Origin of the sequence: Xanthomonas sp. NCPPB 2866, from assembly GCF_041475745.2 — a bacterium.
Lineage (GTDB): Bacteria > Pseudomonadota > Gammaproteobacteria > Xanthomonadales > Xanthomonadaceae > Xanthomonas > Xanthomonas arboricola.
In genome coordinates, this window is the sequence record NZ_CM192975.1 from 3,490,212 (window position 1) to 3,547,882 (window position 57,671).

At 67.4% G+C, this 57,671-nt stretch carries 43 protein-coding genes, 1 tRNA gene and 1 pseudogene (1 of these 45 only partly in view); 24 read left to right on the forward strand and 21 right to left on the reverse strand.

Features of this window, described 5'->3' with window-relative positions; translation table 11 throughout:
- Window positions 1-326: the 3' end of a hypothetical protein gene (locus ACCQ04_RS14935; RefSeq protein WP_372358553.1), read on the forward strand. 1,327 nt of this gene lie to the left of the window's left edge; only the last 326 of its 1,653 coding nucleotides appear in the window; its start codon lies off the left edge, out of view; the stop codon is at window positions 324-326.
- 45 nt (window positions 327-371) lie between these two features.
- On the opposite strand, the gene ACCQ04_RS14940 is transcribed toward ACCQ04_RS14935, so the two are convergent.
- The 8 genes from ACCQ04_RS14940 to pilG form a co-directional block, all read right to left on the reverse strand.
- Entirely contained in the window at window positions 372-944 is a 573-nt protein-coding gene (locus ACCQ04_RS14940) for a GNAT family N-acetyltransferase (protein ID WP_226427295.1), read from the reverse strand.
- Window positions 945-1,179: 235 nt separating this feature from the next.
- On the reverse strand, window positions 1,180-1,656 hold the full coding sequence (locus ACCQ04_RS14945) for a chemotaxis protein CheW (RefSeq protein WP_024940325.1): 477 nt from the start codon (window positions 1,654-1,656) through the stop codon (window positions 1,180-1,182).
- 35 nt (window positions 1,657-1,691) lie between these two features.
- On the reverse strand, window positions 1,692-2,873 hold the full coding sequence (locus tag ACCQ04_RS14950; protein WP_054591004.1) for a chemotaxis protein CheB: 1,182 nt from the start codon (window positions 2,871-2,873) through the stop codon (window positions 1,692-1,694).
- A 7-nt stretch (window positions 2,874-2,880) separates the two neighbouring features.
- Window positions 2,881-10,197, reverse strand: coding sequence for an Hpt domain-containing protein (locus tag ACCQ04_RS14955; RefSeq protein WP_226427296.1), 7,317 nt, complete (start codon window positions 10,195-10,197; stop codon window positions 2,881-2,883).
- Window positions 10,198-10,310: 113 nt separating this feature from the next.
- The gene (locus ACCQ04_RS14960; protein ID WP_016904289.1) at window positions 10,311-12,347 is read right to left on the reverse strand and encodes a methyl-accepting chemotaxis protein; all 2,037 of its coding nucleotides are present in this window, start codon (window positions 12,345-12,347) and stop codon (window positions 10,311-10,313) included.
- Window positions 12,348-12,386: 39 nt separating this feature from the next.
- On the reverse strand, window positions 12,387-12,917 hold the full coding sequence (locus ACCQ04_RS14965; RefSeq protein ID WP_003482487.1) for a chemotaxis protein CheW: 531 nt from the start codon (window positions 12,915-12,917) through the stop codon (window positions 12,387-12,389).
- Window positions 12,917-13,279 (reverse strand): response regulator, encoded by a 363-nt coding sequence (locus ACCQ04_RS14970; RefSeq protein WP_024940328.1) that lies wholly within the window; start codon window positions 13,277-13,279, stop codon window positions 12,917-12,919. Before ACCQ04_RS14970 ends, ACCQ04_RS14965 begins: the two co-directional genes overlap by 1 nt.
- 17 nt (window positions 13,280-13,296) lie before the next feature.
- The gene (pilG, locus tag ACCQ04_RS14975; protein ID WP_024711139.1) at window positions 13,297-13,698 is read right to left on the reverse strand and encodes a twitching motility response regulator PilG; all 402 of its coding nucleotides are present in this window, start codon (window positions 13,696-13,698) and stop codon (window positions 13,297-13,299) included.
- 238 nt (window positions 13,699-13,936) lie between these two features.
- On the opposite strand from pilG, the gene gshB reads away from it, so the two are divergent.
- Together gshB and ACCQ04_RS14985 are read left to right on the forward strand one after the other, a co-directional pair.
- On the forward strand, window positions 13,937-14,887 hold the full coding sequence (gshB, locus tag ACCQ04_RS14980; protein WP_024940329.1) for a glutathione synthase: 951 nt from the start codon (window positions 13,937-13,939) through the stop codon (window positions 14,885-14,887).
- Window positions 14,884-15,759 (forward strand): energy transducer TonB family protein, encoded by an 876-nt coding sequence (locus ACCQ04_RS14985; RefSeq protein WP_226427297.1) that lies wholly within the window; start codon window positions 14,884-14,886, stop codon window positions 15,757-15,759. The genes gshB and ACCQ04_RS14985 overlap by 4 nt, the downstream gene beginning before the upstream one ends.
- 85 nt (window positions 15,760-15,844) lie before the next feature.
- Here the strand turns inward: ACCQ04_RS14985 and ACCQ04_RS14990 are convergent, their stop codons facing one another.
- The 5 genes from ACCQ04_RS14990 to mrcB all read right to left on the reverse strand — a co-directional run bounded on the left by ACCQ04_RS14990 (window position 15,845) and on the right by mrcB (window position 22,750).
- Entirely contained in the window at window positions 15,845-16,759 is a 915-nt protein-coding gene (locus ACCQ04_RS14990) for an ADP-ribosylglycohydrolase family protein (protein ID WP_226427298.1), read from the reverse strand.
- Window positions 16,756-17,475, reverse strand: a complete 720-nt coding sequence (tsaB, locus tag ACCQ04_RS14995; protein ID WP_226427299.1) for a tRNA (adenosine(37)-N6)-threonylcarbamoyltransferase complex dimerization subunit type 1 TsaB — start codon at window positions 17,473-17,475, stop codon at window positions 16,756-16,758. The genes ACCQ04_RS14990 and tsaB overlap by 4 nt, the downstream gene beginning before the upstream one ends.
- Window positions 17,476-17,504: 29 nt before the next feature.
- On the reverse strand, window positions 17,505-19,511 hold the full coding sequence (gene yoaA / locus ACCQ04_RS15000; RefSeq protein WP_226427300.1) for a DNA repair helicase YoaA: 2,007 nt from the start codon (window positions 19,509-19,511) through the stop codon (window positions 17,505-17,507).
- A gap of 256 nt (window positions 19,512-19,767) precedes the next feature.
- Complete coding sequence (locus tag ACCQ04_RS15005) at window positions 19,768-20,292, reverse strand: tetratricopeptide repeat protein (RefSeq protein ID WP_024940334.1); 525 nt, start codon at window positions 20,290-20,292, stop codon at window positions 19,768-19,770.
- A 13-nt stretch (window positions 20,293-20,305) separates the two neighbouring features.
- Window positions 20,306-22,750 (reverse strand): penicillin-binding protein 1B, encoded by a 2,445-nt coding sequence (gene mrcB, locus ACCQ04_RS15010; RefSeq protein ID WP_226427301.1) that lies wholly within the window; start codon window positions 22,748-22,750, stop codon window positions 20,306-20,308.
- 239 nt (window positions 22,751-22,989) lie between these two features.
- On the opposite strand from mrcB, the gene ACCQ04_RS15015 reads away from it, so the two are divergent.
- Window positions 22,990-25,092, forward strand: coding sequence for a glycosyltransferase (locus ACCQ04_RS15015; RefSeq protein WP_226427302.1), 2,103 nt, complete (start codon window positions 22,990-22,992; stop codon window positions 25,090-25,092).
- Window positions 25,093-25,152: 60 nt separating this feature from the next.
- Here the strand turns inward: ACCQ04_RS15015 and ACCQ04_RS15020 are convergent, their stop codons facing one another.
- Together ACCQ04_RS15020 and ACCQ04_RS15025 are read right to left on the reverse strand one after the other, a co-directional pair.
- Window positions 25,153-26,667 carry a hypothetical protein gene (locus ACCQ04_RS15020; RefSeq protein WP_226427303.1) on the reverse strand — a complete coding sequence of 505 codons (1,515 nt, stop codon included), beginning with the start codon at window positions 26,665-26,667 and terminating at the stop codon, window positions 25,153-25,155.
- 203 nt (window positions 26,668-26,870) lie between these two features.
- Window positions 26,871-29,054, reverse strand: a complete 2,184-nt coding sequence (locus ACCQ04_RS15025; RefSeq protein ID WP_226427304.1) for a RelA/SpoT family protein — start codon at window positions 29,052-29,054, stop codon at window positions 26,871-26,873.
- 290 nt (window positions 29,055-29,344) lie between these two features.
- Between ACCQ04_RS15025 and pqqA the strand changes: the two genes are divergently transcribed.
- The 9 genes from pqqA (at window position 29,345) to ACCQ04_RS15070 (ending at window position 38,796) form a co-directional block, all read left to right on the forward strand.
- Window positions 29,345-29,425 (forward strand): pyrroloquinoline quinone precursor peptide PqqA, encoded by an 81-nt coding sequence (gene pqqA / locus ACCQ04_RS15030; RefSeq protein WP_002812057.1) that lies wholly within the window; start codon window positions 29,345-29,347, stop codon window positions 29,423-29,425.
- A 66-nt stretch (window positions 29,426-29,491) separates the two neighbouring features.
- Entirely contained in the window at window positions 29,492-30,391 is a 900-nt protein-coding gene (gene pqqB, locus ACCQ04_RS15035; protein WP_226427305.1) for a pyrroloquinoline quinone biosynthesis protein PqqB, read from the forward strand.
- On the forward strand, window positions 30,388-31,140 hold the full coding sequence (pqqC, locus tag ACCQ04_RS15040; protein WP_115042431.1) for a pyrroloquinoline-quinone synthase PqqC: 753 nt from the start codon (window positions 30,388-30,390) through the stop codon (window positions 31,138-31,140). The genes pqqB and pqqC overlap by 4 nt, the downstream gene beginning before the upstream one ends.
- Window positions 31,137-31,415: a pyrroloquinoline quinone biosynthesis peptide chaperone PqqD gene (pqqD, locus tag ACCQ04_RS15045; protein WP_104576437.1), complete on the forward strand. Its 279-nt coding sequence runs from the start codon at window positions 31,137-31,139 to the stop codon at window positions 31,413-31,415. The genes pqqC and pqqD overlap by 4 nt, the downstream gene beginning before the upstream one ends.
- Entirely contained in the window at window positions 31,412-32,542 is a 1,131-nt protein-coding gene (gene pqqE / locus ACCQ04_RS15050) for a pyrroloquinoline quinone biosynthesis protein PqqE (RefSeq protein ID WP_054591014.1), read from the forward strand. Before pqqD ends, pqqE begins: the two co-directional genes overlap by 4 nt.
- Window positions 32,543-32,604: 62 nt before the next feature.
- Window positions 32,605-33,117: a hypothetical protein gene (locus ACCQ04_RS15055; protein ID WP_054591015.1), complete on the forward strand. Its 513-nt coding sequence runs from the start codon at window positions 32,605-32,607 to the stop codon at window positions 33,115-33,117.
- A gap of 60 nt (window positions 33,118-33,177) precedes the next feature.
- Entirely contained in the window at window positions 33,178-34,695 is a 1,518-nt protein-coding gene (locus tag ACCQ04_RS15060) for a PhoPQ-activated pathogenicity-related family protein (protein ID WP_372358554.1), read from the forward strand.
- Between the two features lie 330 nt (window positions 34,696-35,025).
- Window positions 35,026-36,060, forward strand: coding sequence for a glucokinase family protein (locus ACCQ04_RS15065; protein WP_104609106.1), 1,035 nt, complete (start codon window positions 35,026-35,028; stop codon window positions 36,058-36,060).
- A gap of 102 nt (window positions 36,061-36,162) precedes the next feature.
- Window positions 36,163-38,796 (forward strand): TonB-dependent receptor, encoded by a 2,634-nt coding sequence (locus ACCQ04_RS15070; RefSeq protein ID WP_226427307.1) that lies wholly within the window; start codon window positions 36,163-36,165, stop codon window positions 38,794-38,796.
- A gap of 248 nt (window positions 38,797-39,044) precedes the next feature.
- Here ACCQ04_RS15070 and hrpA read toward each other — a convergent pair whose 3' ends face one another.
- Window positions 39,045-43,175, reverse strand: a complete 4,131-nt coding sequence (hrpA, locus tag ACCQ04_RS15075; protein WP_054591018.1) for an ATP-dependent RNA helicase HrpA — start codon at window positions 43,173-43,175, stop codon at window positions 39,045-39,047.
- Window positions 43,176-43,265: 90 nt separating this feature from the next.
- On the opposite strand from hrpA, the gene ACCQ04_RS15080 reads away from it, so the two are divergent.
- The 5 genes from ACCQ04_RS15080 to ACCQ04_RS15100 all read left to right on the forward strand — a co-directional run bounded on the left by ACCQ04_RS15080 (window position 43,266) and on the right by ACCQ04_RS15100 (window position 48,045).
- Window positions 43,266-43,823 carry a Dps family protein gene (locus ACCQ04_RS15080; RefSeq protein WP_024939933.1) on the forward strand — a complete coding sequence of 186 codons (558 nt, stop codon included), beginning with the start codon at window positions 43,266-43,268 and terminating at the stop codon, window positions 43,821-43,823.
- Between the two features lie 395 nt (window positions 43,824-44,218).
- Window positions 44,219-46,015 (forward strand): DNA helicase RecQ, encoded by a 1,797-nt coding sequence (recQ, locus tag ACCQ04_RS15085; protein ID WP_039519542.1) that lies wholly within the window; start codon window positions 44,219-44,221, stop codon window positions 46,013-46,015.
- A gap of 138 nt (window positions 46,016-46,153) precedes the next feature.
- Window positions 46,154-46,636 carry a hypothetical protein gene (locus ACCQ04_RS15090; protein ID WP_046343838.1) on the forward strand — a complete coding sequence of 161 codons (483 nt, stop codon included), beginning with the start codon at window positions 46,154-46,156 and terminating at the stop codon, window positions 46,634-46,636.
- A gap of 78 nt (window positions 46,637-46,714) precedes the next feature.
- On the forward strand, window positions 46,715-47,119 hold the full coding sequence (locus ACCQ04_RS15095; RefSeq protein WP_024939936.1) for a response regulator: 405 nt from the start codon (window positions 46,715-46,717) through the stop codon (window positions 47,117-47,119).
- A gap of 320 nt (window positions 47,120-47,439) precedes the next feature.
- Complete coding sequence (locus tag ACCQ04_RS15100) at window positions 47,440-48,045, forward strand: hypothetical protein (RefSeq protein ID WP_372358786.1); 606 nt, start codon at window positions 47,440-47,442, stop codon at window positions 48,043-48,045.
- 1,126 nt (window positions 48,046-49,171) lie between these two features.
- Here ACCQ04_RS15100 and ACCQ04_RS15105 read toward each other — a convergent pair.
- Complete coding sequence (locus tag ACCQ04_RS15105; RefSeq protein ID WP_016904347.1) at window positions 49,172-49,882, reverse strand: rRNA pseudouridine synthase; 711 nt, start codon at window positions 49,880-49,882, stop codon at window positions 49,172-49,174.
- 117 nt (window positions 49,883-49,999) lie between these two features.
- On the opposite strand from ACCQ04_RS15105, the gene ACCQ04_RS15110 reads away from it, so the two are divergent.
- From ACCQ04_RS15110 to ACCQ04_RS15120, 3 genes are all read left to right on the forward strand, one after another.
- Window positions 50,000-50,206, forward strand: a complete 207-nt coding sequence (locus tag ACCQ04_RS15110; RefSeq protein WP_016904346.1) for a hypothetical protein — start codon at window positions 50,000-50,002, stop codon at window positions 50,204-50,206.
- Window positions 50,207-50,725: 519 nt separating this feature from the next.
- On the forward strand, window positions 50,726-52,894 hold the full coding sequence (locus ACCQ04_RS15115) for a methyl-accepting chemotaxis protein (protein WP_046346025.1): 2,169 nt from the start codon (window positions 50,726-50,728) through the stop codon (window positions 52,892-52,894).
- Between the two features lie 444 nt (window positions 52,895-53,338).
- On the forward strand, window positions 53,339-53,704 hold the full coding sequence (locus ACCQ04_RS15120) for a hypothetical protein (RefSeq protein ID WP_052726717.1): 366 nt from the start codon (window positions 53,339-53,341) through the stop codon (window positions 53,702-53,704).
- Between the two features lie 90 nt (window positions 53,705-53,794).
- Here the strand turns inward: ACCQ04_RS15120 and ACCQ04_RS15125 are convergent, their stop codons facing one another.
- Window positions 53,795-54,220, reverse strand: coding sequence for a GNAT family N-acetyltransferase (locus ACCQ04_RS15125; protein ID WP_016904343.1), 426 nt, complete (start codon window positions 54,218-54,220; stop codon window positions 53,795-53,797).
- A gap of 26 nt (window positions 54,221-54,246) precedes the next feature.
- Entirely contained in the window at window positions 54,247-54,897 is a 651-nt protein-coding gene (locus tag ACCQ04_RS15130; protein ID WP_221232319.1) for a LysE/ArgO family amino acid transporter, read from the reverse strand.
- Between the two features lie 76 nt (window positions 54,898-54,973).
- On the opposite strand from ACCQ04_RS15130, the pseudogene ACCQ04_RS15135 reads away from it, so the two are divergent.
- From ACCQ04_RS15135 to ACCQ04_RS15145, 3 genes and pseudogenes are all read left to right on the forward strand, one after another.
- Window positions 54,974-55,867: pseudogene (locus ACCQ04_RS15135) on the forward strand (LysR family transcriptional regulator ArgP).
- Window positions 55,868-56,095: 228 nt separating this feature from the next.
- On the forward strand, window positions 56,096-56,770 hold the full coding sequence (queC, locus tag ACCQ04_RS15140; RefSeq protein ID WP_039519526.1) for a 7-cyano-7-deazaguanine synthase QueC: 675 nt from the start codon (window positions 56,096-56,098) through the stop codon (window positions 56,768-56,770).
- 47 nt (window positions 56,771-56,817) lie between these two features.
- Window positions 56,818-56,893 (forward strand) — tRNA-Lys (locus ACCQ04_RS15145).
- A 226-nt stretch (window positions 56,894-57,119) separates the two neighbouring features.
- Here the strand turns inward: ACCQ04_RS15145 and ACCQ04_RS15150 are convergent.
- On the reverse strand, window positions 57,120-57,443 hold the full coding sequence (locus tag ACCQ04_RS15150; RefSeq protein ID WP_226427309.1) for a hypothetical protein: 324 nt from the start codon (window positions 57,441-57,443) through the stop codon (window positions 57,120-57,122).
- The gene (locus ACCQ04_RS15155; RefSeq protein WP_146009948.1) at window positions 57,440-57,655 is read right to left on the reverse strand and encodes a hypothetical protein; all 216 of its coding nucleotides are present in this window, start codon (window positions 57,653-57,655) and stop codon (window positions 57,440-57,442) included. Before ACCQ04_RS15155 ends, ACCQ04_RS15150 begins: the two co-directional genes overlap by 4 nt.
- Window positions 57,656-57,671: the final 16 nt, after the last annotated feature.

Below are 57,671 nucleotides of genomic sequence, written 5' to 3' on the forward strand. Positions count from 1 at the left end.
CGCCAACCAGCCAACCAGCCTTCAGCACCACGGCGGTCGACGCCGGGATGTCTCGAGCAAAATCTGCCCCGGTGCGCATCGCGCCGATAAAGCGCGCCATGCCCCCGGCCGACTGGCTTGCGCGCCACGCCGCTGCCGACGATCACGCGCCGGCTCGGATCCGCATCCTGGCCGCCACACCCGATGCACCCGAGGTGCAGGACTGGGCCAGCCGACTGCGCGCGCGCCTCCGGCAACGCGGCTGGTCGACACAGGTGGAGGTCTTGCAGGATGCAGGGCTCGAAGCCGACCAGCTGCGTGTCGAGCCGCTGACTGTCACGCCCTAGGTCACCGCACCGCGCGCATCGCTGTACCCGCCTGCGCAACCGGGCTCACGCATCCGCCGCCGGAGCGTCGTCGCGCAACCTGCTGGTCAATACATGGTCGCGCCAGATACCGTTCAATTGCAGATAACGGCGCGCATAGCCTTCGATCTGGAATCCCAGCCGCTGCAGCACACGCGCAGTGCGCAGGTTGTCGGGGACGTATTGCGCCATCACCCGATGCAGGCCAAGCGGGCCGAAGGCAAACCCGATGCCCTGCGTGGCCGCCCACTGGATCAGGCCGCGCCCCTGCTGCTGCGCATCCAGGCCATACCCGAGATGACAGCCCTGGAAGGCACCGCGCTGGATCTGGGTGAAGCCGACCGTGCCGATCACCTGTGCATCGCGCAGCAACACCAGTTGCAACTCGCGCTCGCCCGGCACCGCGGTGCGGTAGGCGATGCTCAGCCGGCGCCAGCCCTCGGTGGTGTAGAACGCCGGTGGCCGCAGCGGCATCGCCGCGGCCAGATGCGCGCGATTACGGCTGTGGTAATCGGCCATCGCGGCCGGATCGACGATGGCCAGATCGCACAGCAGCACACCGTCGGCGTGCTCGACCGGCGCGAAGACGGGAAGACTCATGACAGCCGCGGGCGCACCTTGCGCGCGTCATGCGTGTTGTGTGGAGCAGGCTGACACATACGGATCACGCCCCCGCAAACGGTTGCCCTACGGCAGCAAGACATCCCAGCCATCTGCCGTGTCGGCATGCACTGCACGCAGCGCGGCGGCACTCGTCAGAGCAGCGCGGCCCCTACCCGATCCTCGTCCCGGCACTGCCCGCAACTGGGCAGCGTCGTCGCCCGGCAATGGCGCTTTAGGCGGCAACCGCCGCAAGCGCCTGCGCAACCTGTGCCTCGATCGCATCCAGGTTCGGCAGCAGCGCACTCTGCTCGCCCAGCAGCACGCGCATGTGCACGCCGTCGGGCAGCGCATCTTCAGACGCGTCGGCCAGCAGGCCGTCGCGCGGCACCGAGATCAGCTGCGGGAACGAGGCGGTGAGCAAGGCGAAATACGGCAGCACCGGATTGCCGCCCAGCGCCTTGAGCACGATCACCTTGTTGTTGACCGCCGTAGGCTCCTCGCCCATGCCGCTCAAGCGCGCAAACGACAGCAGCGGCACCTTCCAGCCGTACCAGTCGATGCGCCCGACCACCCAGCGCGGCATCTCGGCCATCGGCTCGACCGCCACCCGCGACATCACCTCGGCCACCGTGGCGTTGGGCAGCAGCACGCGCTCCTGGCCGGCCTGGATCAGGACGCCGCGGATTTCGTCATTGTTGGCGTAGCTCATCGCACCTGTTCCGTTCTTGAGAGGAAGCGCCCGGCTTATGCCGGCCAGCGCTGCGCCAACGCCTGCGCCAGCTGCGCAGGGTCGCCGGTCAGAATGCCCTGGCGCGCCAGACGCGCCGCCGCGGCCGGGTCGTAACAGCCGTCGGCGGATTGACCGGCCAGCCAGCCGCCCTGCTCGGCCAGCGCCAGCGCGGCCTCGACCAGCGCCTCGTTGGCACCGCTGAGCATCAGCACCGCACTGTCGGTCGGCGGCAACGCGGCCACCAGCCCGGCCGGATCGGCCTGCGCGACAAACGCCAGCGCGCCGGCATGTTGCTGCACGCCGATGTCGTCGGACAGCACGTAGACCTTGCCCGCTGCGATCACCTGGCCGGCTTCGCCCAGTTCGACCGGCAACGCCGACACGCGTCCCATCTGCCGCACCAGGTTGCCGTACTGGCCGCCATCCAGGGTCATGCGCACCAGCACGGCGCGCGGAAACGCCGGCGGCAGCGCGGACAGCAGGCGACGGATCGCATCCGGGCCGCCGATACCGGCCAGTACCAGCACCGCACCGGTGGTGTCACCGGCCTGATCCAGCTCCACCAGCGACAGTCCGCCGGTCGACAACGCGTCCATGTTGAGTTCGGCACGCGGGCGCACCACCACCGCGACCTCGTCGACCAGGCCCCAGGTACTGGAATCGCCCAGCGTCAGGCCCGGCGTGTCGGCCGCGGCCTCGGACGTGTCCACGCCCCGTGCGAACAAGGCATCGCCGGGCACGCTGTCGAACGCATGCGCGGCTGCCTGCAGATGCTGGTCCAGCTGCAGGTCCGAATGCTGCCGCGGCGCCAGTTCCAGGCCCGGTTCGGGCTGCAGCGACGGCTCGCTCTCGGTGCCTGGCGGCAGTACGTCGGCATGGCCATGCAGCTTGGCGGCCAGATGGCGCACCCAGCGCTGCGCTTCCCAGCCCTCGCGACGCACGGTCAGCTCGGCCTCGTCGAAGATCACCGTGACGCCGGGCATGTTGAAGGCCGGCTCCAGCGCTTCGAGCGCGTCTTCGATCGACGGCTCCAGCGCGACCAGCACCGCCACCGGTTCGGCATCGCGCAGCATCTGCACGTCTACCGCGGAGGGCTCGTCTTCCAGCACCACGTGGGCGCCGGCCAGGCCGAGCGCTTCACGCAGGCGCTCGCGCGCCTGCCCGGGCCGGCCCAGCAGGGCGACCGGAGTTCCCATTGCGCCATTATTCTCGGACACGGGCGATCCCCAGCAGGTCATACACGTTTCGCATCAGATCCAACTCTTGGTAAGGCTTGCCCAGGTAACGTTGCACGCCGATCTCGAAGGCGCGCTGGCGATGCTTCTCGCCGCTGCGCGAGGTGATCATCACGATCGGCACCGCCTTGAAGCGCGGGTCGGCACGCATCGCGGTCGCCAGCTCGTAGCCGTCCATGCGCGGCATTTCGATGTCCAGCAGCATCAGGTCGGGCACGCGCTCCTGCAGCAGTTCCAGTGCCTCGACACCATCGCGTGCGGTGGTGACATCCAGGTTGTGGCGTTCCAGCACGCGGCTGGTGACCTTGCGCATGGTCAGCGAATCGTCCACCACCATCACCAACGGCACTTGGCGCTGCGATTCGGCCGGGGTTTCCGGCGCCGGACGCGCCGGCTGGCTGAGATAGCGGCGCACCAGCGGGGCCACGTCCAGGATCACCACCACGCGGCCATCGCCGGTGATGGTGGCGCCGTAGATACCCGGCACCGAAGCGATCTGCAGGCCCACCGGCTTGACCACGATTTCGCGGTTGCCCAGCACCTGATCGATCGCCACCGCCGCGCGCAGGTCGCCCGCACGCACCAGCAGCAACGGCACCTGTGCCTGACCATCGGCACGCGCGGCGGCCTGGCCGACCAGCGAGCCGAGATCGTGCAGCACGTACTCCTCGCCGGCGTAGTGGTAGCCGCCCTCGCCCGACTCGTAGCGGCTGCGCGAGATGCGGCCGATACCACTGACCGACGCCACCGGCACCGCGAAGGTGGTGTCGCCGATGCGCACGAACACCGCCTGGGTGACCGCCAGCGTCTGTGGCAGGCGCAGGGTGAAGGTGACGCCCTGGCCGCGCACCGAGTGGATGTCCACCGAGCCGCCGAGCTGACGCACTTCGTTGCGGACCACGTCCATGCCCACGCCACGGCCGGCCAGCTGGCTGACCTGCTCGGAGGTGCTGAAACCGGAGGCGAAGATCAGCCCATCCAGTTCGGCCTCGCTGAGCTCCTGGCCGGGTTCGATCAGGCCGCGCTGCTCGCCGCGGCGACGGATCGCCTCGCGGTCCAGCCCGGCGCCGTCGTCGGCCACTTCCAGCACGATTTCCGAGCCTTCGCGGCGCAGACGGATCGCGATGCTGCCCTCTTCCGGCTTGCCCGCGTCGCGCCGTTGCTCCGGCGCTTCCAGGCCATGTGCCACCGAGTTGCGCAGCATGTGTTCCAGCGGCGCGACCATGCGATCAAGCACGTTGCGATCGAGCTCGCCCTGGGTACCTTCCAGCAGCAGGTGCACCTGCTTGCCGGTATCGGTGGCGGCCTGGCGGACCACACGGCGCAGACGCGGCACCAGGCCGTCGAACGGCACCATGCGCGCACGCATCAGGCCGTCCTGCAGCTCGGAGCTGACGCGCGACTGCTGTTGCAGCAGGCCGTCGTATTGGCGCGAGAGATCTTCCAGCACGCCCTGCAAGCCGCCCAAGTCGGCGGCCGATTCGTTCAGCGCGCGGCTGAGCTGCTGCAGGGTGGAGAAGCGGTCCAGTTCCAGCGGATCGAAGGTGCGATCGCCCTGATCCTGCTCGCGCTGATAACGCGCCACGATCTGCGCTTCGGTTTCCAGATCCAGACGACGCAACTGGTCGCGCAGACGGGCGTTGGTGCGATCCAGTTCGCCCATGGCGCCGCGGAAGGCGCCCATCTGCTGTTCCAGGCGCGAGCGGTAGATCGCCACTTCGCCGGCGTGATTGACCAGGCGGTCGAGCAGGTCGGCACGCACGCGCACCTGTTCCTGCTGCGCGCGCGGCAGCAGTTCTTCCTCGACCTGGCCGTCGACCGGGATGGGCGCCGACAGCGGTGCCGGTTCCACCGACGCCTTGGCGATCGCACGCACATCGGCGTCGCTGGGCTCTGCGGCATTGCGGCCACGGGTACGGGTTTCGAAGGCTTCCACCAGGTCGGTCGGCATCGCCACGGCGCGGTGCATGCCGGTGCGGGTCAACAGCTGATGCAGGCGGTCGAAGCCGCGCTCGAACAGGCGCACGTCATCGCGGTCGATGTCGGTCCGGTTGGCCGCCACCGCTTCGAGCAGCGATTCGATCGCATGGCCGAGGTCGCCGATGGCGTTGATGCCGGCCATGCGCGCGCCGCCCTTGAGCGTGTGCAGGTCGCGCTGCAGTCCGTTGAGGACCTCGCGGTCTTCCGGCACCTCGCGCATGCGGGCGATCAGACCATCGCAATGGTCGAGCAGGTCGCGGCCTTCCTCGACGAAGATGTCGACCAGTTCACCATCGAGCTGGTCGAAATTGAGCGGGCCGGTATCGAAGGCTGCGCCCACGTCGTTGGCGGCGCTATCGCCCGCCGCAGCGTCTTCCACCGGCGCGCTGAAGGCCACGGCTGCGACGTCTTCGTGTTCGCTTGCGGAGCCGGTAGATTCGACTTGCTCTGTGTGTCCGACCTGTTCGGCGTGCTCGGGATACTCGACTTGTTCGGTGTGTTCGACTTGCTCGGGATGCTCGACAGCATCCGTTGCGCTGATAGCCTCGAGCGTCTGGTCTGCATCTGCATCTGCATCTGCGTCTGCGTCTGCGTCTGCGTCTGGATGCTGCGCGTTGACCTCGGCATCGGCATGGGTGTCCGCCTCGGCGTCAGCAACGACGTCCGAATGCAGCTCCGGCGCACTTTCTGACTGCGGATCGCCGGTCTCTTCGACCTGATCGGCCACCTGCGCCATCTCGAAGGCCTGCACCGACTCGATGGTGTGTTCGGGTAGCGCTTCGGCAGCCTGCTGTGCGTCTGCAGCGTGGTCTGCGTCTGCGGGCTGTTCCACCTCTGCAGTCTGTTGTGTCTCTGTCGCCTGCTCTGCTTCAGCCTGCTCTGCTGCTGGAGTCTGCTCTGCTTCTGCAGCGTGCTCGGCTTCCGCAACGTGCTCGACTTCGTCGGCATGCGCGTGCGCGTCCGGGTGTTCCTGCTCGCCCGACTCGACATGCGCTTCCGATTGCGCAGCCTCGTCCGCATGCACAGGTTCCTGCGGGTGCTCCTGCTCGCCCGACCGAGCATGTTCTTCGGAAGACGGATGCTGGCCCAACTGCGTGGTGTCTTCCAACTGCAGCTGGTCGCCAAGCTGCGCGTCGGCATCCTGCGGCAGCCCGGCATCGCCGTGCTGCACTGCCTCGTCGGCAGGCGGCTGCGCGTACGCACCGATAGCCTCGTCGTGCGGAGTGGACACGTGGTCGCGCTGCTCGGTCGACTCACCGGCCAGCGCCGCGCTGTCCTGCGTCCAGTCTTCGGTGGTCGCCGCTTGCGTGTGGTCGGCCAGCGGGGCCTGCGCATGCACCGCTTCCAATGCCTCGATGGTCTCGACAGGCGCTTCGTCCGTGGACGCCGCGTCATCGCTCAGTGCCGCGTCGGCATTCTGCGCGCTTGCGTGGCCCTCGCGCTGCTCGAGCTTCTCGTGCTCAGCAGCATGCTCGCCCGGCGACTGCTGCTCGGCGTCTGCACGCTCGGCAGCAAGCTCCCCGGCTTCGGGTGCGGCGAGCGTCTGCGCATCGCCCAACGCGGCTTCCGCGTCGGACAACTCGTCCACTGCCACGTGCTCGCCAGCTTCCGGCACGTCGCCTGCGTGCTCATGCGATGCCGCATCGACATGGCCAGCCTGCTGCAATCCGGTCGCATCCCAGGCATTGGCGTCGACCACCGGCTCATCGGCCGGGGTGTCGTGCCCATCGACGCCAGGCGACTCAGCCTCGGCTTCGTGCTGGTGCTGGTGCTGGTGCTGGGCAGCATCGCCATGCGACGCCTCGGCGACCTGCTCCGCTCCCGCATCGGAGGCGACTGCATCCCCGGCCGGGGCCTGCGCAGTCTCGACCGAATCAGCAATCTGCTCCTGCTCCAGCGCAGCAAGGTCAGCCGTCTGCGTCTGTTCATGCGGTGCCGGTGCGTCCAGCGCAAGCGACGAGGTGTCTTCGGCCTCGGCCTCGGCCAGCTCGTCCACCGCGATCGCTGCGTCGGCATCGGCGTGCGCATCGGCATCCGCTGCGTCATCGGCGGCATGCACGGGCGCGCTGTGATCGCTCGTATCCGACGGCAGCGCGCTGGCGTCCAGATACTGCGACAGATCCTGCGCGCCGGTCAGCTCGACCGCCGACTCGCTGCTGACCGCCATCTCGCCCGGCGCATCCAGATCTTCCAGCTCGTCCAGGAACGCCTGCGGTGGCCACTGCGCTTCCGGCAGCGTCTCCACCAGCGCGCGCAGGCGTTCGCTCAACGGCGCAAACGACGGAATCAACGGCGCATCGGCGCGCAAGGCGGTCACGGTGGTGGCGATTGCCGACGCCGTTGCGGCAATGGCGTCGATGCCCTCCTGCGAGGGGAGCAGCGACGCGGCAAGCAGACGCTTGACGTAGCTCTCGGCCGGCGTGGTCACCAGTGTGATTTCCGGCACGTCGGTCATCGCAAACGCGCCACTCATGGTGTGCACCGCGCGCAGCAATTCTTCGCTCGCCAGCTGCGGCTCGGCCTGGTTGGCCTGCAGCCACGCGTTGACGGTTTCCAGGTGGGTGGCGACTTCGGCTTCCAGGATCTCGCGCAGCACGCTGTCCACCGAGGCCGGTGTGCCACCGGTCGCCGCGAACACGCCTGCCGCTGCCGGAATGAAGGCGACATCCGCAGCCACCGGCGTTGCCGGCGCGGCCACGTAATAGACTTCTTCGCCCGCGGCCACACGCTCGGCAACTGCCTGGATGTCCGGCAGATCGGCGCTGATGCGGCCCTGGTCGCGCAATGCGGCGTTGAACTGCGGCAGCACTTCGTAGGCCAGTTCGACCATCGCCACCACCGCCGGGCTGGCCGGCCGCGAGTTGTCGAGCACGCGGTTGAGCATGCTCTCGATCTTCCAGCTGAACTCGCCGAGCACCTGCGCGCCGACCAGGCGACCGCTGCCCTTCAAGGTGTGGAAGACGCGGCGGATCGGGCGCAGGTTGTCCTGGCTGTGTGGCGCGGCACGCCAGACCGGCAGCAGCTGACCCAGATTGACCAGCTCTTCGTCGAATTCCTCCAGGAATACGTCGCGGATGTCGTCGTCGATATCGCTGTCGCCAAAGCCGCCGAAGATGCCGGCATCGGCACTGGCCTGGGCCGGTTCGCTCGCTGCCGGCTCGGGCGCTGCCTTCGCAGTCTGACTGTCGGCATCGGTCGTGTGCTGTACCTGCGGACGCTGCACATCGAACTGCGCGGCGGCCGCGTCGAGCTGGGCCAAAAACGCCGTCGATGCGGCGTCCAGTTCGAACTCGCTGACCACCGCCTGCTGCACGCGCGGTGCGCTCTGCTCGGCGGCGTCGTCGGCCGGGGCTGGCTGCGGTTCGGGCGCGGAGTCGACGAACGGGTCGTCCAGCTCTTGCGGCGCCACGGGTGGCAGCGGCGGCGGCGAGAACGCATCCTCGATGCTGGTCTGCGCGCGGCCGGTCTGGGCCTGCGCGATGAAGTCCAGCGGTGCCTCGGTCTGGTCGGCATCGCCCGGCAACTCGATCTGCTCGATCTGCAGCGGCGTCGGTTCGGCAACCGCCGGCGTGGCGCTGTCGTCCTGCTCCAGCGCACTCAGATCCACGGTGTAGCTGACCTGCGCGGCATCGGCCGACACGCTGCCGTCCTGCTCGGCCAACACCGGGTCGAACACCGAGGTGGCGATCGGTGCGGCGTGCTCGGTGGTTTCCAGCTGCCAGTCGCCGGGCGCCTGCGCGCCATCGTCGGACAGGTCCAGCGGCGCAACCGTAAACGGCACGTGCGCCTGGCCGGAGACGGTTTCCTCGGCGGCGACCGGGTCGAACGAAAACACCGTGTCGGTAGCGGCAGCGCCGGTGTCGTGCACCACGCTGGCGGCAAACGGCGCCTCGACCACGGTTTCGTTGGCCCATTCCAGCGACGGCGTCGGCGCAGCGTCGTTGGCCGCCAGCGCCGGGGCAGCGGCCTGCTGCGCGAGCGATGCGGCGAGCTGCTCGGCCACGCTGCCCGGCTGGTCGGCACCGACCGGCAGGTCGGACGGCTGGCCCGAGGGCAGCGGCCAGTAGCGCAGCGTTTCCAGGCTGTTGCGGGTGATGTCCAGGATTTCTTCGCGGCCGGGACGGCGCTCGCGCAGGGCTTCCAGGTAGTACTCCAGGCTGGCCATCGCATCGGCCAGGGTGTCCAGCTGGCGCCCGCTGGGCACGCGCTGCTTGCCGATCAGTTCCAGATCGACATAGCGGCGCACGCCTTCCAGGTAATCGGCCGCCTGCGGCAGCTCGAGGATGCGCAGCGCCCCGCCGACTTCGCCGAGCAGATGCGGCACGTCGGCCAGGCGGGCGTGGTCCCAGTTGGTCTCGATGAAGGCGACGAAATGCTCGCGCGCCGCACCGAAATTGGCGATCGCCTCCTGCGCCAGCACGTCCACCGTGCGCCGCACTTCCGAGGAGGTGGCGCTGTTGCTGGCTTCATTGCCGTCGCCGACATCGGCGCCCAGGCTGGCGACCTGGTCATCCAGCGAGGCATCGACATACAGCAGCGCGCCGGCGATATCCAGCAGCACGCCTTCGTCCATCTGCACCTGGCCGTCGACCACGCGCGCCAGCGCATCGCGCTGCTGCACGACCACATTGCGCGCCACGCCCAGGCCCATCATGCCCAGGGTGTCGGCAACGCTGCCGAGATCCTTGACCTGGGTCTGCAGCTCGGCGATCTCGCCGCCGGTACGCAGGTGCAGGTCCAGCGCGTCCTTGACGCGCAGCAATTCTTCCTTGACCGCATTGCCGACAGTGTCGAGCAACTCGCGATTGCGCCCGCTCAGGCTGCCGCGCGCGTGATCCAGCTCGGCCTCGGTGGCGACGCCGGCCTGCGGATCGAACGCGAACAACACGCTTTCGCTCAGACCGGGTTGACCACGCGTGGCACGGATTTCATTGAGCAGCGGCAGCAGCACGATCGGAATGTCGCGGTGACCGTTCTGCAGGCGCTCCAGGTAGTCGGGCAGCAGCACGGTGCCGCGCATCAGCATGGCGCAGGCTTCGTCGCGGTCGGCCACCTCGCCGACCTGCACCGCCTGGGCCAGCAGCTCGAGTTCTTCGGCCACCATCGCCGGGGCGTACAGCTCCACCATGCGCAAGGTGCCCTGCACCTGGTGCAGATAGCCGGCGCAGAAGCGCATCCGACTGGTGTCGGACGGTTCTTCGGCAAAGTACTCGATCTCGTTGCGCGCCTGGCGCAACGTCTCGTCCAGCTCCGGCTTGACCCAGCCCAGCGCGGCGTGACTCATCGCATCGCGAAGCGCACTCATTGCAGCCCCCTGCCTACGGCCGGGGTACCGCCGAGGCGGCCACCGGTCTGTTCCTGCATCGACGTAACGCTACTACGCGCCATCTGCTGATCCTTTCCCGTTCCGCGTCGTGCTCACGCCGGCAGCTTGAAGTCGGCGACCGAACGGCGCAGATCGGCAGCGAGCTGAGCCAGGTTGCCGATCGACTCGGCCGTCTGCTCCGCACCCTGCGATGTCTGGCTGGTGATCTGACGGATCACGCCCATGGTCTGTGTGATATCCGTCGCTGCGGCCGACTGCTGGTGCGCGGCGATGGAGATGTTCTTGATCAGGTTGTTCAAGGCGTTGGACACGCGCTCGATTTCGGTCAGCGCGGTGCCGGCGTCTTCGGCCAGGCGTGCACCGGACACCACTTCGGAGGTGGTCTGCTCCATCGAGCTGACCGCCTCGTTGGTATCGGCCTGAATGGTCTGCACCAGGCCTTCGATCCGCCGGGTCGCGCCGGAGGTGCGTTCGGCCAGGCGCTGCACTTCGTCGGCCACCACCGCGAAACCGCGACCGGCCTCGCCCGCCGAGGCGGCCTGCACCGCGGCGTTGAGCGCCAGGATGTTGGTCTGCTCGGAAATGTCGTTGATCAGTTCCACGATCGAGCCGATCTCCTGCGAGGATTCGCCCAGGCGCTTGATGCGCTTGGAGGTTTCCTGGATCTGGTCGCGGATCTGGTCCATGCCCTGGATGGTCTCGCGCACCACGCCGGCACCTTCGGCGGCGATCACCACCGAGCGCTGCGCCACTTCGGCCGACTCGGTGGAGTTGCGCGACACCTGTTCGATGCTGGCGGCGATTTCGCTGATGCGCTCGGAGGCGGTGGTGATCTGGTTGGCCTGCTGGCCCGCGGCGTCGGCCAGCTGCATCGCGGTGGCCTGGGTCTCCTGGGTCGACACGGCGACCTTGGCCGAGGTGTCGTTGATCGTGGTCACCAGGTGGCGCAGCTCATCCACGGCGTAGTTGATGGCGTCTGCAATCGCGCCGGTCATGTCCTCGGTCACCGAGGCCTTGACGGTCAGGTCGCCCTCACCGAGCGAGCTGATTTCGTCCAGCAGCCGCATGATCGCCTGCTGGTTGCGGCTGTTGAATTCCACCTGCGCCTGGTAACGCACGTCCTGCTCGCGCGAGCGTACCCGCACCGAGCTCCAGACAAAGCCGATGATCGCCAGCAGCGCCAGCAGGCCGGACACCACGCCCAGCCAGAAGTTCGGAAACAGGCGCGTGTCGCGCACCGAGCCGAACGCCGAGAACGCATCGAACAGCTTCTTGCTGTCGTCCAGCATCTTGTTCGAGCCGGCGGTCAGCGCGGCGGCCGAGGACTGCGCGGCGAACAGGTTGCGCGAGCTGGCCAGGATGGCGTCGACGTCCTTCTTCATCGTCGCCCACTGCGCCTGCGACTGCTCCAGCGCCGACAACGCGGCCGGGTTGCGCACCGCGGCGATGCCCAGTTCGTCGTTGCCCGCGCGCAGGCCTTCGAGCATCTGCGTGAACACCACCGAGTCGCGTGCCAGCGCATCACCGGAGGCGGCGGCATTGGCGCCACCGGCGCGCATTTCGGTCACCCGGCGCGCCATGGTGCCGGCGACCACGACCTGCTGCAGCGTGTTGTAGATCTGCGAGGCGGGCGCGCCGCTGACCGTCATCGCGCGCACCACTTCGTTCAACTGCGCCTGCAGCTGCGGCACGCTGCCGGAGAAGCGTTCGGCGTTGCCGGACAGACCGAGCACCGCCGGTTCGCTGGCGATGACCTGATCGGCGTTCTTGCTCAGCGGCACCCAGGTCGCCTTGAGCTGGGCCATCGAACTGGCAACCGAGCCTTCCTGGCCGTAGCGGCCATCCAGTTCGCTGACCGTGCTGTCGATGCGGGCCTTGGTTTCCTTGAACGCGGCAAACGCCTTGGGGTCGCCGGAGACCGCTTCGCGGCCCTGGTTGGCCAGCTGCTGCGACAGCACCTGCAGATCGGCCGCGCCGGTGCCGGCACCGGCCAGACGACTGCCCTGCCAGGTGGCGACGCCGGTATTGGCACCGAACACGATCATCGACAACACCAGCAAACCAAGCCAGAAGCTGGTGCTGACGCTGCCGAGCTTGTTGGTCTTGCGGGCGTCCGGGGCGGTACTCATGGTTCGACCTCGATCTGTATGACGTGGCGGGGTCGCGGCTTAGGCCGCGGCCTGCCGGAATTCAGGAGTGCGCGACAGCAACGCCAGGGAGAACACACCCCAGTCCTGCGTCTCGTTGCGGAAGGCACGGTCGATGAAGTGGGCATAGCGGCCTTGCGCCAACTCGCCGGGTTCGACCGCCTGGACCTGCTCGAAGCTGCGCTGGCCGTACAGCTCGTCGATGGTCAGCGCGACGTCGCCGCCGCTCTGGCGCATGATCAGCACGCGCTGGCCTTCCTGCAGCACCGTCCGCCGGCCCTCCAGGAACTGCTTCAGATCGATCACCGGGAACAGGTTGCCGCGCAGGTTGCCCACGCCCAGCAGCCAGGGCTGTGCGCCAGGCACCGGCGTGACCGGCGGCATCGGCACGATTTCCGCAACTTCGCGGAAATCCGAGACCAGCCGCCGGGTGCCGACGCGATAGCCGACGCCGCGCCAGATGTCGGCCGAGAACTGGCGTTCCGGCAGCGGCGTGGCGTGCGCAAGACTACGACGCTCGTAGTCTTCGAGAATGTCGAATGGAGAACGCATCAACGCACCAGTTGTTTGATGCGGGCGATCAGATCGTCTTCGCGCGGCGGCTTGACGATGTAGTCGCTGGCACCTTGCCGCAAACCCCAGGCCTTGTCGGTTTCCATGCCCTTGGTGCTGACCAGCAGCACGGGGATGTCCTTGGTGGCCTGGTCGCGCGCCAATGCACGCGTTGCCTGGAAACCGCTCATGCCGGGCAGCACCACGTCCATCAGCACCAGATCGGGCGCCTGGCTGCGAATCAGCGCAAGTCCCTCTTCGGCATTGTCGGTGGCGACGACCGTATGGCCTGCTTTTTCCAGCCATTGACTGAAGACTGCCCTGTCGGTGGGCGAGTCCTCGATCAATATAATTCGAGCCATGTTGCCTTTCCCCCTGGTCAGGCGTGGACGTACGTGCGAATCGCGCTCAGTAGTTCTTCACGGGTGAACGGCTTGGTCAGATATTGCTCGGAGCCGACGATGCGGCCGCGTGCCTTGTCGAACAGGCCGTCCTTGGACGACAACATGATCACCGGCGTCGACTTGAAGAGCTGGTTGCCCTTGATCAACGCGCATGTCTGGTACCCATCCAGACGCGGCATCATGATGTCGACAAAAATGATCTGAGGTTGCTGGTCGGCAATCTTGGCCAGTGCCTCGAAACCATCGGTCGCTGTCACTACTTCACAGCCTTCCCGCTTCAGCAGCGTTTCGGCGGTGCGGCGAATGGTCTTCGAATCATCGATCACCATCACCTTCAGTCCTGCGAGTTCCCCACCCGCAGCAATGTTTTCAGTCATGCAAATATCCCCGGACGCGCGACGCTTCTTCCCTGCCGGCGTCGCTACGAAACTGCATGTATATCCCAAGACCCGCATTGACTGTCAAGGGTACGTTGCCGGGGGCCCGCCAGGCGGACGTTCCGACCGTGTGCAGCTGCGGGCCGAGCGGCAAGTCGCGCATTCACGACCGGCCGGGCGCGCCATCGCCACCGCTTGAAGTTACCATCGGCAGCCTGTTCTAAAGGTTTAGCTCCCCATGTCGCTCGACGTCGTCGTGGTGATGGATCCCATCGCCTCCATCAAGATCGCCAAAGACACCACCTTCGCCATGTTGCTGGAAGCGCAGCGGCGTGGTCACCGCCTGCAGTATGTGCGTCCGGGCGGCCTCAGTCTGCGCGAGGGACGCGCGGTGGCACAGGTCGCACCCCTGAGCGTGCGCGAGGACAAGGCCGGCTGGTTCACCCTGGGCGAGTTCGCCGAACTGGAATTCGGCCCCGGCCAGGTGGTGCTGATGCGCAAGGACCCGCCGGTGGATGCGGAGTTCGTCTACGACACCCAGGTCCTGAGCGTGGCCCAGCGCGCCGGCGCGCAGGTGGTCAACGACCCGCAGGGCCTGCGCGACTACAACGAGAAACTGGCCGCGTTGCTGTTTCCGCAGTGCTGCCCGCCGACCCTGGTCAGCCGCGACTCCGCCGCGCTCAAGGCGTTCGTGCTCGAACACGGCCAGGCCGTGCTGAAGCCGCTGGACGGCATGGGCGGGCGTTCGATCTTCCGCAGCGGCACCGGCGACCCCAACCTCAACGTGATCCTGGAGACGCTGACCGACGGCAATCGCAAGCTGACCCTGGCGCAGCGCTTCATCCCCGACATCAGTGCCGGCGACAAGCGCATCCTGCTGGTCGATGGCGAGCCGGTGGACTACTGCCTGGCACGGATTCCGCAGGGCGACGAATTCCGCGGCAACCTGGCCGCCGGCGGACGTGGCGAAGGCCGGCCGCTGTCCGAGCGCGACCGCTGGATCGCCGCGCAGGTGGGCCCGGAAATGCGCCGCCGCGGCATGCGCTTCGTCGGCTTGGACGTGATCGGCGATTACCTGACCGAGGTCAACGTCACCAGCCCCACCTGCGTGCGCGAGCTGGATGCGCAGTTCGGCCTGAACATCGCCGGGCTGCTGTTCGACGCGATCGAGGCCGGCGCGGCGCAATGAGCGCGGCCGCGGCACTGCCGGCTCCCATGGACGAGCGCCGCCGGCTGACCGCGACGCTGGTGATCTCGCTGCTGCTGCACGGCGTGCTGATCCTGGGCGTGGGGTTTGCGGTCAGCGAGGACGCACCGCTGGTGCCGACGCTGGATGTGATCTTCAGCCAGACCAGCACCCCGCTGACGCCCAGGCAGGCCGATTTCCTGGCCCAGGCCAACCAGCAGGGCGGCGGCAATCACGCCACCGCGCAACGCCCGCGCGACAGCCAGCCCGGGGTGGTGCCGCAGGACCGCAGCGGGCTGGCACCGCAGGCGCAGCGTGCGACCACGCTGCAGGCGCCGGAGCCGACCCAGACCCGCGTGGTGGCCAGCCGCCGCGGCGAGCAGGCCATGCCCACCCCGCAGCCGAATCCGCAGACCGACCTGCCCTCGCCCACCGATGCGCAACGCGTGCAGCGCGACGCGGAAATGGCCCGGCTCGCCGCCGAGGTGCATCTGCGCTCGGAGCAATATGCCAAGCGTCCCAATCGCAAGTTCGTCTCGGCCAGTACCCGCGAATACGCCTACGCCAACTATCTGCGTGCGTGGGTGGACCGTGCCGAGCGCGTCGGCAATCTCAATTACCCGGACGAGGCGCGCCGGCGCCGACTCGGCGGCAAGGTGGTGATCAGCGTGGGCGTGCGCCGCGACGGCAGCGTGGAAAGCAGCCGCGTGCTGGTCTCCAGCGGCACCCCGGCGCTGGATGCGGCAGCGCTGCGGGTGGTGCAGCTGGCGCAGCCGTTCCCGCCACTGCCCAGGACCAAGGACGACGTGGATATCCTGCAGGTCACACGCACCTGGCTGTTCCTGCCCGGCGGCGAGCTGCACGACGATCGTTGAGCCGTGGCGCGTCCCGACAGGGACGCGTCTTTCTGCGGCATGCCTTCGCGGCGGATTGCGTTGGCCAGTGCGTTGCGGGCGGCCTTTATGCGGCCTGCGCGGCTGCGTACAGCCGGTCGGCCAGCTCGACGATCGCGTCCGCATCCTGCACGCGCGCGCGCCAGGCGGCGGGAATCCCGTCGATGCCATGGAATGCACCGGCCAGCTGACCGCAGATGGCCGCGGTGGTGTCGGCATCGTCGCCCAGGTTGGCCGCACGCAGCACCGCATCGGCGAACGTGTCGGTGGTGGCGAAGCACCAGAGCGCCGCCGACAGCGCATCGACCACATAGCCGGTGCCGCGGATCCGGGCGGCGGGAACTGCCGCATGGTCGCGCACCGACAACGCACGCAGCGTCGGTGTCGACAGCCCTTCGCAGCGGGTCTGCAACACCTGCTGGCGCTGGCCACCGAGCAATGCGGCACGCAACTGGAAGGCGAACAGCCGGCAGGCATCCAGCGCTTCGTCGGCAGCATGCGTGGTACGCGAACTGTCGGCGGCGCGCTCGCCCAGCTCGTCGGGGCGGTGCGCGTAGTACATCGCCACCGGCGCCAGCCGCATCAGCGAGCCATTGCCCGCCGAGCGTGGATCGGTGCTGCCGCTGAAGGCCGGGCCGCCATCCAGATAGCGCTCCAGTGCCTGCCGCACGGTCGCGCCGATATCGAAGCAGTTGCCGGTGCTGCTGAGATAGCCGTGCTGGTACCAGTTGCAATAGCGGTTCATCTGGTCGGCGGCGTCGAAGCCCTGCCGATACAGCAGGCTGTGCGCCAGGCACAAGGCCATCGAGGTGTCGTCGGTCCACTGACCGGCGCGCAGCGCGAACGGGCCGCCGCCGCGCATGTCGTCGATCGGCGTGAAGCTGCCCGGCGCGCAGAATTCCAGCGTGGTGCCGAGCGCATCGCCCACCGCCAGGCCCAGCAGGCAGCCGCGGAAACGCGCGCGTTGCAGGTCGTCGGTCATGGCGCGGCGCCGGCGGCCTTGGCTGCGCGTGCGGCCTGCTGCTCGAGCAGGGTCAGCGCCACGTTGTCGCGCAGATAGGCCGGTTCCACCCGCTCCGGCGCCACGCCTTCACTGCGCAGCAGCGCCGGCACGGCCAGCGTCAGCAGGTCGGCGGCATGCGGCAATGCACTGGCATCAATGCTGCTCAGCCGGGTCGCAAATCGTTGTTGCAGCACTGCCTCGGCAGCGGCGAACCCGCTGCCGACACCGGCAAAGCGCTGCAGCGTGTCCGGCACGACGCATTCCTGCGGCGCGCACACCACTTCCGGCACCAGCTCGCGCAGCGTATCGCCAGCGCGCGCGAAGACGCCGGCATACACCTCGCCCATGCGCGCATCGATGCAGGCCAGCACCTGCGTCGCCTCGGCGGGCGCGCGCAGGGCCAGCACCTGCAACGTGGACACCGCCAGCACCGGCACGTCCAGGCCCAGCGCGATGCCCTGCGCAATGCCGATCGCCAGCCGCACGCCGGTGAACGCGCCCGGGCCACGACCGACCGCAATCGCGTCGAGCTGGCGGCGCGCAATGCCGGCGTCGGCCAGCAGTTGCTCGGCCCATGGCAGCGCCAGTTCGGCATGGCGACGCGGCGCCAGTTCGAAGCGCTCCAGCACGCGGCCATCCACGTGCAGCGCGACGGAACAGGCTTCGGTGGAGGTCTCGAACGCAAGGACTTTCATGGCAGGACCGCAGGCAGGAAGGAGAAAGCTCAGTCGTCGCCAAACGGCAACGCGAGCACGCCATTGTCGCCCACCGGCTCGGCGACGCCAAAGAACGCGCGCACGTCGCCGATCTCGCGGGTGCGCGCAAACGGCGGCAGCGACTGCATGAAGGTGCGGCCGTAGCCCTTGTTCACCAGGCGCGGGTCGCACAGCACCAGCACGCCACGATCGGTCTCGCTGCGGATCAGCCGACCCACGCCCTGCTTGAGCGCGATCACCGCCTGCGGCAACTGCTCGTCGCGGAACGGGTTGCCGCCGTCGCGGCGGATCGCATCCAGGCGCGCTTCGACCACCGGGTCGTCGGGTGCGGCGAACGGCAGCTTGTCGATCACCACCACGCTCAAGGCATCGCCGACCACGTCCACGCCCTCGCGGAAGCTGGCCGATCCCAGCAGCACGCCGTTGCCGGAAGTGCGGAAACGCTGCAGCAAGGTGGCACGCGGCGCCTCGCCCTGCACGAACAGCGGCCACGGCGCGCCGCGCAATGCGTCGGCCGCCTCGCGCAGCGCGCGGTGCGAGGCGAACAGCAGAAATGCGCGGCCATTGGAGGCGTCCAGCACCGGCATCAGCGCCGCGATCAGCGCCGTGCCGAATCCGCGTGCGGCAGGATCGGGCAGATGCGGCGGCAGGTAGCACAGTGCCTGGCGCGCCCAGTCGAAGGGACTGGGCTGCAGCAAGGTCACCGGATCGCTCAGGCCCAGACGCTGCGCGATGTGGTCGAACTCGCCGCCCACCGCCAGCGTGGCCGAGGTGAACACCCAGGCCGCATGCGATTTTTCGCGGTGCTCGCGCAACGGGCCGGACACATCCAGCGGCGTGCGCTGGCAGCGGAACCCGCGCGGGCTGAGCTCGTACCACAGCACATCGTTGTCGACGGTCTCCGGCAGCTCCTGCTCGAAATCCGGTACCGGCGCATCCTCGCCCAGCCACCGCGACAGCCGCGCCAGCGCTTCCTGCGCACGTGCACAGCAGCCATCGAACCCGGGCGAGGCCTCGCGCAACGGCAGCAGGGCCTCGCCCAGCCGCGCCAGCGACGACAGCACCGCATCGAAACCCTCGCGCACCTGCGGCTTGGCCAACGCACGCCATTGGGTGCCGCGTGACGGCAGGCCCTCCATGCCCGCACGCAGGCCGCGCAGAGCCTCGTCCAGGGCGAGGATCGGCTCCTGCAGGCTGGCCTGCGCACCGGCGACCAGGCGCGCTTCGGCCATGCAGTCGCGCGCCAGTTCCTGCCACGGCCGCATGCCGAAACTCTCGCCGAAGAAGTTCGCCGCCAGCTCCGGCAGCTGATGCGCTTCGTCGATGACGAAGGCCTGCGCGCCGGGCAGGATCTCGCCGAAGCCTTCCTGCTTGAGCGCCAGATCGGCCAGCAGCAGATGGTGGTTGACCACCACCAGATCGGCCGCCTGCGCGCGCTGGCGCGCCTGCACCACGAAACACTCACTGTAGAACGGGCATTCGGTGCCCAGGCAGTTGTCGACGGTGGAGGTCACCAGCGGCAGCAGCGGCGAGTCGTCCGGCAAGGCTTCCAGCTCGGCCATGTCGCCGAACTGGGTACGCCCGCTCCAGGCCACGATGCGCTGGAACTGCGAGACCTGCTCGGGCGTGGCAAAACGCGGCTCACCGCGCGCCTGCTGGGTGCGGTACTTGCACAGATAGTTCGCGCGGCCCTTCAGCAGCGCGCTGCGCAGGCCGATGCCGAGCGCGGCGCGCACGCGCGGCAGGTCGCGATGGAACAACTGGTCCTGCAGCGCGCGCGTGCCGGTGGAGACGATGGTCTTCAGCCCCGACAGCAATGCCGGCACCAGGTAGGCGTAGGTCTTGCCGGTGCCGGTGCCGGCTTCGGCCAGCAGCACATCGCGGGCCTCGAACGCCTCGGCAATGGCGCCGGTCAGGCGCAACTGCGCGGCACGCGGCGCGAACGCATCGAGCTGACGCGCAAGCGCCCCGCCCTCGCTGAGCGCCTCGATGCTGGCAGTGGCAAGTTGGGACATGGGACCGGAAGCTGGGGCGGAAAGCGCGACAGCCTAGCGCGTGCGCGCTGCCGCTGCCTGGATTGCGCCGGCGGGCCGGTGGCGGCACTGACCGCGCAGCCGGCGTTTACGCGTCAGGATGCGCGGCGTGGCGCCGCTGGCGGTCGCGCGCGGGAACGAACGGCTCGCGTCGAAGCAGATGGGCGCAAGCAACGCAGGCCGCATCACGCTCGCCGCGCCTGTCGTGCGGCAGGCGCGGCCGGCGTCCTGGCCGTGCTCAGTAGCGTTTCACGCCGGGCACCGTGCACCCGGCAATCTGCGACTTGGCCGAAGCGGCGTTTTCCTTCTCGCCACGCGCCAGCCGCGACTGCTCGATGGTGGCCCAATGCCGGCGGCACAGCGGCCCGGTCTTGGAGCCCAGCTCAATGGCCTGTTTGGCGAAACGCTCGGCGGCGGGCCAGTCGGCCTGCAGCACCGCTACTTCGGCACGCTCCTGCAGGATGGCGGGATCGCCGGAAACCAGGCCCACCGCCTGATCCAGCGACGCCGCCGCGCCGGCCAGGTCGCCGGCCTGGCGCTTGCTCTTGGCGGTCTCGCGCAGGTCGTCCACCTGCGGGTCGCGCAATGGTTGTACCGACAGCTCGGTATCGTCGACGCCGGCCTCGCGTTCGATCAGCAGCAGCCGCTGTGTCGGCGTGGTCGGGTCGACCGGGGCCGGCGGTGGCGCAGGCGGCGCGCTGACGCAGGCGGTGAGTGCGGCAGACACGCCAGCGAGGGCAAGCAAACGGTGCAGTCGGTTCATCGGGTCACTCCAGTCAACGTGCAGGTGCAGCCGCGGCGGGTGCCGGCGCGGGGTCTTCCGGCTTCTTTTCCAGACCGAAGAAGCGACGCCAGCCACCACCGCTGGATTGCTCGGCCGGCGCGGATGCATCGCCGGGCACGCCTTCGATCGACGGTGCATTGCCGGCACAGGGGGCGTAGGCCGGCGTGAAGCCGACCACGAACGGGAACTGGCGCGCGCCCGGGCAGCCGGCATCGGTCACGCCGGTACCGGCCGCGTCCACCCACTGCCAGTCCAGGCCCTTGCCGCTGACCTTCAACGGCGCACTCGGCAGCCGCGCGAAGATGCTCGACCATACCCGCATCGCGCCGGTGGCACCGTACAGGCCGGTCTGCTCGTTCTGGTCGTTGCCCATCCAGATCACCGCCAGGTGGTCGCCGGTATAGCCGGCATACCAGCTGTCGCGGCCGTCGTTGGAGGTGCCGGTCTTGCCGGCCGGCGACAACCGGCCCAGGCCATCGCCCAGCAACTGCCGCGCAGTGCCGCCGCTGACCACCTGCTGCAGGGCGATGCTGATCAGGTTGGCCGCCACCGAATCGCCCTCCTGCGCCGGCGCCGGGGTCTTGTCGTAGCGCTTGAGCAGCTTGCCCTGCGGATCGAGCACGCCGCGCACCGCATGCAGCGGCTGGATCTCGCCACCGGCAGCCAGGAACTGGTACAGCTGCGCCATGCCATACGGGCTCTGGTCGGTGGCACCGAGGATCAGCGAGGGATTGGTGTCGGCCTTGATGCCGGCCAGTACCTGGATCAGCTGCGCGATGCGCTCCGGGCCGACCTGCATGCCCACGCGCACCGTGGCCTGGTTGTAGGAATGCGCCAGCGCATCGATCAGCCGCACCGTGCCGTGACTGCGGTTGTCGGAATTGCCCGGCGACCAGGTCTTGCCGCGGCTGAGCTGCACCGTCACCGGTGCATCGTCGACCCAGCTGGACAGCGCCCAGCGGTCCGGCGAGGCCAGCGCCAGCAGGTAGACGAACGGCTTGAGCAGCGAGCCGACCTGCCGCTGCGCTTCGACCGCTCGATTGAAGCCCGGCTTGGCCACGTCGCGGCTGCCGACCACCGCCAGCACGTCGCCGTTATGCACGTCGGTCAGCACCAGGCCGGCCTGCAGCGGTGGGCGCTTCTTGTTGTCCAGCCGCTTGATGGTGCCGGTCACCGCGCCTTCGGCATAGGCCTGCGCGGACGGTGACATGCCGGTGAGCACGCTCATGCCGGCGCCCTGCAGCACGCCTTCCGGGTAGTCGTGCGCCAGCTGGCGCCGCACCAGGTCCACATAGGCCGGGAAGCGGTTGGCCGCGACCAGGCCCGGCTCGGTGGGCACGCCCAGCGGTGCGGCCAGCGCGCGCTTGTATTCGGCCGCATCGATCAGGTTGTTTTCGTGCAGCTTGCCCAGCACGAAATTGCGCCGATCCAGCGCGCGCTCCGGGTTGCGCCGCGGGTCGTAGTAGGACGGCCCCTTGACCAGCCCGATCAGCAAGGCGATCTGCTCGGTGGTCATCGAATTGAGCTCGCGGCCGAACCACAGTTCCGCGCCCGAGGACACGCCGTGGATCGCCTGCCCGCCGCGCTGGCCCAGATAGACCTGGTTGAGATAGGCCTCCAGGATGGTGCGCTTGTCGTAACGCGCCTCCATGATCACTGCGTAGAGAATTTCGTTGAACTTGCGGGTGACGGTCTGTTCCTTGCCGATGCCGAGCAGGCCGCTGCGCGCCAGCTGCTGGGTCAGGGTGCTGGCGCCCTGGCGAACCTGGCCGCCGGAGCGCGCCATGATCCAGGCCGCACGCACCATGCCGCTGAGATCGATGCCGTGGTGGCTGTTGAAGTCGCGATCCTCGACCGCCTGCAGGCCGGTGACCAGCAGCTCGGGCACTTCTTCCATGCGCACCAGGCGGCGCTCTTCCTGCTTCTGTCCGTACAGCGTGGCGATGCGCGCCGGGTCCAGCCGCGCACTCTTCAGCGCCTTGCGGTCGCCGGCGTCGCGCAGGCTGGCCACGCGCCCGCCGGAGAGGCTGACTTCCACCCGCCGCGCAGGCACGCGCCCATCCACATCGATATAGCCGCGGCTGGCGATGGTGAAGCGGCTGCCGTCCTGCTGGTAGGTGCCGGCCAGCTTGGCTTGCCCGTCGTCACGATACGAGGCGGCGTCCAGCTCGGTCTTCAACGTGGCCGCATCCAGCGCATTGCCCGGTACCAGCACCAACGGCCGCCCGTACACGCGGGTCGGGATCTGCCAACGCAGCTCGCCAAACCGCTGGGTGACCTGCTTGTTCAGATACACCGTGTAGGGAATCAGAAAACCGAGCGCCAGCGCGAATGCCGCAAAGGCCCAGACAATCAGCCTGCGTTGCCAGCGGGAACCTTGCTCGGTGGAGTCGTCCTCGAAATCGTCGGGAGCGTCGTTGTCGTGGCGTCGGGGCACAGGAATGCGAGAATGTAGAGTCCGGCGAGTCTAGCGCAGCGCTGTCGTGGTTGTGGCCGGCCGGCCCCTCTGACTTAAGAGCGGCTAACAAAACGGCCACGCTCACCGTCAGCGGGCACGGACCGTCTCCGGCATCTGCGGGTACCCTGCGTCCCCTGCGCTTGCCTTGCGCCGTCCTCGCCGCCTGACGACTGCTCGCCGGGTTTTCTTCGTCACGCCACGTCTGGAGTTCCAACGGAATGTCGATGTCACTGGCCGATGCACGCTATCTGTTCAATCGCGTGCTTGGGCTGATTCACCGCAGCGTGGCGAGCATGCGCACACGCGGCTGGCGCGCCACCTGGCAGCGCATTCGCGTGCATACGCAGGCACCGCCGGCGGCGCTCGGCACGCCGCTGTGGTTGCCGGAGGCCGCGCCGTTTGCCGCGTTTGCGGTCCCGCACAGCGACACCCCGCGCGTGACGCTGGTGATTCCGGTCTACAACCACATCGCGCACACGCTGGCGTGCCTGCGCGCACTGGCGGCGCATCCGCCGCTGCTGGAGGTGGAGATCATCGTCGTGGACGACGGCAGCAGCGATGCCACGCAGGCGCAGCTGCCGCAGGTGCAAGGGCTGCACTACCACCGGCGCGCCAGCAATGGCGGTTTCATCGCCGCCTGCAATGACGGCATCGCCCTGGCGCGCGGCGACTACGTGGTGCTGCTCAACAACGACACCATCCCGCAACCCGGCTGGCTGGATCGGCTGATCGACACATTTGCCCAGCACCCCGGCGCCGGGCTGGTCGGCGCGCAACTGGTGTACCCGGATGGACGCCTGCAGGAATCCGGCGGCGTGGTGTTCGCCGACGGCAGCGCCTGGAGTTACGGCCGTTTCGAATCGGCCGACGACCCGCGCCATGCCTATGTGCGTGCGATGGACTACTGCTCCGGCGCGGCGATCGCGCTGCCACGCGCGCTGTTGCAGACGCTGGGTGGGCTGGATCGCCGCTACATGCCGGCGTACTACGAAGACACCGATCTGGCGTTTGCGGTGCGTGCCGCCGGCTACCGGGTGCTGGTGCAGCCGGCCAGCGTGGTGGTGCATGACGAGGGCACCAGCAATGGCACCGACACCCGCACCGGGGTGAAGGCGTACCAGGTGCGCAACCAAGGCGTGTTCGCCGACAAGTGGCAGCAGGCGCTGGCAATGCAGTTGCCGGTCGGCACGGTCCCCGGGCCTGCGCTGCTGCATCGTGGCCAACGCCAGGTGCTGATCCTGGACGAATGCGTGCCGCAACCGGACCGCGACTCGGGCTCGTTGCGGCAGTTCAATCTGATCCGCCTGCTATGCGAAGAAGGCGCGCACGTGGTGTTCGTGCCGACCCGCCGCGAACACGCCGGACGGCACACGCAGGCGCTGCAGCAACTGGGCGTGGAAGTCTGGTACGCGCCGTTCCTGGACGGCATCGGCAGCTGGCTGCGCACGCACGGCCCGCGGTTTGCGGTGGTGCTGCTGGTGCGTCACCACGTTGCGCATGCCTGCCTGCCGCTGCTCAGGCAATACGCCCCGCAGGCGCGCACCCTGTTCGACACCGTCGACCTGCATTACCTGCGCGAGCGCCGCGGCGCCGAGCTGGCCGGCGATGCCAACCTGTTGCGCGCGGCCGAACGCACCCGCCTGCGCGAGCTGGAGATCATGGCCGCCACCGATGTCACGCTGCTGGTCTCGGCAGCCGAGCAGGCGCAGCTGCAGGCGGACGCACCGCAGATCCGCACCGCCCTGCTCTCCAACCTGCATGAGGTGGCCGGCAGCGGCCGCCGCTTCGAGCAACGCCACGACCTGGTGTTCGTCGGCGGCTTCCGGCATCCACCCAATGTGGATGCGGTGCAGTGGTTCATCAGCGCGATCTTTCCGCAGGTGCGCGCGCAATTGCCGCAGGTGGTCTTCCACTGCATCGGCGCGGACATGCCGGAGGCGCTGACACTGCTGGCCGACGAATGCCCCGGCGTGCAATTGCACGGGCATGTGCCGGATCTGCTGCCGTTCATGGAGAACGCACGCATCGCCGTGGCACCGCTGCGCTTCGGCGCCGGCGTCAAAGGCAAGATCAACCTGAGCATGGCGCACGGGCAGCCGGTGGTCGGCACCACCTGTGCGGTAGAAGGCATGCATCTGCGCGACGGCGAGGATGTCTGCGTGGCCGATGACGCCGATGCCTTCGCCGCAGCGATCGTGCGCCTGTATCGCGATGCAGCACTGTGGCAACGCCTGGCCGACAACGGGTTGCACAACGTGGCCCGGCATTTTTCGCTGGATGCGGCGCGTGGCACGGTGCGCGCGCTGTTTATCGCGGAGTGAGTGTGCGCCGGGCGCTCGGGGATGGCGCTGTGAGTGGCGCCGTCGAAGACAACCGCTGCGTCAACGCTGCTCGGTCACGGCCTTGACCCGGCGCGTGAACTCGGCCAATTCCGGCAGCCCAGGATCCAGCTGGTGCGCCTCGTCCTGCGCGCGTCGTGCAAAAGCGGCGTCTTCCTGTCCCAGGCGTTCGCTGCCCACCGCAACCCAGCGTTGCGCAAGCCGTCGACGCGCGCCGGCCAGTGCATCGCCGTTGGGCGTCAGCGCCTGCCAGGCATCCAGACAGCCGCGCGCGGCACGCAGGCGGTTGTTGCGCAGCTCGTCCTCGAAGCAGCGCTGACTGGCCGGCACCACACGTGCGGCGGCCTGCAGCACGCGTGGATCGCGCGGCGCCAGCGCCTGCGCGGCACGCACCGCGTCGTAGGCACTGGCGCCGGGCGGCGTCATCCACTGCTGCTGCGCTTCGGCAGCTACCACCCGTTGCAGCAGCGCGCGCAGGCGGCGCTCGCGGGTACCGCGCGACAGCCCGGTCTCGGGGCTTCGCTGGGCATCGCGTGCACGCGCAATCGCCTGCTCGGCCTGCGCAATCGCGGCGGCGCCGGGCAGCAAGGTCTTGGCTTCCTCTAGCGACTGCAGCGCGGCGTCGAACTGGAAATCTGCCGCCTGCCGGCCGGCTTGCGCGGCATATTCGCCTGCCACCTGCTCCAGCCCACGCTGGGCGGCCACATCCGCCGGCTCGGCTGCCAGCACTGCGGTGAAATCGCGTGCGGCCGGTGCCAGCCGGCCACGCCGCAACAGGCCCTGCGCGCGCTGACGGCGCTGCTCCAGCGCACGGTGATAGTGGCCTTCGGTCAGCGGCACATCGGCATGCCCGGCGTCGTAGCGCTTGGCGGCGGCCAGCAGCATCGCCGCATCGGCCAGCGCATCGCGCGCCAGGGCCTGGCGCGCCTGCGCCAGCAGATCGGTCAGGGCGTCCTCGCGCCCTTCCAGCGCATCGGTGCGGTCCGGTGCCAGGGTCAGGATGCGCTGATACAACGGCAGCGCGCTGTCCGCGCTGCCATCCAGGCGCCCTTGCTGTTGCGCGGACACCGCCTGTGCGAACAAGGCATCCAACCCGGCCCGACGCGCCTGCAACTGGCGCAGGCGCAGTGCCACCGGTGCGATCTGCGCCTGCGGCACCTCCAGCGCGCCCGCCAGCGTCAGCGCGCGCTGCGCAGCAGCGGCATCCCCGGCCGCAATCGCCGCGCGCGCCTGCACCACGGCGGCGGCACCGGTGCGCGCCAGCCCGGCACGGGCTTCGCCGCGATCGCTGTCCAGCGCAAGCGCAGCAGCGAACAGTTCGCGCGCGCCGTTGCCATCGGCCGCACTGAGATGGCCGCGCGACAGCGCCGCATCGCCCCGCTGCAGCAGTTGCTGGATACGCGTGTCCGGCCACAGCCAATCGGCCAGCGGCTTGCGCAGCACGACCGTGGCCAGCAAGAGACACGCGCACAACGCCAGCACCACGCGCCATAGCGCGCGGCTGCGCAGTGGTGCCCAGAGGCGAGGCGATCTTGCCCAGCGCGGAAGCGGGAGCATGCGGTGGCGTCCGTCCTTGGCGCGACCTGACGGGGACGCGTTCACCCCGTCATGGTAGCTGTCTGCTGCGAAGACGATGTGGGCTTGGGAATCGGGATTCGGGAATCGGGAATCGGGATTCAGGAAGCGGCAGGCGGGCACACCTTGCTTGCCGTGGGTGCCGCCTGTTTCAAGGCGATGGGCGCCGGCGGGCTGCGGCGCACTCAACCGAGTCGCCGCACCTCGTTTACCCCAGGCAAGGCATCCAGTTTGCCGAGCAGGCTGGACAGCTGGTCGTAGTCGCTGACCTTCAGGCGCAGGCGCAGTTGTGCCCTGCCGGTGTCGCGCACGTTGTCGCTGTTGATTTCCAGCACGTGCGCGTCCTCCTGCGCGATCAGGTTGGTGATGTCCTTGAGCAGCCAGCGGCGGTCGACTGCGCGTACCTGCACATCCACCTCGTAGCCGCTGCCGGCCTGGCCCCACTCCACCGGCAACACCCGCTGCGGATGCGCTGCGGCCAGGCGCGACAGTGCCGCGCAATCGGTGCGGTGCACGGTGATGCCGCGGCCGCGGGTCAGATAGCCGGCGATCGGCTCGCCCGCCACCGGCTGGCAGCAGCGCGCCAGCTGCACCAGCAGATTGCCCACGCCCTGCACGGTGAACTTGGATTTACCCAAGCCCTCGCGGCGCGCGGTGGGCCGTGGCGGCGCCGGCACCGCCGGCTGCGAAGCGGCCCGCTCGGCTTCCAGCAGCGCACGGCTGACCTGGTTGGGCCCGGTATCGCCCAGCGCCACCTGGATGTAGAGGTCATCGACATTCTCGGCGTGGAACTTGCGCGTGGCCACGCCCAGATCGGCGTGCTGCAGGCCCAGCCGCTTGAGCTCGCGATCGAGCAGGTCCTTGCCGGCCTGTACGTTGCGCGCGCGGTCGAGCTTGTGGAACCACGCGCGCACCTTGTCGCGCGAGCGCCCGCTGGCCAGAAAGCCATTGGACGCCAGCAACCAGTCGCGGCGTGGGTCGGCCTCCTTGGCGGTCATGATCTCCACCCGGTCGCCGCTGCGCAGCCGGTAGGTCAGCGGCACGATGCGGTCGTTGACGCGCGCGCCGCGGCAGCGATGCCCGACCATGGTGTGCACGTGATAGGCGAAATCCAGCGGCGTGGCGCCTTGCGGCAGATCGATGACCTCGCCCTTGGGGGTCAGTGCATAGACGCGGTCTTCGATCAGCTCGGCGTCCAGCGCGCCGGCCAGTTCGCCGTGGTCGCCTTCCTGCACCTGCTCCAGCAACTGGCGCATCCACAGGATCTTGCGGTCGAAGGCTTTTTCGCCGCCCTTGCCGCCTTCCTTGTATTTCCAGTGCGCGGCCACGCCGAGCTCGGCCTGCGCATGCATCTCGTGGGTGCGGATCTGGATTTCGATCGTGCGCCCTTCCGGGCCGACCACCGCGGTATGCAGCGAGCGGTAGTCGTTGGCCTTGGGCCGGGCGATGTAATCGTCGAACTCGCTCGGCACCGGTGCCCACAGCGAGTGCACCGCCCCCAGCGCGGCATAGCAGGCGGCCACGTCATCGACCATCACCCGCACCGCGCGGATGTCGTACAGCTGGTCGAAGGACAGGCGCTTCTTCTGCATCTTTCGCCAGATGCTGTAGATGTGCTTTGGCCGCCCGCTCACCTCCGCGCGCAGGCCCTGCTGGGCCAGCGTCGTCGACAGGGTGCGCTTGACCGCGTCCAGATAGCGCTCGCGCGCCACGCGGGTTTCGTCCACTTCGCGGGCGATGCGGCGGTAGGTCTCCGGCTCCAGATGCCGGAACGCCAGGTCTTCCAGCTCCCACTTCACCTGCCAGATGCCCAGCCGGTTGGCCAGCGGCGCATGGATGTCGCGGGTGAGCTGGGCCAGTGCGCGGCGCTGCTCTTCGCTCAGGCGGTCGGCCACGCGCATGCGCGCCAACTGCCGCGCCAGCAGGATCGGCACCACCCGCAGGTCGTGGATGATGGACAGCAACAGCCGCCGCAGACCTTCGCTGTTGCGCCCGGCCTCGCGACCGGCGTGCAGGGCCCAGACCTGGTCGGCCGCATCCAGCCCGTCCAGCAGGCCTTCGACCGCCACCCGGCGCTCGGCCGGCTGCCATGGCAGGCCGGCGATCGCGCCGCGCAACGCCGGCAGGTCGAACAGCAATGCCGCAATCAGGGTGGCCTCATCGGCGGCCAGCAACGCCAGCGCGTCCAGCGTGTCGGCCAGCAGCGTCCAGGCCACGTCCTCGCTCGGCGCCGGCAACTGCTGCCAGGCCTGCGCCAGGGCATCACGCAGATCTGGCGCGATCGACGCGATGGCGGGACGCTGCAGCAAGGCATGCAGGCGCTCGAGTGAGGAACTGGTCACAGCGGTGGACACGGCGATGGGCAACAACGGGGGGCTGACAGCTACGGTAACGTGCGCGTCACCTTCTCCACAACGCGCAATCGCTGCATCGTCGGCGCAATCCCGCACGCTTTCGCTTATGGTCGGTTCACCCGCCAACGTCTTGATTCGCAACCGCTGTGCGCTGCATGTGCCGCAACGCTGCAGGCCAATCGGCATGCTCAGTCGGCTTTTTACATGCTTTTTACAACTCGCCCAAACCGCCTGCCTATCCTCCAGTGGCGTTGTCGCTGCGTCCTGCCGCGGCCACGTCATTCCAACCAACTGCGAGGTAGCCGATGAAGACCTGGAAGAAGCCTGTCGTTCGTGAAGTCAATTGTGGCGCCGAGATCAACTGCTACGTCTCCGGCGAATTCTGAGCTCACCTGCCGCCCCTCCTCCCGATGCATGACCGGCACGCGCCGGCAGATAGGTAATAGTTCTCCATGCGCATCATCGTTCTGGGATCGGCGGCCGGCGGTGGGCACCCGCAGTGGAATTGCCACACACCCGCCAGCAAGCGGGCATGGCAACAAGCCGATGGTGCCCAACGTCGTACCCAGGCCAGCATCGCCGTCAGTGCCGATGGCCAGCGCTGGGTCCTGATCAACGCCTCCCCCGACTTCCGTCAACAAATCCTTGCAACGCCCGCACTCTGGCCGCAGCGCGATTTGCGGCATTCGCCGATCGAAGCGGTGCTGCTGACCAGCGGCGAGATCGACCATATCGCCGGATTGCTGTCGATGCGCGAGAGCCAGGTGTTCTCGCTGCATGCCAGCAGCCGCGTGCTGGATCTGCTGTCGCAAAACCCCATCTTCGATGCGGTCAATCCCGCCTACGTGCAGCGCCAGCCATTTGCGCTGGACACGCCGGTGTCGCTGCTGGGCCTGCAGCTCACGCCATTCTCGGTGCCCGGCAAGGTACCGCTGTTCATGGAATCGCGCAGTGGCGGCGACCTGGCCGGCTCCAACGAAGAAACCCTCGGGCTGACCATCGACGATGGCCAGCACCGGGTGCATTACATTCCCGGCTGCGCGGCGATGACCGATGCCTTGCGCGCGCGCCTGCAAGGCGCCGAACTGGTGTTCTTCGACGGCACGCTGTGGCGCGACGACGAGATGGTGCAACTGGGCATCAGCCAGAAGACCGGCCAGCGCATGGGCCACATGAGCATCGACGGCCCCGACGGCACGATTGCCGCGTTCGCCCCGCTGGAGGTGGCGCGCAAGATCTTCATCCATCTCAACACCACCAATCCCGTGCTCGACACCCACTCGCCGGAGTACGCCAGTGCGCGTGCCAGCGGCTGGGAAATCGCGCACGACGGCCTGGAGATCACCCTGTGACCACCCTGCTCACCCCGGACCAGCTGGAAGCGGACCTGCGTGCCATCGGCGCCCGCCTGTACCACGACCAGCATCCCTTCCATGCGCTCCTGCACGAGGGCAAGCTCGATCGCGGCCAGGTCCAGGCCTGGGCGCTGAACCGCTTCGAATACCAGCGCTGCATTCCATTGAAGGACGCCGCGATCCTGGCGCGCATGGAAGACCCGGCGTTGCGGCGGATCTGGCGGCAACGCATTCTCGATCACGACGGCAACAGCCCCAGCGATGGCGGCATCGCGCGTTGGCTGCACCTGACCGACGCGCTCGGCCTGGAGCGCACGCTGGTGGAATCCGGCCGTGCGCTGCTGCCCGGCACCCGTTTCGCGGTGCAGGCCTACCTGCAGTTCGTGCGCGAAAAAAGCCTGCTCGAGGCGATCGCCTCCTCGCTGACCGAGCTATTCGCCCCCAACATCATCGGCCGGCGGGTGGCCGGCATGCTCAAGCATTACGACTTCGTCTCGCCCGAAGCGCTGGCCTATTTCGAGCATCGCCTGACCGAGGCGCCACGCGATTCGGATTTTGCGCTGGATTACGTCAAGCAGCACGCCGATACCGTCGAAAAACAGGCCCTGGTCAAGGCCGCGCTGCACTTCAAGTGCTCGGTGCTGTGGGCGCAGCTGGATGCATTGCACCTGGCCTACGTCGCCCCGGGCATCGTGTGGCCAGATGCGTTCGTGCCCGACCGCGACGCCAGCCGGGCCGCGGCGTGAGCAGCATCACCCGCGACAGCCAGCCGGCCCTGCGCGCAGGCGTGCGCCTGCAGCACGACCGCGCGCGTGACCAATGGGTGCTGCTGGCGCCGGAACGCGTGGTCGAGCTGGACGAGATCGCACTGGTGGTGGCGCAGCGCTACGACGGCACGCGCTCGCTGGCGCAGATCGCGCAGGAACTGGCAGGCGAATTCGATGCTGACGCGGCCGATATCGAGATTGATGTGATCGAACTCACCGCCACGCTGTATCAGAAGCGTCTGCTGCGGCTATGACCATCGCCCCGCCGCCACTGTCGGTACTGCTGGAGCTGACCCATCGCTGCCCGTTGGCCTGCCCGTATTGCTCCAACCCGATCGCGTTGGCGGCGCTGCGCGAGGAAATGGACACCGCCGGCTGGCGCTCGCTGCTGCAGCAGGCTGCCGACATGGGCGTGCTGCAGGCGCATTTTTCCGGCGGCGAGCCGATGCTGCGCAAGGACCTGCCCGAGCTGGTGGCGCATGCACGTGCGCTCGGGCTGTACAGCAACCTGATCACCTCCGGCGTGGCCGGCGGCGAGCCGATGCTGGACCAGTTGCAGGCCGCCGGACTGGAGCATGTGCAGCTGAGCGTGCAGGACGTCGACCCGGCCGGTGCCGACCGTATCGCCGGCTATCGCAACAGCCTGGCGAAGAAGCGCGAGTTCGCCGCCGCCGTGCGCGCGCGCGGCCTGCCGCTGACGCTCAATGCGGTGCTGCATCGCCATAACGCCGAGCGCGTGCCCGGCATGATCGCGCTGGCGCTGGAATGGCAGGCCGAACGCATCGAAGTGGCGCACACCCAGTACTACGGCTGGGGCCTGCGCAATCGCGCCGCGCTGATGCCCAGCCGCGAGCAGTTGATGGCCACGATTGACGCGGTGGAAACCGCCCGCCGCGAGCTCGGCGACCGCCTGGCGATCGACTTCGTCACCCCCGATTACTACGCCCGCCAGCCCAAGCCGTGCATGGGTGGCTGGGGCCAGCGCTTCGTCAATATCTCCCCGCGTGGCGATGTGCTGCCCTGCCATGCGGCCGAGACCATCGACGGCATGCGCTTTGACAACCTGCGCGAGCGGTCGCTGGCCGACATCTGGAACAACGGCGAGGCCTTCGTGCGCTTCCGCGGCACCGCCTGGATGCCGGAGGTCTGCCAAGGCTGCCCCAAACGCGAGATCGACTGGGGCGGCTGCCGCTGCCAGGCGCTGGCGCTCAGTGGCGATGCCGCTACGCTGGACCCGGTCTGCGAACGCTCGCCGCGGCATGCCGAGGTACGCGCCACCGCCGAACGCGAGGCCGCCGCCCCGCCGCCGGAGTTCGTCTACCGCCGCCCCGGACGCGCGGCATCGGCAAGCACAGAGGCACGAGCCGCCGACGCGCCATAGCCGGCTGCGTCATGCGCGGGCTAGCGTCTACACTAGCCGCCTTTCCTGATCGGATGGCATCCATGTCACTCGCACGCCGCATTCCCTTGCTGGTCTGCCTGACCCTCGCCCTGAACGCCGCTCCGGCCCTCGCGCAGCGCGCGGTGCAGGGCGACCTGCAGTCGCAGATGAGCGCCGAGCAGTTCAAGGCCGCCGGCCTGGACAAGCTCGACGCCGGCGAACTGGCCGCGCTCAACGACTGGCTGCAGGGCAAAGTCGCCAAGGAAGCTGCGGTCGTGGTCGAACAGGCCAAGGAAGCCGGCCGCCAGGAAGTGATCGTCAAGAACCGCGGCTTCTTCGATTTCGGCAGCAACGAGCCGATCGAGAGCAACATCGTCGGTGAGTTCAAAGGCTTTTCGAAGGGGCGCGTGTACACCCTGGCCAATGGCCAGGACTGGGAGCAGACCGACGCTGCGACGTTGTCGGGCGTGCGCAAGGCGTCACCCAAGGTCAAGATCAAGCCGGGTCTGGTCGGCGTGTGGTATCTGCAGATCGAGGGCTACAACACGCAGGCCAAGGTGCGCCGGGTCAAGTAAGCGCGTCCAGGCATTGCCGGCCCGCCACCGCAGCCTGAGCAGGCCACCCGGAGAACACGCATGCGTTGGATGCCATGTTGCAGCCTGGCATTGCTGGCGTCGCTGGCCTGGTTCGCAGGCGTTGCGCCTGCCGATGTGGCCACTGCGCCCACCCTGTCAGCGCAGCAGTGCGCCGATGCGCCCGAGGTCGGCATCGACCAGGCGCTGGTGTGCTATCACGATGCCATCGAGCGCCAACCGCTGGTCTACCGGCGCGTGGCCACCCGCACGGTGGACGGTGTCGAAAGGCGCGATTACCTGCTGACCTCGCAGCAGTGGTCGCCGGAGGACCTGGTGCAGCCGGCCAGCTGGCAGCACGATGTGGCGATCTACGTCCCGGCAGATGCGTTGCCGACGCGTGCGCTGCTGATCTCCACCAATGGCACCCGCCAACCGGCCGATGGCGGCGCGCCACAACCGCCCAGCGAATTGCCACCCGAGGCCCTGGCCGCATTGGCGCAACGCAGCCGCACCGTGGTGATCGCGCTCGGCGATCTGCCCAGCCAGGCACTGACCTACCGCAACGATGGCACGCCGCGCCGCGAGGACGACAGCGTCGCCTACAGCTGGTCGCTGTTCCTGGCATCGCCGCAACGACGCAAGACCATGCCGCTGCATGTGCCGATGGCCGCCGCAATCGCGCGCACCATGAGCCTGGCCGAACGCGAATTGGCGCCGTTGCAGATTCATCGCTTCATTCTCGCCGGTGCCTCCAAGCGTGGTTGGGCCAGCTGGCACGCCACCATCGCCGATGCGCGCGTGGAGGCCGCGGTGCCGTTCGTGATCGACATCCTCAATATGCCGGCCGTGCTCGAGCACATGTCCCGGGCCTATGGCGGCAACTGGCCGATCGCATTCGGCGCCTACGCCAGGCAGGCAATCACCGCGCAGCTGCACACGCCGGCATTTGCGCAATTGGTGCAACTGCAGGACCCGCTGAGTTATCTGCACACGCCGCAGCGCAAACGCCTGGCCGTGCCCAAGTACATCGTCAATGCCAGCGGCGACGATTTCTTCCTGCCGGACAACACGCAGTTCTTCTACGACGCGCTGCCCGGCAGCAAGGCGCTGCGCATGGTGCCCAACAGCGCGCATAACGGCATCCGCGCTTCCATCGTCGACAGCCTGGTGCCCTTCGTGACCCGGCTGCAGCAGCAGCGTGCATTGCCAAAGGTGCGCGATTCCCTGCACACAGGCGAACACCCGCAGATCCGCTTCCAGTCGTCCGAGCGCCCTGCGCAGTTGCGTCTGTGGCAGGCGCGCAATCCGGCGGCGCGCGATTTCCGCTATGCCTGCGGCATTCGTTACAGCGCCACGCCGATCACACCTGCACGCGGCAACACGGCATCGGTACCGGTGCAGATTCCCGATGCCGGCTGGAGCGCGTACTTCGTCGAAGCCACCTACGCGGACGGCTTCGTCGCCACCAGCCAGACCTACGTGCTCGGCAAGCAGCGTTACCCGACGCAGGCGCCACCCACCGACGGCGCGGCCTGCAGCACCTTGCCGGGCGCTGCCTCTGCGGCGGCTGCGCGCTGAGCTGGCGACTGCGCGAGCGCTGACGCAATCAGGCTGGCGGTAGCCACCGTCGAAGCAGTGTCGATGTCACGGAGCGATGCCAGCGCCGCTCAGTGTCCAGACGGCGACAACAGACGCGACCGTTGCGACAGCGCGGTGGCGCGTGCGCACGCTTCCGCACTGCGCAATCACACTAATGCAGACAGCCCTGAAACGGGCGATTTTGCACTTGAGTCCGCCAGCAAGATCGATCCAACCCGACTGAACCATTGACATCGTTGTCACCAACTTCTACACAGGCCGCTACTCGCCGATCGCATTGGCCGCTCGGACGACTCCAAAGGACTGCACGTGGCTGCGACTTCGCGTTCTGCTCTCGCTTCTGGCTTGCCCACCGCACCGGTGGCCACCGGCTTTATCGCAGCCGACGTGGGTGGCACGCATGTGCGGGTCGGCCACATCGCGCGGGCGGGTACTGCTGCGACCGAGCTGTCGCATTACCGCACCTACCGCTGCGCTGAACACGCCAGTCTGGACGCCATCCTTGCCGACTTCCTGCAGCCACGGCGCGACGTCGAGGCGGTGGTGATCGCCAGTGCCGGGGTGGCGCTGGACGATGGCAGCTTCATCAGCAACAACCTGCCGTGGACGATTTCGCCTGGCCGCATTCGCGCCGCGCTTGCCGTGCCCAGCGTGCACCTGGTCAACGATTTCGAAGCGGTGGCTTACGCCGCACCGCTGATGGAACAACGTGCCGCGCTGCAACTGAGTGGGCCGACGCCGCGGCATGCGCGCGCCAGCGGCCCCATCCTGGTGGTCGGCCCAGGCACCGGGCTGGGTGCGGCGGTCTGGATCGATGCCAGGCCGCGGGCGATCGTGCTCGCCACCGAGGCCGGCCAGGTCGCCCTGGCCAGCAACGACGAGATGGAACTGCAGGTGCTGCGGGTCCTGCTGCGTGGCGAGCGCTATCTGCCGCTCGAACATGTGCTGTCCGGGCCAGGCCTGCTGCATCTCTACGATGCCCTGTGCGAACTGCAAGGTGCCACGCCCCGCCATCAGCTACCGGCCGCGATCACGCATGCCGCGCTGCACGAAGACGATGCATTGGCACGCGATTGCCTGCAGGTCTTTTGCGCCATCCTGGGCAGCGCGGTCGGCGACATGGCGCTGGCCTATGGCGCCGCCGGCGGTATCTATCTGGCCGGCGGCTTTTTGCCGACGATCGGGCCGTTCCTGCAGAACAGCCGTTTTCGCGAGCGTTTTCTGGCCAAGGGACGCATGCGCGCGGTGCTCGAGCGCATTCCGGTCAAGTTGGTCGAGCACGGGCAACTGGGCGTGCTCGGCGCGGCCAACTGGTATCTGCAACACCACGCTGACCTGACGTAAGCGATCCACCACGCGCTCGGCCCCGGGCGCGCGTCTGCAAGACCCCGCATCCGGCGAGCAGCAGCCCGCCGTCCATCCCTGTGCGTGATGAGGAGAGACATCATGAAATACAGCACCACCCTGCTGTCCAGCGCGATCGCGTTGTCGCTGGCATTCGCTGCGCAAGCCCAGGACACGGTCGACCAGGCCACCGATCTGGATGCCGTGCAGGTCGTCGGCATCCGTGCCAGCCTGGAAAAATCGCTCGACACCAAACGCAACAACGCCGGCATTTCCGAAGCGATCACCGCCGAAGACATCGGCAAGTTTCCAAGCACCAACGTGGCCGAGGCGCTGTCGCAGATTCCCGGCGTCACCCTGGACCGGCGCTTTGGCCAGGGCGAGCGCGTCAGCATCGACGGCACCGACCCCAGCCTCAATCTGTCCTTCCTGGACGGCCACCCGGTGGCGCAGGCGATCTGGCTCTACGGCGAGCAACCCAGCCGCGGATTCGACTACACCTTGCTGGCGCCGCAGATCCTGGGCCGCGCGGAAATCCTTAAATCCTCCGAAGCGCGCCTGACCGAAGGCAGCCTGGGTGGCACCGTGTTGATGCACACCCGGCAACCGCTGGACCTGGACGTCAACGAGGTGGCCGCCTCCATCGGCTACAGCTACAGCGCGCAGGCCAGCGAGGGCAAGCCGAACGCGGCGCTGCTGTATAGCTGGAAGAACGCGGCCGACACCTTCGGCATCGCGGTGTCGGCGCAGCATTACGAAGAACGCGTCGATCGCCGCGGCATGGAAGTGTTCGGCTATGCGCCGGCCAGTACCTTCGCCAATGCCGCAGGCGGCGTGCCCGCCGATGCGGACGTGCCCAACTCCATCAACGCGGCCTGGTTCCAGCAGGATCGCGAGCGCGACAGCGCCGTGGTCAATCTGCAGCTCAAGCCCAGCCAGGCCCTGGAATTCAACCTCAGCGGCCTGTACATCAACGAGAACTTCGACAACTACAACCAGTCGATGTACAGCTTTTTGACCTGGAATGCCGGCACGGTGGCGGCAGTGGACCAACTCGGCGGCCTGCGCAACGGTGTGGTGACCAGCGGGCATTCCGGCGCCAATGCCGACCCGCTCGGCGGCACCGTGATCTACGACAACAACGTGCGCGAATCGGAAGTCACCACCAAGGGCCTGGACCTGCGCGGCGCATTCCGCGGCGATGGCTGGGGATTGAATGGGCAGGTGGGCCAAAGCAGATCCGAGAACAAGGACCTGTCGCAGTATTTCATCGAGCCGTTCTACAACGGCGGCTTCAGCTGGGACACGCGGCGCGGCATCCGTTTCGACGATCCGGCGCGTGCGCGCGATCCGGCCAACTGGGGCTCGGCTGGCGGCTGGTTCGGCAATAACGGCATCTTTTCCACCGAAAGCAAGGACACCTACGGCCAACTCGATCTGAATCTGCAGTTCGACAGCGTGTTCAACCAACTGCTGCTGGGCGTGCGCCATGGCAAGCATGAGGAGCGCTTCGAGCTCAACGTCTATGGCGGCGTGACGCCGGGCACGCTGGCCGACGTAGGCACCATCGGGCTGACCGATCTGCAGGATTTCTATCCGGACCACGGCCGGCATGTGCAGGCAGGCCGCAACAACGTGCTGAACTGGATCCGCAACAGCCCGGTCGACTACGGCGCGCCGGATCCGGCCAGCTACCTCAACAACACCTGGGCGCTGCAGCAGACCAATAACGCCGCCTATGCGCAATTGAACTTCTCCGGCGGCGGCCTGCGCGGCAATCTCGGGCTGCGTTATGTCGATTCGAAAACCGAGGGCAGCGGCTTCGTCTACAGCGGAACGCCCACACTGCAGAACGCCGACAGCCTGTGGCAGACACGTACGCGCAAGGAGGATTTCCTGCTGCCCTCGCTCACGCTCTCCTACGAGGCCGCCGACGATTGGGTGTTCCGCTTTGCCGCGGCCAAGGTGATCGCCTGGGCACCGTACAACCAGATGGTCAACAACACCTTCCTCAACGACACCACGCTGACCGGCAGCGGCGGCAATGCCGAGCTGTCGCCGTACGAATCCTGGAACTTCAACCTGTCGGCCGAGTATTACTTCGCGCAGCAGTCGGTGGTGGCGTGGTCGCTGTTCTACAAGAAGATCGACAACTACATCGACACCAGCGCCAGCGTGGAGCGTCAGTACAACGCGCTGCGCGATACCGCACCGCGGAGCTGGGCGCAGTTGCTCGGCAGCAACGGCTGCAGCGCCGATGGCTATTGCGATTACAGCATCCAGCGGCCACGCAATGCCGGCGATGGCAAGGTCAAGGGCTTCAACATCGCGTTCCAGCAGCCGTTCGGCGACAGCGGCTTTGGTTTGACCGCCAACTACACCTACGCCAATGGCGAAAACAACACCGGCGATGCCCTGCCCTACCAGTCGCGCAACAGCGTTGCAGTCAGCCCGTACTATGAAAAAGGCCCACTCAACGCACGGCTGACCTACAACTGGCGCGACAGCTATCTGGCCGGCGGTTACGTGGCCGGCGCCGCGCCGGCAAGCGTGGATGACTACGCCGAACTCGGCGCGAGCATCGGCTATGCGTTCAACCCGAACTGGTCGCTGCAGATCGACGCGCAGAACCTGCTGGACGAGCAATACCTGCAGTATCTCGGCGACACCGACCATCTGGCCGGCCGCTACAGGAGCGGGCGCCGCTACATGGCGAGCCTGCACATGAAGTTCTGACAGCGGCTGGCAACCGGACGGCGCGCACCGCCAGGCGGTGCGGCCAATGTCCGGAACCGGCATGTACCGGGCGTACACGCCGGTTCCGCGCATTGCCCACGCCCAGCTGACCACTGCGCGCTGGGTCGCGTTCACCGCTCAAGGCGCAGCGCTTGGCCTGAGTGACCAGTCGGTGGCAGGACCAGCGTCTCCGACACAACGCGATGGCGATGGCGGCAAGCCGTCGTCACCAGCGCCTCAGGCACCAGTCAGTTGCGCAACGCAGCCACCCGCTGCGACAGCTTCTTCGCCGACACGCCGGATTTGGCACCCAGCTCCTGCGCGAATACCGATACGCGCAACTCCTCCAGGTCCCAGCGCAGCGACTGCCATTCATCACGTTGCTGCAGACCGCGCGCAGCCGCCTGGTCCAATGCATCCACGAACGGCTTGAGTTCGAGCATGCGCGCCTGGTCGCGGGCAGGATCACGTTTGGCGCGCTCGGTCCGCAGGATCATTGCCTTGAGATAGCGCGGGTAATTGGCCAGCGCCTCGGCCGGTGTTTCGCGCAGGAAGCCGGCGTGCACCAGCGCACGCAGCTGCTGCTCCATATCGTCCAGGTTGCCGCGCGCCCAGCCCATCAACGGCGCTTCCAGCAGGGGCTTGAGCTCGGCCACCGCAGCGAGAATGCTTTCGGCCAGCTTCAGCCGTTCCATCGCCTCGCCGAACAGGCGCTTGATCGCCTCGTCGCGGCGCTGCGCAAAGGCGCCGGGGTCGCGGATCGCGCCCAGACCATCGGCCAGCACCGCGTTGAGCGCGGCATCGACCAGATCGCCGCGCAGGCGCTCCTGTGATTCGATCGCCGCGTACAGCAGGCCGGTCTTGGGCGACACCGGCAACTGCTTGCGCGCCTGCTTGATCTTGTCGGCCAGCGCGATTTCCAGCAGCCGGCGCACGCCGCGCGGATGCGCCTGCGCCGCCTCGTTGCGGTCGGCAAAGATGCGCAACGCCGCGTCGTCGCCCTGATCCACCAGCGCCGGATAGGCCGGCACGCCGGCTTCGCCGGCAACCTGTTCGGGAATCGGCGTGGATGGAAAATCGCGCAGGCCCTCGGCAGCCAGCGCGCGCCCTGCACGCGCGGCGAAGGCCTGGCCGGCACGCTCGCCAAAGCGGGCGCGCAATCCGTCCAGATCGCGCGACTCGGCCAGCACTTTGCCGTCGTCATCGCGCAGGCGCAGGTTCATCAGCAGATGCGTGTCCAGCGACTCTTCGTCGAAATCCAGCGCCGCCACCTGCGTACCGGTGGTCTTGGTCAGAAAGCGCGCCAGCTCGCCGCGGATGTCGTCGGCCGAGGCGATGCTGTAGGCCTCGTAGAACGCGCGCCCGAAATCCGGGGCCGGCACATAGTTGCGCCGCTGCGCCTTGGGCAGGCTGCGAATCAAGGCCGATGCCTTGTCGGCAACGAAGCCCGGCGCCAGCCACGACAGCCGCGCCGGATCCAGCGCGTTGAGCAGGTGCAGCGGCACGTCCAGCGTCACGCCGTCATCGATGGCGCCCGGCTCGAAGCGGTAATGCAGTGGCAACCGCGCATCGCCCAGCGGGAAATACTTCGGGAAACGATCGGCCTCGCTGCCTTCGCCCGGCAACAGATCGTTCAATGTCCAGTGCAGGCTGCGGCGCTTGTCCGGCGGCAGGGTTTTCCACCACGCATCCAGCCCGCTGGCCGAATGCAGTTCGGCCGGGATGCGGTCCAGATACCAGCGCGCCTGCCAGTCCTCGTCGGCCACGATGCCTGCGCGGCGCAGCTTGGCTTCTTCTTCGCGCGCCTGCTCCAGCACCTTGAGGTTGTCGGCGATGAACGCCGCACGCGTGTTGATCTCGCCCGTGACCAGGCCCTGGCGTACGAACAGGTCATGCGCGCCGGCCGGGTCGATCTTGCCGAAATGGACCGGCTTCTTCGGTGCCAGCACCAGGCCGAACAGGCTGATCTGTTCGGACGCCACCACCTGCCCCTGCGCACGCGACCAATGCGGGTCGAAGTGCTTGCGTGCCAGCAGATGTCCCAGCTCGGCGATCGCCCAGTCCGGCTCGATCGCGGCATTGGTCATGCCCCAGACTTTTTGCGTATCCAGCAGCGTGGCCGCCAGAATCCACGGCGGCGGCTTGCGTGCCAGTGCCGAGCCGGGGAACGGCACGAACCGGCGTTGCCGCGCGGCGAGAAAGTCGCCTTTTTCGGTGCGATGACCGATCTGCGTGGGCAGGCCGGCCAGCAGCGCGCGATGCAAGGCCTGATACGCCGCTGCACGTTCGCGCTCGCTGGTGCGTGCCGCCGCTTCGGCCGCTTCGGCCTGCCTGGCGGCAGCGGCAGAGGTGTGTTGTGCAGGTGGCGCGTTCGGATCCGGTTTGCCTTCGCGCGCCAGCCGCGCAGCGCGATGCAACTGCCCGCGCGTGGGCCGGTTGGCGTTGTGCCCATCCTCGCGCGCAGGCGCGCTGGCACCGGCCAGCAATGGTGCCAGCATCGCGGTGGCCGGCTCTTCGCTCCAACCCAGCTCTTCGCACAACAGGCGCAGCTGCCGATGCAGCTCGCGCCATTCGCGCATGCGCAGGAAGCCGAGAAAATGCCGGTTGCACCAGTCGCGCAGCTTGGATTGGGTGAGATCTTCGTGCACCTGTCGGTAGGCCTCCCACAAGCGCAGGATGCCGACGAATTCCGAGCGTGCATCGGCAAACAACGCATGCGCGTTGTCGGCCGCTTCGCGTGCCTCGGGCGGGCGCTCGCGCGGATCCTGGATGCCCAGGAAGGCGGCGATGATGATCATCTCGCGCAGGCAACCATGCTGTTGCGCAGCCACCAGCATGCGCGCCAGCTTGACGTCCACCGGCAGGCGCGCCATCTGGCGGCCGGTCGCGGTCAGGCGGCGGTTGCCGTCGATCGCACCCAGCTCCAGCAACTGCTGCCAGCCATCGGCGACCGCACGCTCGTCCGGCGCTTCCAGGAACGGGAAATCCTCGATCCGCCCCAGCCCCAGTTGCAGCATGCGCAGGATCACGCCCGACAGCGACGATCGACGGATTTCCGGATCGGTGAATGCCGGCCGCGCGGCAAAGTCCGCTTCGGCATACAGGCGGTAACAGATGCCCTCGGCAATGCGCCCGCAGCGGCCCATGCGCTGGTTGGCGCTGGCCTGGGAGATCGGCTCGATATGCAGGCGGTCCAGCTTCTGGCGCGGGCTGTAGCGCTTGATCCGCGCAAAACCCGGGTCCACCACGTAACGGATGCGCGGCACCGTCAGCGAGGTTTCGGCCACATTGGTGGCCAGCACCAGGCGCCGACGCGGCCCCGGGTTGAACACGCGGTCCTGGTCGGCCGCCGACAGCCGCGCGTACAGCGGCACCACTTCGGTTTCGCGGTACTTGCGCCGTTCCAGCGACTGGTGCGCGTCGCGGATCTCGCGCTCGCCGGGCAGGAACATCAGCACATCGCCACGCGGATCGATGCGGGTGATCTCGTCGATCGCCGCCACGATCGCATCGTTGACGGTGCGTTCGCCATCGCGGCCATTGCCACGCTCGCCGTCGCCAGTGTCGTCGGCCCCGCCGGCCTCGCCTTCGAGTGGCCGGTAACGCACTTCGACCGGGAAGGTGCGGCCTTCCACATTGATCACCGGCGCATTGTCGAAATGCTGGGCGAAGCGCTCGGTATCGATGGTGGCCGAGGTGACGATCAACTTGAGATCGGAGCGTTTTTGCAGCAACTGCTTGAGATAGCCGAGCAAAAAATCGATGTTGAGGCTGCGCTCGTGCGCTTCGTCCACGATGATGGTGTCGTAGGCCGACAACCAGCGGTCGCTGGCGATCTCGGCCAGCAGGATGCCGTCGGTCATGAACTTGATCCGCGACTGCTCGCCGACCCGGTCGGTGAAGCGCACCTGGAAGCCCACCGTGGTGCCCAACGGCGTCTTCAGCTCCTCGGCCACGCGCGCCGCCACCGCGCGCGCGGCGATCCGGCGTGGCTGGGTGCAGCCGATCATGCCGGCCGCACCACGCCCGGCCGCCAGGCACAGCTTGGGCAGCTGGGTGGTCTTGCCCGAGCCGGTTTCGCCGGCGATGACAACCACTTGATGGTCACGGATCAGCGCGATGATGCGCTCGGCCTCGCGCGCGATCGGCAGTTGCTGATCCAGCGTGATGGCCGGCTGCTGCTCGGCGCGCGCCTGGCGTTGCGCCTGCGATGCCGCCAGCGCCTGCTCGAACGCCGCGCGCACCTGTGGGTTGCCGGGCTTGCCTTGCCAGCGCGACCATAGACCGAGCAGCCGGCCACGGTCGCGGCTCATCGCGCCATCGACGGCGCGGCGGCGTTCACGCAAGGTGTTGGCAAGGTCGGTGTCGATAGCGCTCATTGATGGAAAAATGTGAAAGATTGAATGACAACAGATCCTTTAGCCTGTCTATTGTGACCCGATATCAGGTTCCTCAGGAGGACCATTCCCATGTCCAAGAAAAAGAACGCCAACAAGCCCGTCGTCATCAATGAAGCAGCGGGTGCACTGCCGGTCGCCGCAGCATCGGCGCCACACATCGATATCGGGATCAAGGACGGCGATCGCAAGCAGATCTCCGACGGTCTGGCCCGCTACATGGCTGACGCCTTCACCTTGTATCTGAAGACCCACAACTTCCACTGGAATGTCACCGGGTCGATGTTCAACTCGCTGCACACCATGTTCGAGACCCAGTACACCGAGCAGTGGGCCGCGCTGGACGAAGTGGCCGAGCGCATCCGCGCGCTGGGCTACAACGCACCGGGCTCCTACAGCGAGTTCGTCGCCCTGACCTCGATCCCGGAAGAACAGGGGCTGAGCGACAGCGCCGACTGGCGTGAAATGGTGCGCCAGCTCGTCAGCGGCAACGAGGCGGTCTGCCGCACCGCACGCAAGGTGCTGGGTACCGCCGACGACGCCGGCGACGATCCGACCGTGGACCTGCTGACCCAGCGCCTGCAGACCCACGAGAAGTACGCCTGGATGCTGCGTTCGCTGCTGCAGTAATCCCCTGGGCTTCACCCCTGCGGGTTTGCCCAAGGCTTCGCTGCGCCGAAACCTTGGGCTCCTGCTCCATAAGTTAGACACAGAGCCCCTCTCCCCTCGGGACGAGGAGGCACTGTTGGCGCGCCATGGGCGCGCGTGCCTTGGAGCGCCCGCGCCGCAAGCGCGGGCCGGGGCGCGGAGCGGGGCTTGGGGTGAGCGTACGGAGCGAAGCTCCAGTCGCCTTAGGCAACGCTCGGCCACCGGCCATTTTTTTCGCCGCACGCCCCCTATCCAGCAACGTCCGCATCAGCACTCGTGGGCACACCCGCCACATCGCGGCAATCTCCGACGCACCATTGCGCCACAGCGTCAGCCTGACACCGACCAGGGCTTGACCCGCGCGGTATCCTAAGCGGATGTCTTCCCCCGCCCACGAACTGCTCAGCCGCGTCTTCGGTTACGACGACTTCCGCGGCCCACAGCAAGCCATTGTCGAACACGTCGCTGCGGGTAACGATGCCCTGGTGCTGATGCCCACCGGTGGCGGCAAGTCGCTGTGCTATCAAGTGCCGGCGCTGTTGCGCGACGGCATCGGCATCGTGGTCTCGCCGCTGATCGCGCTGATGCAGGACCAGGTCGAGGCCTTGCGCCAGCTCGGCGTGCGCGCCGAATTCCTCAATTCCACGCTGGACGCGGAGAACGCCCAGCGGGTCGAACGTGCCCTGCTGTCGGGCGACCTGGACCTGCTCTACGTCGCCCCGGAGCGCCTGCTGAACCCGCGCTTCCTGTCCTTGCTGGAACGCAGCCGCATTGCGCTGTTTGCCATCGACGAGGCGCATTGCGTCTCGCAATGGGGTCACGATTTCCGCCCCGAATACCGCCAGCTCACGGTGCTGCACGAACGCTGGCCGCATATCCCGCGCATGGCGCTGACCGCCACCGCCGATCCGCCGACCCAGCGCGAGATCGCCGAACGCCTGGACCTGGTCGACGCGCGCCACTTCGTCAGCTCCTTCGACCGCCCCAACATCCGTTACACCGTGGTGCAGAAGGACAACGCGCGCAAGCAGCTGCAGGAGTTCCTGGGCCGCCACCGCGGCTCTGCCGGCATCGTCTATGCGATGTCGCGGCGCAAGGTCGAGGAGACCGCGCAATATCTGTGCTCGCAGGGCTTCAACGCCCTGCCCTACCACGCCGGCCTGCCGGCCGAGGTGCGCGCGGAAAACCAGCGCCGCTTCCTGCGCGAGGACGGCATCATCATGGCCGCCACGATCGCCTTCGGCATGGGTATCGACAAGCCGGACGTGCGCTTCGTGGCGCATGTGGACCTGCCCAAATCGCTGGAAGGCTACTACCAGGAAACCGGCCGCGCCGGCCGCGATGGCGACCCCGCCGAGGCCTGGCTCTGCTATGGCCTGGGCGATGTGGTGCTGCTCAAGCAGATGATCGAACAGGGCGAAGCGGCCGAGGAGCGCAAGCGGCTGGAGCGCGCCAAGCTCGATCACCTGCTCGGCTACTGCGAATCGATGCAATGCCGCCGCCAGGTGCTGCTGGCCGGCTTCGGCGAGACCTATCCCAAGCCCTGCGGCAACTGCGACAACTGCCTGACGCCTGCTGCCGCCTGGGACGCCACGGTAGCCTCGCAGAAGGCGCTCAGTTGCGTGTACCGCAGCGGGCAGCGCTTCGGTGTGGGCCACCTGATCGACATCCTGCGCGGCAGCGAGAACGAGCGCATCAAGCAGCTCGGCCACGACCAGCTGAGTACCTACGGCATCGGCCGCGACCTGGACGAGCGCACCTGGCGCGGGGTGTTCCGCCAGCTGGTGGCAGCCAGCCTGCTGGAGGTCGACAGCGAGGGCCACGGCGGGCTGCGCCTGACCGATGCCAGCCGCCAGGTGCTCAAGGGCGAGCGCCAGGTGATGATGCGGCGCGAGAACCCGGCTGCCGGGCGCGAGCGCAGCGCGCAGCGGACCGGCCTGCCGGTGCAGCCGCAGGATCTGGTGCTGTTCAATGCCTTGCGCGGCCTGCGCGCGGAGCTGGCCAAGGAGCAGAACGTGCCGGCCTTCGTGATTTTCCACGACAGCACGCTGCGCAATATCGCCGAACAGCGGCCGACCAGCATCGATGCACTGTCGCGCGTCGGTGGTATCGGTGGCGGCAAACTGGCCCGCTATGGCGCGCAACTGATCGAGATCGTGCGCGAGCAGGGCTGATGCAGCGGCATGTGTCATCGCGGTGGCGGCGCTGGCACAAAAATCCGCAGAATCGACAGCGCGCATTCAATCAGCCATTGCTAGTTTCACAAGGCGATCTGGCACGCGCTGTCAGTCCCTCTTGAGTAGAGTCCACCCATGAAACGCAGCCTGCTTGTCCTGGCCACGCTATTTGCCGCCGGCAGCGCGCTTGCCCAGGCCGGCGAGAGCAGTGCCGAGCCGGGGTCGGCGCGGTCGCTGGACCTGAGCGTTCCGCAAGCCCCGGTGCAGTACCGCTCCGACCCGGAATACAGCACCGACCCGCCGGGCACCTTCTACGGCGACAAGAGTGGCCCCAAGCCTGCGCTGAGCCGCCCCAGCGCGGCCTCGCTCGCTGCCGAACGTGCCGAACAATGCCAGGGCAAGCTGCATGGCGCGGTCGAAACCGGCATGGGCTATTCCAACCGCGGCGGCAACAGCAACTGGCAGGCCGTCAACCTGAATTCCTGCAAGACCTATTATGACGACGACGGCAAGGCGCACCAGATCGGCGTCAGCATCAGCGTCGGACGCGGCGAAGGCGCACTGTTCGGGCCGCGCTACGGCCCCGGCGGCTATGGCCCCGGCCCGTTTGGCTGGTAACCGTACGGCTCCGTCTGCGTTGACAGAGGGTTCACTGCCGCATCGCTGAGAATGTGGCCTGCCTTACGAGACGTGCTCATGTCACAGAACAAGGAACGGCCAGTTGTATTTGTCGTCGAAGATGGCGATGGCACCCGACAACTCAGCTGCCTTGTGCTGGAAAGCTATGGTTTTACCTGCCGTAGCGCAGGCTCGGTCGAAGAAGCGCTGGCCCTGATCGAAAGCGACCCACGCGTGGATGTGCTGTTTTCCGACATCCATTTCCCGGGCGGCCTGACCGGCGTGGACCTGGCGCTCAAGACGGCGCACGCGCCCTACAACCTGCCGGTGCTGCTGACCTCCGGCCTGGCGGTCGAGTATGTGGAAGAGATCCTGCCGGACGGCGTGGCCTTCCTCGAGAAACCCTATACCCCTGAGCAGTTGTTGAGCGCGATCCGCAGCGTGATGGCCAAGCACCGGGTGCTCTCCACCCCGGTTGCATGACGCAGACGGTCGCGACTGGACGGCGACCCATAATCCCGGTATGAAGTGGCGGCCAGCGCGATGCGTCGGCAACGGGGATTGATCACGACACGGTTGTGCCAGGGACGCGGTGCCATGCCCACCTGGCCCGACCATGTCTTACGCCAGGGGACAACATGAAACACCTAGTGACCGCAGCCATTGCCATGGCTGCGTTGAGCGGTTGCGCGACGGTCATTAACGACGCGACCCAGCCCATCCGTGTGGATACCAAGACCGCCGACGGGCACGTCATCGCTGGCGCCGACTGCGCGCTCAGCAACGACAAGGGCCGGTTCACCCTGAAGTCCGGGCAGACCGTGCAGGTACATCGGTCCTCGCGCGATCTGGAGGTCAGCTGCGTGCTGCCCGGTCAGCGCAATGCCGCCGGCCGCTCCATCTCGCGCGCCAACATCGGGATCTGGGGCAACATCCTGATCGGCGGCGCGATTGGCGCCATCGTCGACCACAGCAAAGGGACCGGCTACACCTACCCGAGCTGGATCCAGCTGGTATTCGGACAGACGCTGAGCTTCGACCGGCACCGCGAGGACCGCGGCCAACCGTTGCAGGGCGACAACGCACAAGGGCGCGCTGTCGCAGCAACCGATTCCAGCGGCGGCAATTCGCCCGGCGGAGCGGTCACGCTGCCGCTGGCAGGCGATGTCGCCCCGCCTGCACCGGCCAGCGCAGCAGCACCAGCCGGCAACGCCGCAGCCACCGTTGCAGCTGCGGGCCCGGCGATGTCCACCGAATCGGCCATGACGCGCGCGCAGGGCATCAGCACTGGCCTGAGTTGCGGCGCGGTGCAGGCGCGCAGCGCCACGCGCTTCACCGCCAGTTGCACTGGCGGCAGTACGGTGCAGATCGATTGCGCCGGCTTCCGCTGCAGCGCGAGCTTCCCGTGACCTGACAAGGCTGCGCCCGGGTGCGGGTGCAGCCGGACGGCACGACACTTGTCGGGGATGACCCGACAAGCTGTCGGCGCGGCCCCGATTTACGTGATGCACACCTCATTTAGACTGCAGCCACCGGACGCGAGGCCTGTTGGGCCGCTCAACTCGCGGGGCGCTGAGCACGCCCCTGCCGGGACATTGCCGGCAGGGGCGTGCTCCCACATCGTGGTGAGTTGTTCGTCCATCAGCCTGGCTGCGCGCGCTTTACTCGGACAAAGAGTCATTCGCGCAGGCGCAGACGGCTCACTTGGGTTTGCAGTCGAACTGCTCGGTGACCTGCCGGCCCTGTGTCCGAGCTCCAACGTCACGAGCTCCAACCTGCAGCTCGATTTGTGCTGATGCTCATCGTGGCTGAGCTCAAGCGCCGGCGTTGCATGCCCATCAAATTGATCACCTGCACAGCGATCTCCAAACGCTGCTGCCCATGCGCTTGTGGCTTGAGATTTATCGGTTTGCGGTTACCGCCAGCACATCATCATTGCGCCGGTATCTCCACGGCAGCGCCGGCAGGCAGATGCCCAGCAACCGCACTCGCAGCTGTAGCGTGCTCTTGCGCGAATGGCGATGCACCGCTGCTGCCAGGGACGAATGCAGTGTATTTCACGCCATCAAGCAGGCCGCTCGCTAGGCTGATGTCAGTGCAGCACTTGGCTGCGAAGACTTTCAGGAAATTCCCATGGGCGACAATTCGTTTCTGTCACCGGCCTTCGTCATTCTGGTTATCGGCGTGATCGCGGTGGTGTTCTGGCTGGTGACGCGCGCCAAGAAGAAGCGCAACAAGAAGTAAGCAACGCAGGAAGAGGGCCGGACATCGCGATGCGCAACGCAGCCGGTGCTCGATACGCACTTACCCTGAGTTGCTGATGCCAGCCGTCGGTCCAGGCTGGCCTTTGCTTGGCGCGGCTAACACACACTACTTCCCGCGTAACAGCGCAGCAGTGCTAACGCTGTCTGGAAAACGAGGCCCCGCAGCGACATCGCTGCGTTCAGGCTGCGCGGCATTTGATGCACATGTCGTGTCACCAGCATCTGCAGACGACCGCGTTGCGACTAGGCGCGCAGAAAAAACCGACGCCGATCAAAACCGCTCGCCTGTCGGCAGATAGCGCCACTCACCGATGGCCAGCTTTCCCAGCGATACACGGCCCACGCGCAGGCGCCGGATGCTGACCACCTCCAGCCCCACCTCAGCGCACATGTAACGCAGCTGGCCGGGTTGCACGTGCTTGATCGCAAACCGCAGGCGCTCCTCGTTCTGCCAGCTCACCTTGCACGGCGACAGGCTGCGCTGCTGATACACCAGACCATGCGCAAGCCGCGCCATGCCATACGGGCGCAGCTCACCGCGCACCTCCACCAGAAATTCCTGTTCGATCGAGGTCGCATCGGCACTGAGCCTGCGCAGCACGCGGCCGTCCTGGCTCAGCACCAGCAAGCCGCTCGCCTCGTCCTCCAGCGGCAGCGGCGCGTTCAAGCGCAGGAAGTGCCGCTTCAGCACCCGCATTTCGAGCTGGTCCAGTGCGCTGCGCGTTGCCGGCGTGGCCAGTGCCAGCGCAGCTTCGGCGCTCATGCCTGCCGGTTTATGCAGCAGCAGCGTGGCAGGCTCGGCAGCTGCGAGCACGGCGTCTTCCGCCAGCGTCACCTGCGCTGCAGTGGCCAAGGCTTGCGGCTCTTCGACCACGGCCCCGTCCACACTGACCCAGCCGCCTTCGATGTATTGCTGCGCCTCGCCACGCGAGCAGCCGAACAGCGCGGCCACGCATTTGTCGAGACGGATCGGATCGGACATCGGGCGAGCTCGGTTTCAGGGCACGGCAGTGTACGTGCTGGGTCGATGGATGCGTGAGGCCGGCTTCTGCACCGCCCGACAACATGGGAAACTGGGCGCTCACACAGGAGATTGCAGATGTTCATCAAGTTCGGCACCACCCGGGTCCGCCTCAACCATATCTCCGTCATCAGCGACCCCTTCAATGCAGGCGAAAACTTCGGCTCGTATTGCCACTCGGTCCGGGTCGGCCTGCTCTCCGGCGAGGAAATCTTTGCACGCTTCAATACCGAAAGCGGCGCCGAGCAGCTGCATGCAGAGGTGCTCGCTGCACTGGAAGGTTGAGCGCAAGACCCACAGTGCCGTCACGCGCGTGATGCCTCACGCGCGATGGGCGTTGCCGGCAGAGCAGCCAGCACGTGCGGGCCCGCAAATCGCTCGCGGCAACGTGGGCTTGTCGCACCGCATCACGGCCGATCCAAGCAGCTGAGCACTCGGTAGCAATGGCGCCGCCGCTGCTTGAAGACAAGCGCATTGCCGGTATCGCGACACGGGATGAATTGCACCCTGTTCCAGCAACGTCTTTGCCCTGGGTGCATCGCCACCTGTCATCAGAACGTCGGAAAATCGTTCCGCCGTTGGCACGCTTCGATCCAGCCATAACGCAATAAACAAGCAATTTCTGCGCGTATGTCAGGCCGCTGCGGACGGCTGTCGGGAAATTTCTTCCATCCGATGAATTCAATATAAGTAATTTCAAATACGAGCCTTTAGCTCGTCACGATCCGGCCGCTAGCTGGGGCAAGACGCTCTGGTGGATGACCTATTCATCGAGCCCCTCAGTTGCACTACCTGGATGCGGTCATGAATACATATCTGCAACGCCTCAATGTCGGCCGCCGCTTGGGCATGGCCTTTGGCATCTTGATCCTATTGTCGGGCCTGCTTGTGGCCACCGGCCTAGTCACCATGTCCAACGCGCGTTTCGAACTGGACACCATCGTCAACAGCAACATGGAGAGGATCCAGCTGTCCTCGGAAATGCTCGACGCCAACACCAACGTGGCAATCGGCCTGCGCGACATCGTCATGGTCGCTGGCGACGCGGCCAATCGCCGTGCGATGGACATGATCGAGAAGAACCGCGCACGCTACAAGCAGGCACACGACGCCCTGGCCGCACTGCCCAGCAGCGTGCCTGAAAAACAGGCGCTCGACCTGGTGCAGGAAAAGCGCGACATCTCGGTCAAGCTCAATAACCAGATTCTCGAATACGGCCTCCGCGACCAGAACCAGGAAGCGCAGGCCTTGCTGCAAGGCGACGCCGCAGCGGCCATGGATGCGCAGCAGACGGCGATCCGCGAGAACGCTGCACTGGAGCGCCGCCTCAGCAAGGATGCCTATGCGGCCGCGGTTGCATCGATGCATCGAGGGAAGATCACCCTGGCCACCGGCGGCATTGCCGCACTGGTCATCAGCGGCCTGCTCGCGTGGCTGATCACACGCAGCCTGACCCAGCCGCTCAGCCAGGCCACACGCACGGCAGAAGCGATCGCGGCCGGCAACCTGCACAACGATGTGCACACCAACGCCAACGATGAAACCGGCCGTCTGCTCAAGGCTATGGACAAGATGCAGCTGCAGCTGCGTAACCTGATCGCCGCGCAAACCGACATGGCCAGGCATCACGACAACGGCCAGATCAGCTTCCGCATCGATGCGGCAGCATTCCCGGGCGACTATGGGCGCATGGCCAACGACACCAACCTGCTGGTTGCCTCGCACGTGGCGGTGCAGACCGATCTGGCACGCATTATGGGCCGGTATGCGGTTGGCGAACTCTCCGAAGACATGCAGCCGCTGCCCGGCGAAAAGGCCGTTTTCAGCGACACCATGTCGCAGGTCAAGCTCAACCTGTCGGCGATGAACCACGAGATCAAGCATCTCGCCCAGGCCGCCGCCAATGGCGACTTCAGCGCGCGCGGCGATGCCGAGCGCTTCCAGTTCGACTTCCGCATCATGGTCGAAAGCCTCAACCACCTGATGTCCACGGCCGACGGCAATCTGCAGTCGCTGTCGTCGTTGCTGCAGTCCATCGCCGCTGGCGACTTGACCGCACGCATGAGCGGTGAATTCCGCGGCGTGTTCGCACAGATGCGCGATGACGCCAACACCACGGCCAGCCAGCTGGCGCAGATCGTCGGCAACATCCAGGAGTCGGCCGTGTCGATCAACTCCGCGGCCAGCGAAATCGCCGCCGGCAACCAGGACCTGTCGCAGCGTACCGAACAGCAGGCGGCCAACCTCGAAGAAACCGCAGCATCGATGGAAGAGCTGACCTCCACCGTCAAGCAGAATGCCGAAAGCGCACGCGAGGCCAACCAGCTGGCGATCGGTGCCGCACGCGTTGCCTCGCAAGGTGGCGACGTGGTCGGCAAGGTGGTGGACACCATGACCGGTATCGAAGCCTCGTCCAGGAAGATTGCCGACATCATCAGCGTCATCGACGGTATCGCCTTCCAGACCAATATCCTGGCCTTGAACGCAGCGGTGGAAGCCGCGCGCGCCGGCGAGCAAGGCCGCGGCTTTGCCGTGGTGGCCTCGGAGGTGCGCACGCTCGCGCAGCGGTCCTCCGGCGCCGCCAAGGAGATCAAGGACCTCATCGACGACTCGGTGCAACGCGTGGCCGAGGGTTCGGCACTGGTGCACAGCGCCGGCAAGACCATGGGCGATGTGGTGGCCAGCGTGCAACGCGTCACCGACATCATGGGCGAGATTTCTGCAGCCTCGCAGGAACAGTCGGCCGGCATCGAGCAGGTCAACCAGACCATCACGCACATGGACGAAACCACCCAGCAGAACGCCGCGCTGGTGGAAGAAGCCACTGCCGCCGCGCGCGCGATGGAAGAGCAGGCGGTGCAGCTCACCGATGCGGTGGCGATCTTCAAGATCGACGCACGCCAGACACGGCAGGCCGCCTCGCGCGTAGCGGCACCGGTCGCACAGCTGCTGAGCAAGGTCCGCAACGCCTGAGCCAGCAGCCGGCACTGCGCCGTCGACCGGGTCGTCGGTGCAGGCACGCTGATGCAACACCGCGGATGTGCCCGCAGCCATTGATGCCATCGCACACGCAGAAAGCGCCCGCCAGGGCGCTTTCTGCGTTTATCCCGCACGCTCACCGGCATTCGGCGCAGACAGCTCAGGCACCCGCAACGCGCGCGCAGTGCCCACAAAATAACCTCGAAAACAAGCACGCAAGCCACTCAAAAGCGCTTGTTTCCGGCGCCATGCCTGGTTACGCTGCGCCGGTCGAAAGAGAGCAGGCCGGATGGTAGCCCGGCCACCGTCTGCAGCGCAGGCGGCATCTTAGCCATCGGTACCCACGACATCCGCAGCCGGCGATGCCGGCACTGCAGGTGTGTCCGTGCGTGCTCTCGTCACCGCTCGGCACGCCTTCTCAATCAGGAAGGATCACCCGTGAACACCAGCATCGACAGTCATGATCTGCACCGCTCAATCAACGACGAGCATGCCAACGTGCATGCTTGCGCATACGCAGGGGACGCAGACGCAAAGCCATACGACGATGCCTTATCGCACTGGCGACAAGCCCGTCTCGACACGCGCGTGATCTGGCGGCGGCAGCTCATGCTCCAGGGCGGCATGTCGGTGCTGTTGGCGGCCTGGCAGATGCCGCATTCGCTGCGCTGGGAGTGGGAAGCCATCGACCTGCTGCAGGATCGACACCTGTGCGGCGGCAACTGCGATTCATCGCTGGCGGCAATGCGCGCTGCCGATGCCTGGCCGGCGCTGTGCGGTGACGAGGTCGCAGTGCTTGCCTAATACCACGCGGCGCGGCAACGCGTTGAACCGTCCTTCTGCCCCGACGCGGTGCCATGCCGGTGCGGCCGCGCAACAGCCGGCCCGCCGCGGCTAGCGCGTGTAGAGACCGGGACGATAGCGTTCCATCAGCGACTGCGGAGCCAGCGGCGGCGTGAAGCCGTAGCGCGCATAGAGACCATGCGCATCGCTGGTGGCCAGGCTGAAACGGCGCAGCCCCTGTAGATCGGGGTGCGCCATGACCGCATCCATCATTGCCTTGCCATAGCCCTTGCCCTGATGCTCGGGCAACACGAACACATCGCCCAGATAGGCGACGGTTGCGTAGTCGGAAACCACCCGCGCAAAGGCCACCTGCCCGCCCTGCAGAAACCCGCCGAAGCACAGCGAGTTGGCGATGGAGCGCTGTACCACCGCAAGCGGGATGTCCCTGGCCCAGCTGCTGTGCTGGGCCAGGTAGCGATGGACCAGCGCAACATCGAGTTCGGAGTGATCGGTGGAAACGCGCAGCGGCGACATGACGACAACTCCGGCAACAGTGGGCCTCAGGGTAGTGCCTGCGCAGGCAGCAGCAACAGTGCGCACAGCACCAGCATGAATCCTGCGATCGCCGCATCCAGCACACGCCATGCGCGCGGATCGCGGAAGGCCGGCTGCAGCAAGCGCGCGCCGTGGCCCAGAGCGGAAAACCAGGCAATGCTGGCCAGGCACGCACCCGACGCGAATGCCCAGCGCAGCTGACCCGGGTAGCGCGCGGACAGGCTGCCCAGCAGCAGCATCGTGTCCAGATAGACATGCGGGTTGAGAAAGGTAAATGCCAGGCACGTCAGCATGGCGCGCTGCCAGCGTTGCGCACCGGCCTGCGACGGCGCCAACCCGCTGGTGCCACACCAGGCCCTGCGCGCAGCCAGCGCGCCATATGCCGCGAGAAATGCAGCCCCCGCATAGCGAAGTCCCTGCAGCAGCTCCGGCCATTGCGTCACCAGTACGCCGATCCCGGCCACGCCCAGCACGATCAGCGCGATATCGCCGAACGCGCAGATCGCCACCACCAGACCGACATGCTGGCGCTGCAGTCCCTGCCGCAGCACGAATGCATTCTGCGCACCGATTGCGATGATGAGACCTGCGCTGGCGATGAAGCCAGAGATTGCAGCTTGAAGGAACACGAGCACCTCCCGGATCACAGGCGCCAATGCTGGGCGTTCCGCTGCAATTAGGAAAACTAAATCTTCTGTATCCTGCTTAGAATTTCTAATCCTGCCGAACGCCATGGATCTTCTGCATCCGCAACTGGCCGCATTCGCTGCCGTTCTCGAGGAGGGCAGCTTCGACGCCGCTGCGCAGCGGCTGTCGGTAACGCCGTCGGCAATTTCGCAGCGGGTCAAGGCGCTGGAAGACCGGCTCGGCTAGGTGCTGGTGATCCGCAAGGCCCCCTGCCGCCCTACCCCGGTCGGCGAGCGCCTGCTGCGCCGGGTAAAGCCGATGCAGGTCCTGGAATCCGAAGCGATCGCCGACCTCCTCCCTGGCGACAGCAGCGCCGGGCATCCGCGCACGCTGGCCATCGCCGTCAACGACGACTCGCTGCAGACCTGGTTCCTAACGGCGCTGTCGGCGCTGCACCGGGAGCACGGCGTCCTTTTCGATGTGCAGATGGACGACCAGGACCACACCCTGGAGCTGTTGCGCTCCGGGGCGGTGCTCGGTGCCGTCACCGCCGAGCGCAAGCCGCTGCAGGGCTGCAATGTGCAGGCGCTGGGAGTGATGCGTTACCACGCCATCGCATCGGCCGCATTCGTTGCGACGCATTTCAAGCAGGGCTTCAGCGCAGCGGCCCTGGCCCACGCACCGATGCTGGTGTTCAACCGAAAGGACACGCTGCAGACCCGCTTCGTCCGCCGCATCACCCGCACACAGGTGGCGCCGCCGATCCACTACCTGCCGACCTCGACCGGTTTCGTCGAAGCGGCCGCACGCGGACTCGGCTGGTGTCTGGCACCGGAATCGATGGTCGTGCCTGCCGTGCGCGACAGGCAGGTGGTCATCATCGACCCGACACGCTGGCTCGATGTGCCGCTGTACTGGCAATGCGCCGCAGTGCGCTCGAGCGCCTTGCAGCAGCTGGGCCAGGCCCTGCGCAAGGCCGCGGCTGCGAGCCTGCGCTGAGAGCGGCCGTGCCGCACCGACGCCGGCAAAACACGATGCCCGAGGCGCGCAACTGCCGGCAGGCTGTCGCACCGGATTGGCCTGCAGGTACATCGCTGCCCTGCCCGCGCACGCTTGGCACAGCCGCGTTGCCCGGCATCCCGCTGCCGCCGCAGCGACAGCCGGGTCGCCGTGCCACGCCGAGCCTGCTAGCCTTTCCGCCTATTCCGTTGTGATTGCCGATCCGTCATGAAAAAAGCCGTTGTTCTGTTGTCCGGGGGCATGGATTCCGCTGCCGTCATCGCGCTTGCGCAGGAGCAGGGCTTTGCCGTGCATGCCTTGAGCGTGCGCTACGGCCAGCGCCATACCTCCGAGCTGGACGCCGCCGCGCGCGTGGCCGCGGCGCAGGGCGTCATCGCGCACAAGGTGGTGGACGTGGACCTGCGCAGCATCGGCGGCTCGGCGCTCACCGACGACATCGACGTGCCCGATGCCGGTGGCGACGGCATCCCGGTCACCTACGTGCCGGCGCGCAACACCATCATGCTGTCGCTGGCACTGGGCTGGGCCGAGGTGATCGGCGCCAACGACCTGTTCTGCGGCGTCAACGCGGTCGATTATTCGGGTTACCCCGACTGCCGTCCCGAATTCGTGCGCGCCTTCGAAGTGCTGGCCAACCTGGCCACCAAGGCCGGCGTGGAAGGCGCCGGCCTGCGCGTGCACGCACCGCTGCAGTTCCTCAGCAAGGCCGACATCGTGCGTGAAGGCGTGCGCCTGGGCGTGGACTTCGGCCTGACCGTGTCCTGCTACCGCGCCGACGCCGACGGACGCGCCTGCGGCCACTGCGACGCCTGCCGCCTGCGTGCCGCCGGTTTCGCCGACGCCGGCGTCGCGGACCCCACCCACTACGCCATTTCGCCTTGACGCCGCTGTAGGGTAGAATGCGCACCCCGGCGCACTGCCGGGACAGTGGGCCGTTAGCTCAGTCGGTAGAGCAGAAGACTTTTAATCTTTTGGTCGATGGTTCGAATCCATCACGGCCCACCAATCAAATCAGCAACTTGAAGAGCGCCAAAGGCGCTTTTTTTGTGCCCGCCGGAAGTTGCCGGGACCTGCGTCGCCGGGGCTCCGCGTCACGGCCGCGAAGTCGGATGGCATCCACCATCTGCCGCAACTGGCGCGCCGCCGTCAACGCCGGCTCCTCTTTTGCCGATCGCGCGTGTCATCTTGCAGGTCGTGGGCCCGGCGCAGGCGGCCGTGGCGTTCTCGCCAATCACGTGGCTCCCGTCTTCTGGATACGCGATTGCACGCGCCGCGTTCGTCGCGCAGCTCCTGCGGCGCGTGCCTGCTTGTGCAGCCAGCTGAGGACGTCCACTGCAGCATCCACACGCATGCAGACATGCAGGTGGCCCAGCACAACGCTCTGTGCATCGCCGCCCGGCAAAATGTCGTCAAAGCCGGTGGCTTCGCAGGCGATCAGGACGGGCGAGGCATCGGGCTGCGCGTCGGAATGCAGCATGGCCAGCACATAGCCCTGCATCATCTCAAAGCTAAGGACGACGCCCGTGCAGACGCGGAACTGTTTGCCCAGGCTCATCGCTGCGGCTCCGTCAACGCGCTATCGACGCTAGCGATTGCATCGGCGCCGGCAAGCGTGAGCGCATGCACAGCCTTACCTGCGACGCCGAGATGGGCATTAGGGCTTCGCCAGGCGGCACGCGTCCCTTCGCGGGCATTGAAGATCGGCCCCACATCATGGACGACCTGGTACGCCACAGACGTGGGTGCTTCATGGGTGTCGTGAGACATGCTGGATTCCTTTTGT

Coding starts and splice junctions, on each gene's coding strand:
- ACCQ04_RS14950 (WP_054591004.1), bottom strand. CDS start 2,873: ATGGGAACTCCGGTCGCCCTGCTGGGCCGGCCCGGGCAGGCGCGCGAG.
- yoaA (WP_226427300.1), bottom strand. CDS start 19,511: ATGTCCCAACTTGCCACTGCCAGCATCGAGGCGCTCAGCGAGGGCGGG.
- ACCQ04_RS14955 (WP_226427296.1), bottom strand. CDS start 10,197: ATGAGTGCGCTTCGCGATGCGATGAGTCACGCCGCGCTGGGCTGGGTC.
- ACCQ04_RS14940 (WP_226427295.1), bottom strand. CDS start 944: ATGAGTCTTCCCGTCTTCGCGCCGGTCGAGCACGCCGACGGTGTGCTG.
- ACCQ04_RS15155 (WP_146009948.1), bottom strand. CDS start 57,655: ATGTCTCACGACACCCATGAAGCACCCACGTCTGTGGCGTACCAGGTC.
- pqqB (WP_226427305.1), top strand. CDS start 29,492: ATGCGCATCATCGTTCTGGGATCGGCGGCCGGCGGTGGGCACCCGCAG.
- ACCQ04_RS14965 (WP_003482487.1), bottom strand. CDS start 12,917: ATGCGTTCTCCATTCGACATTCTCGAAGACTACGAGCGTCGTAGTCTT.
- ACCQ04_RS15105 (WP_016904347.1), bottom strand. CDS start 49,882: ATGTCCGATCCGATCCGTCTCGACAAATGCGTGGCCGCGCTGTTCGGC.
- ACCQ04_RS14945 (WP_024940325.1), bottom strand. CDS start 1,656: ATGAGCTACGCCAACAATGACGAAATCCGCGGCGTCCTGATCCAGGCC.
- ACCQ04_RS14985 (WP_226427297.1), top strand. CDS start 14,884: ATGAGCGCGGCCGCGGCACTGCCGGCTCCCATGGACGAGCGCCGCCGG.
- recQ (WP_039519542.1), top strand. CDS start 44,219: ATGTCTTCCCCCGCCCACGAACTGCTCAGCCGCGTCTTCGGTTACGAC.
- ACCQ04_RS15060 (WP_372358554.1), top strand. CDS start 33,178: ATGCGTTGGATGCCATGTTGCAGCCTGGCATTGCTGGCGTCGCTGGCC.
- ACCQ04_RS14970 (WP_024940328.1), bottom strand. CDS start 13,279: ATGGCTCGAATTATATTGATCGAGGACTCGCCCACCGACAGGGCAGTC.
- ACCQ04_RS15095 (WP_024939936.1), top strand. CDS start 46,715: ATGTCACAGAACAAGGAACGGCCAGTTGTATTTGTCGTCGAAGATGGC.
- queC (WP_039519526.1), top strand. CDS start 56,096: ATGAAAAAAGCCGTTGTTCTGTTGTCCGGGGGCATGGATTCCGCTGCC.
- ACCQ04_RS15080 (WP_024939933.1), top strand. CDS start 43,266: ATGTCCAAGAAAAAGAACGCCAACAAGCCCGTCGTCATCAATGAAGCA.
- tsaB (WP_226427299.1), bottom strand. CDS start 17,475: ATGAAAGTCCTTGCGTTCGAGACCTCCACCGAAGCCTGTTCCGTCGCG.
- ACCQ04_RS15125 (WP_016904343.1), bottom strand. CDS start 54,220: ATGTCGCCGCTGCGCGTTTCCACCGATCACTCCGAACTCGATGTTGCG.
- ACCQ04_RS14990 (WP_226427298.1), bottom strand. CDS start 16,759: ATGACCGACGACCTGCAACGCGCGCGTTTCCGCGGCTGCCTGCTGGGC.
- ACCQ04_RS15055 (WP_054591015.1), top strand. CDS start 32,605: ATGTCACTCGCACGCCGCATTCCCTTGCTGGTCTGCCTGACCCTCGCC.
- ACCQ04_RS15070 (WP_226427307.1), top strand. CDS start 36,163: ATGAAATACAGCACCACCCTGCTGTCCAGCGCGATCGCGTTGTCGCTG.
- ACCQ04_RS14960 (WP_016904289.1), bottom strand. CDS start 12,347: ATGAGTACCGCCCCGGACGCCCGCAAGACCAACAAGCTCGGCAGCGTC.
- ACCQ04_RS15005 (WP_024940334.1), bottom strand. CDS start 20,292: ATGAACCGACTGCACCGTTTGCTTGCCCTCGCTGGCGTGTCTGCCGCA.
- gshB (WP_024940329.1), top strand. CDS start 13,937: ATGTCGCTCGACGTCGTCGTGGTGATGGATCCCATCGCCTCCATCAAG.
- pqqA (WP_002812057.1), top strand. CDS start 29,345: ATGAAGACCTGGAAGAAGCCTGTCGTTCGTGAAGTCAATTGTGGCGCC.
- pilG (WP_024711139.1), bottom strand. CDS start 13,698: ATGACTGAAAACATTGCTGCGGGTGGGGAACTCGCAGGACTGAAGGTG.
- ACCQ04_RS15150 (WP_226427309.1), bottom strand. CDS start 57,443: ATGAGCCTGGGCAAACAGTTCCGCGTCTGCACGGGCGTCGTCCTTAGC.
- pqqE (WP_054591014.1), top strand. CDS start 31,412: ATGACCATCGCCCCGCCGCCACTGTCGGTACTGCTGGAGCTGACCCAT.
- ACCQ04_RS15015 (WP_226427302.1), top strand. CDS start 22,990: ATGTCGATGTCACTGGCCGATGCACGCTATCTGTTCAATCGCGTGCTT.
- ACCQ04_RS15090 (WP_046343838.1), top strand. CDS start 46,154: ATGAAACGCAGCCTGCTTGTCCTGGCCACGCTATTTGCCGCCGGCAGC.
- ACCQ04_RS15110 (WP_016904346.1), top strand. CDS start 50,000: ATGTTCATCAAGTTCGGCACCACCCGGGTCCGCCTCAACCATATCTCC.
- ACCQ04_RS15115 (WP_046346025.1), top strand. CDS start 50,726: ATGAATACATATCTGCAACGCCTCAATGTCGGCCGCCGCTTGGGCATG.
- hrpA (WP_054591018.1), bottom strand. CDS start 43,175: ATGAGCGCTATCGACACCGACCTTGCCAACACCTTGCGTGAACGCCGC.
- ACCQ04_RS15020 (WP_226427303.1), bottom strand. CDS start 26,667: ATGCTCCCGCTTCCGCGCTGGGCAAGATCGCCTCGCCTCTGGGCACCA.